Source organism: Enterococcus sp. AZ079 (assembly GCF_050547255.1).
GTDB classification, from domain to species: Bacteria; Bacillota; Bacilli; order Lactobacillales; family Enterococcaceae; genus Enterococcus_D; species Enterococcus_D casseliflavus.
The window spans coordinates 1,492,501-1,550,171 of sequence record NZ_CP172955.1; the positions used below are offsets into that span (position 1 = coordinate 1,492,501).

53 protein-coding genes, 1 rRNA gene and 1 riboswitch (1 of these 55 running past the window's edge) are annotated in these 57,671 nt (G+C 41.8%); of the genes, 41 read left to right on the forward strand and 13 right to left on the reverse strand.

Annotated elements, in window-relative coordinates; all coding sequences use genetic code 11:
• The 5 genes from rrf to IGJ15_RS07205 all read left to right on the forward strand — a co-directional run.
• A 5S ribosomal RNA gene (gene rrf / locus IGJ15_RS07185) occupies positions 1-11 on the forward strand; it begins 105 nt to the left of the window's first position.
• Between the two features lie 139 nt (positions 12-150).
• On the forward strand, positions 151-1,062 hold the full coding sequence (locus IGJ15_RS07190; protein WP_005226241.1) for a hypothetical protein: 912 nt from the start codon (positions 151-153) through the stop codon (positions 1,060-1,062).
• Entirely contained in the window at positions 1,034-2,095 is a 1,062-nt protein-coding gene (locus IGJ15_RS07195) for a hypothetical protein (RefSeq protein ID WP_221693121.1), read from the forward strand. Before IGJ15_RS07190 ends, IGJ15_RS07195 begins: the two co-directional genes overlap by 29 nt.
• Before the next feature lie 73 nt (positions 2,096-2,168).
• Positions 2,169-3,176, forward strand: a complete 1,008-nt coding sequence (locus tag IGJ15_RS07200; protein ID WP_375354311.1) for a zinc-binding alcohol dehydrogenase family protein — start codon at positions 2,169-2,171, stop codon at positions 3,174-3,176.
• Positions 3,177-3,890: a class I SAM-dependent methyltransferase gene (locus IGJ15_RS07205; protein WP_333719202.1), complete on the forward strand. Its 714-nt coding sequence runs from the start codon at positions 3,177-3,179 to the stop codon at positions 3,888-3,890.
• Between the two features lie 132 nt (positions 3,891-4,022).
• On the opposite strand, the gene IGJ15_RS07210 is transcribed toward IGJ15_RS07205, so the two are convergent.
• Complete coding sequence (locus IGJ15_RS07210) at positions 4,023-5,126, reverse strand: SLC13 family permease (RefSeq protein WP_430599410.1); 1,104 nt, start codon at positions 5,124-5,126, stop codon at positions 4,023-4,025.
• A 162-nt stretch (positions 5,127-5,288) separates the two neighbouring features.
• Between IGJ15_RS07210 and IGJ15_RS07215 the strand changes: the two genes are divergently transcribed.
• From IGJ15_RS07215 to dat, 20 genes are all read left to right on the forward strand, one after another.
• A complete protein-coding gene (locus tag IGJ15_RS07215) occupies positions 5,289-6,758 on the forward strand; it encodes a helix-turn-helix domain-containing protein (RefSeq protein WP_430599412.1) in 1,470 nt (489 codons plus the stop codon).
• Positions 6,755-8,119, forward strand: a complete 1,365-nt coding sequence (locus tag IGJ15_RS07220; RefSeq protein WP_005226235.1) for an FAD-dependent oxidoreductase — start codon at positions 6,755-6,757, stop codon at positions 8,117-8,119. The genes IGJ15_RS07215 and IGJ15_RS07220 overlap by 4 nt, the downstream gene beginning before the upstream one ends.
• Positions 8,120-8,759: 640 nt before the next feature.
• Entirely contained in the window at positions 8,760-9,710 is a 951-nt protein-coding gene (locus tag IGJ15_RS07225; protein WP_333719200.1) for an ABC transporter permease, read from the forward strand.
• On the forward strand, positions 9,707-10,651 hold the full coding sequence (locus IGJ15_RS07230) for an iron chelate uptake ABC transporter family permease subunit (RefSeq protein WP_005236195.1): 945 nt from the start codon (positions 9,707-9,709) through the stop codon (positions 10,649-10,651). Before IGJ15_RS07225 ends, IGJ15_RS07230 begins: the two co-directional genes overlap by 4 nt.
• Positions 10,648-11,406: an ABC transporter ATP-binding protein gene (locus IGJ15_RS07235; protein WP_060793102.1), complete on the forward strand. Its 759-nt coding sequence runs from the start codon at positions 10,648-10,650 to the stop codon at positions 11,404-11,406. The genes IGJ15_RS07230 and IGJ15_RS07235 overlap by 4 nt, the downstream gene beginning before the upstream one ends.
• Positions 11,407-11,430: 24 nt before the next feature.
• Complete coding sequence (locus tag IGJ15_RS07240; protein ID WP_430599414.1) at positions 11,431-12,402, forward strand: siderophore ABC transporter substrate-binding protein; 972 nt, start codon at positions 11,431-11,433, stop codon at positions 12,400-12,402.
• 189 nt (positions 12,403-12,591) lie between these two features.
• The gene (locus IGJ15_RS07245) at positions 12,592-12,924 is read left to right on the forward strand and encodes a PadR family transcriptional regulator (RefSeq protein WP_005226229.1); all 333 of its coding nucleotides are present in this window, start codon (positions 12,592-12,594) and stop codon (positions 12,922-12,924) included.
• Positions 12,921-13,880, forward strand: coding sequence for a permease prefix domain 1-containing protein (locus IGJ15_RS07250; protein WP_333719198.1), 960 nt, complete (start codon positions 12,921-12,923; stop codon positions 13,878-13,880). Before IGJ15_RS07245 ends, IGJ15_RS07250 begins: the two co-directional genes overlap by 4 nt.
• A 152-nt stretch (positions 13,881-14,032) precedes the next feature.
• On the forward strand, positions 14,033-14,236 hold the full coding sequence (locus IGJ15_RS07255; RefSeq protein ID WP_430599415.1) for a hypothetical protein: 204 nt from the start codon (positions 14,033-14,035) through the stop codon (positions 14,234-14,236).
• Between the two features lie 306 nt (positions 14,237-14,542).
• On the forward strand, positions 14,543-15,106 hold the full coding sequence (ahpC, locus tag IGJ15_RS07260) for an alkyl hydroperoxide reductase subunit C (protein ID WP_005226227.1): 564 nt from the start codon (positions 14,543-14,545) through the stop codon (positions 15,104-15,106).
• A gap of 9 nt (positions 15,107-15,115) precedes the next feature.
• Positions 15,116-16,645, forward strand: a complete 1,530-nt coding sequence (gene ahpF / locus IGJ15_RS07265; RefSeq protein WP_015509798.1) for an alkyl hydroperoxide reductase subunit F — start codon at positions 15,116-15,118, stop codon at positions 16,643-16,645.
• Positions 16,646-16,993: 348 nt separating this feature from the next.
• Positions 16,994-18,889: an endonuclease MutS2 gene (locus IGJ15_RS07270; protein ID WP_333719197.1), complete on the forward strand. Its 1,896-nt coding sequence runs from the start codon at positions 16,994-16,996 to the stop codon at positions 18,887-18,889.
• A gap of 285 nt (positions 18,890-19,174) precedes the next feature.
• Positions 19,175-19,350, forward strand: a riboswitch (M-box (ykoK) riboswitch).
• Between the two features lie 126 nt (positions 19,351-19,476).
• Entirely contained in the window at positions 19,477-20,631 is a 1,155-nt protein-coding gene (locus IGJ15_RS07275; protein WP_074933644.1) for an FtsW/RodA/SpoVE family cell cycle protein, read from the forward strand.
• Positions 20,609-21,802, forward strand: a complete 1,194-nt coding sequence (locus tag IGJ15_RS07280; protein ID WP_333719196.1) for an FtsW/RodA/SpoVE family cell cycle protein — start codon at positions 20,609-20,611, stop codon at positions 21,800-21,802. The genes IGJ15_RS07275 and IGJ15_RS07280 overlap by 23 nt, the downstream gene beginning before the upstream one ends.
• Positions 21,799-22,452: a phosphatase PAP2 family protein gene (locus IGJ15_RS07285; RefSeq protein ID WP_333719195.1), complete on the forward strand. Its 654-nt coding sequence runs from the start codon at positions 21,799-21,801 to the stop codon at positions 22,450-22,452. The genes IGJ15_RS07280 and IGJ15_RS07285 overlap by 4 nt, the downstream gene beginning before the upstream one ends.
• Before the next feature lies 1 nt (position 22,453).
• Complete coding sequence (locus tag IGJ15_RS07290; RefSeq protein WP_142968482.1) at positions 22,454-23,377, forward strand: LCP family protein; 924 nt, start codon at positions 22,454-22,456, stop codon at positions 23,375-23,377.
• A 212-nt stretch (positions 23,378-23,589) separates the two neighbouring features.
• Positions 23,590-24,006 carry a GNAT family N-acetyltransferase gene (locus tag IGJ15_RS07295; protein WP_015509792.1) on the forward strand — a complete coding sequence of 139 codons (417 nt, stop codon included), beginning with the start codon at positions 23,590-23,592 and terminating at the stop codon, positions 24,004-24,006.
• 76 nt (positions 24,007-24,082) lie between these two features.
• Positions 24,083-24,511, forward strand: a complete 429-nt coding sequence (locus IGJ15_RS07300) for a hypothetical protein (protein WP_231588509.1) — start codon at positions 24,083-24,085, stop codon at positions 24,509-24,511.
• 162 nt (positions 24,512-24,673) lie between these two features.
• Positions 24,674-25,774: an AI-2E family transporter gene (locus tag IGJ15_RS07305; protein WP_010748435.1), complete on the forward strand. Its 1,101-nt coding sequence runs from the start codon at positions 24,674-24,676 to the stop codon at positions 25,772-25,774.
• Positions 25,775-25,895: 121 nt separating this feature from the next.
• A complete protein-coding gene (dat, locus tag IGJ15_RS07310; RefSeq protein ID WP_121261226.1) occupies positions 25,896-26,753 on the forward strand; it encodes a D-amino-acid transaminase in 858 nt (285 codons plus the stop codon).
• A gap of 96 nt (positions 26,754-26,849) precedes the next feature.
• On the opposite strand, the gene IGJ15_RS07315 is transcribed toward dat, so the two are convergent.
• Complete coding sequence (locus IGJ15_RS07315; protein WP_005226215.1) at positions 26,850-27,023, reverse strand: hypothetical protein; 174 nt, start codon at positions 27,021-27,023, stop codon at positions 26,850-26,852.
• Complete coding sequence (locus IGJ15_RS07320) at positions 27,023-27,688, reverse strand: NAD(P)H-dependent oxidoreductase (protein WP_016609240.1); 666 nt, start codon at positions 27,686-27,688, stop codon at positions 27,023-27,025. Before IGJ15_RS07320 ends, IGJ15_RS07315 begins: the two co-directional genes overlap by 1 nt.
• Positions 27,689-27,853: 165 nt before the next feature.
• Between IGJ15_RS07320 and IGJ15_RS07325 the strand changes: the two genes are divergently transcribed.
• The 4 genes from IGJ15_RS07325 to IGJ15_RS07340 all read left to right on the forward strand — a co-directional run bounded on the left by IGJ15_RS07325 (position 27,854) and on the right by IGJ15_RS07340 (position 31,850).
• Entirely contained in the window at positions 27,854-28,036 is a 183-nt protein-coding gene (locus IGJ15_RS07325) for a hypothetical protein (RefSeq protein ID WP_194192736.1), read from the forward strand.
• Positions 28,037-28,207: 171 nt separating this feature from the next.
• Positions 28,208-28,993 (forward strand): MurR/RpiR family transcriptional regulator, encoded by a 786-nt coding sequence (locus IGJ15_RS07330; RefSeq protein WP_087627553.1) that lies wholly within the window; start codon positions 28,208-28,210, stop codon positions 28,991-28,993.
• Positions 28,994-29,096: 103 nt separating this feature from the next.
• Entirely contained in the window at positions 29,097-30,659 is a 1,563-nt protein-coding gene (gene malX, locus IGJ15_RS07335; protein ID WP_060791978.1) for a maltose/glucose-specific PTS transporter subunit IIBC, read from the forward strand.
• Positions 30,660-30,689: 30 nt separating this feature from the next.
• Entirely contained in the window at positions 30,690-31,850 is a 1,161-nt protein-coding gene (locus IGJ15_RS07340) for a MalY/PatB family protein (RefSeq protein WP_430599417.1), read from the forward strand.
• Between the two features lie 59 nt (positions 31,851-31,909).
• Here the strand turns inward: IGJ15_RS07340 and IGJ15_RS07345 are convergent, their stop codons facing one another.
• Both IGJ15_RS07345 and IGJ15_RS07350 read right to left on the reverse strand, forming a co-directional pair.
• Positions 31,910-32,080 (reverse strand): aldo/keto reductase, encoded by a 171-nt coding sequence (locus IGJ15_RS07345; RefSeq protein ID WP_074536738.1) that lies wholly within the window; start codon positions 32,078-32,080, stop codon positions 31,910-31,912.
• Between the two features lie 185 nt (positions 32,081-32,265).
• Complete coding sequence (locus tag IGJ15_RS07350) at positions 32,266-33,666, reverse strand: C69 family dipeptidase (protein WP_430599419.1); 1,401 nt, start codon at positions 33,664-33,666, stop codon at positions 32,266-32,268.
• A gap of 165 nt (positions 33,667-33,831) precedes the next feature.
• Here IGJ15_RS07350 and IGJ15_RS07355 point away from each other — a divergent pair, with 165 nt between their 5' ends.
• From IGJ15_RS07355 to IGJ15_RS07365, 3 genes are all read left to right on the forward strand, one after another.
• On the forward strand, positions 33,832-34,251 hold the full coding sequence (locus IGJ15_RS07355) for a DUF4430 domain-containing protein (RefSeq protein WP_333719191.1): 420 nt from the start codon (positions 33,832-33,834) through the stop codon (positions 34,249-34,251).
• Positions 34,235-34,780, forward strand: coding sequence for an ECF transporter S component (locus IGJ15_RS07360; protein WP_333719190.1), 546 nt, complete (start codon positions 34,235-34,237; stop codon positions 34,778-34,780). Before IGJ15_RS07355 ends, IGJ15_RS07360 begins: the two co-directional genes overlap by 17 nt.
• 167 nt (positions 34,781-34,947) lie before the next feature.
• Positions 34,948-35,319 (forward strand): hypothetical protein, encoded by a 372-nt coding sequence (locus IGJ15_RS07365; protein ID WP_005226207.1) that lies wholly within the window; start codon positions 34,948-34,950, stop codon positions 35,317-35,319.
• Between the two features lie 89 nt (positions 35,320-35,408).
• Here IGJ15_RS07365 and IGJ15_RS07370 read toward each other — a convergent pair whose 3' ends face one another.
• The gene (locus IGJ15_RS07370; RefSeq protein WP_005226206.1) at positions 35,409-35,681 is read right to left on the reverse strand and encodes a hypothetical protein; all 273 of its coding nucleotides are present in this window, start codon (positions 35,679-35,681) and stop codon (positions 35,409-35,411) included.
• A gap of 135 nt (positions 35,682-35,816) precedes the next feature.
• Between IGJ15_RS07370 and IGJ15_RS07375 the strand changes: the two genes are divergently transcribed.
• Positions 35,817-36,014, forward strand: a complete 198-nt coding sequence (locus tag IGJ15_RS07375; protein ID WP_015509783.1) for a hypothetical protein — start codon at positions 35,817-35,819, stop codon at positions 36,012-36,014.
• 36 nt (positions 36,015-36,050) lie between these two features.
• On the opposite strand, the gene IGJ15_RS07380 is transcribed toward IGJ15_RS07375, so the two are convergent.
• The 3 genes from IGJ15_RS07380 to rsxC are packed head-to-tail and all read right to left on the reverse strand — an operon-like array spanning position 36,051 to position 39,048.
• Positions 36,051-36,623: a hypothetical protein gene (locus IGJ15_RS07380; RefSeq protein ID WP_015509782.1), complete on the reverse strand. Its 573-nt coding sequence runs from the start codon at positions 36,621-36,623 to the stop codon at positions 36,051-36,053.
• Positions 36,624-36,647: 24 nt separating this feature from the next.
• Positions 36,648-37,718 carry an RnfABCDGE type electron transport complex subunit D gene (locus IGJ15_RS07385; protein WP_015509781.1) on the reverse strand — a complete coding sequence of 357 codons (1,071 nt, stop codon included), beginning with the start codon at positions 37,716-37,718 and terminating at the stop codon, positions 36,648-36,650.
• Positions 37,711-39,048: an electron transport complex subunit RsxC gene (gene rsxC / locus IGJ15_RS07390; RefSeq protein ID WP_430599420.1), complete on the reverse strand. Its 1,338-nt coding sequence runs from the start codon at positions 39,046-39,048 to the stop codon at positions 37,711-37,713. Before rsxC ends, IGJ15_RS07385 begins: the two co-directional genes overlap by 8 nt.
• A gap of 185 nt (positions 39,049-39,233) precedes the next feature.
• On the opposite strand from rsxC, the gene IGJ15_RS07395 reads away from it, so the two are divergent.
• Positions 39,234-41,168: a heavy metal translocating P-type ATPase gene (locus IGJ15_RS07395; RefSeq protein ID WP_081116319.1), complete on the forward strand. Its 1,935-nt coding sequence runs from the start codon at positions 39,234-39,236 to the stop codon at positions 41,166-41,168.
• A 32-nt stretch (positions 41,169-41,200) separates the two neighbouring features.
• Here the strand turns inward: IGJ15_RS07395 and IGJ15_RS07400 are convergent, their stop codons facing one another.
• Positions 41,201-41,644, reverse strand: a complete 444-nt coding sequence (locus IGJ15_RS07400) for a hypothetical protein (protein WP_005226200.1) — start codon at positions 41,642-41,644, stop codon at positions 41,201-41,203.
• Positions 41,645-41,764: 120 nt separating this feature from the next.
• Positions 41,765-42,292, reverse strand: coding sequence for an HdeD family acid-resistance protein (locus tag IGJ15_RS07405; protein WP_005226199.1), 528 nt, complete (start codon positions 42,290-42,292; stop codon positions 41,765-41,767).
• 137 nt (positions 42,293-42,429) lie between these two features.
• Here IGJ15_RS07405 and IGJ15_RS07410 point away from each other — a divergent pair, with 137 nt between their 5' ends.
• Positions 42,430-42,924 (forward strand): hypothetical protein, encoded by a 495-nt coding sequence (locus IGJ15_RS07410; RefSeq protein ID WP_005226198.1) that lies wholly within the window; start codon positions 42,430-42,432, stop codon positions 42,922-42,924.
• Between the two features lie 63 nt (positions 42,925-42,987).
• Here the strand turns inward: IGJ15_RS07410 and IGJ15_RS07415 are convergent, their stop codons facing one another.
• On the reverse strand, positions 42,988-43,584 hold the full coding sequence (locus IGJ15_RS07415; protein ID WP_074536743.1) for a nitroreductase family protein: 597 nt from the start codon (positions 43,582-43,584) through the stop codon (positions 42,988-42,990).
• A 112-nt stretch (positions 43,585-43,696) separates the two neighbouring features.
• Positions 43,697-45,148 carry an NAD-dependent succinate-semialdehyde dehydrogenase gene (locus tag IGJ15_RS07420; RefSeq protein ID WP_413135745.1) on the reverse strand — a complete coding sequence of 484 codons (1,452 nt, stop codon included), beginning with the start codon at positions 45,146-45,148 and terminating at the stop codon, positions 43,697-43,699.
• 214 nt (positions 45,149-45,362) lie between these two features.
• Between IGJ15_RS07420 and lepB the strand changes: the two genes are divergently transcribed.
• From lepB to pheT, 6 genes are all read left to right on the forward strand, one after another.
• Positions 45,363-45,911, forward strand: coding sequence for a signal peptidase I (lepB, locus tag IGJ15_RS07425; RefSeq protein ID WP_005226195.1), 549 nt, complete (start codon positions 45,363-45,365; stop codon positions 45,909-45,911).
• A 122-nt stretch (positions 45,912-46,033) separates the two neighbouring features.
• On the forward strand, positions 46,034-49,651 hold the full coding sequence (locus IGJ15_RS07430; RefSeq protein WP_115232360.1) for a PD-(D/E)XK nuclease family protein: 3,618 nt from the start codon (positions 46,034-46,036) through the stop codon (positions 49,649-49,651).
• Positions 49,644-53,321 carry a helicase-exonuclease AddAB subunit AddA gene (gene addA, locus IGJ15_RS07435; RefSeq protein WP_430599422.1) on the forward strand — a complete coding sequence of 1,226 codons (3,678 nt, stop codon included), beginning with the start codon at positions 49,644-49,646 and terminating at the stop codon, positions 53,319-53,321. Before IGJ15_RS07430 ends, addA begins: the two co-directional genes overlap by 8 nt.
• A gap of 67 nt (positions 53,322-53,388) precedes the next feature.
• On the forward strand, positions 53,389-53,709 hold the full coding sequence (locus tag IGJ15_RS07440; RefSeq protein ID WP_005226192.1) for a winged helix-turn-helix transcriptional regulator: 321 nt from the start codon (positions 53,389-53,391) through the stop codon (positions 53,707-53,709).
• 352 nt (positions 53,710-54,061) lie between these two features.
• Positions 54,062-55,108, forward strand: coding sequence for a phenylalanine--tRNA ligase subunit alpha (gene pheS / locus IGJ15_RS07445; RefSeq protein ID WP_005226191.1), 1,047 nt, complete (start codon positions 54,062-54,064; stop codon positions 55,106-55,108).
• Positions 55,109-57,529, forward strand: a complete 2,421-nt coding sequence (pheT, locus tag IGJ15_RS07450) for a phenylalanine--tRNA ligase subunit beta (RefSeq protein ID WP_333719186.1) — start codon at positions 55,109-55,111, stop codon at positions 57,527-57,529. It abuts the gene before it with no gap.
• Positions 57,530-57,671: the final 142 nt, after the last annotated feature.

Sequence of the window (57,671 nt, forward strand, 5' to 3'; positions counted from 1 at the left end):
CGTCGCCACGCAGTCAAACACATGTCTTCACTGACATGTGTTTTTTTGTTATTACAACGATGTATCATTTTTCTAAAAACAATCACTTAAAATAACTTTTTATGGAAAAAAATGATACACTAGTAGTGAAGTATTTTTAGGAGGGATCATATGACTGACGATGCCAAAAAAGAACAAAAATTTGTTCAAGATCAAGACGTTGTTTCAGTTTCAACGAATGAAGAAGTATCCTTTGGCGATATCAAACAAGTAGCCTCAAAAAATATCGGTCAGATGCTGCAAGACCTGCAAGATTTTGAAGTAGCGATCGAAAAAGAGGATATTCCTGAAATTTATCGTATATATAATGGTCGATTGCATAAACAGCTAAAAGAAACATCAAATCAAAATCATGAGATTGACGAATTACTATCAAGAAAGTTCCATGATAACTTCACCCAAACATTTCCTTTCATGATGCATTGTGCCAAAATATCTCCTACCGTGCATTACTATAAGTTAGGGACCTATTATCATGAGCGAGCGACGATTGGTATCGATGCGAGCATTCCAGAAATTTTTGTTATCCCTGAGATAGACGAAGAATGGGAGAAGTTTCAACGAGGCGATCGTGAGATGCTGACAGCCATCGAACAACAAATGGATAAGCTGGAAGCCAAACGGATCACTGCCCTATCAGAAGTAAAGGAAATCCAAAATCAGATCGATAAGCTTACGGCATCTGTAAATGAATTGAGTGAGTCAAAGGGCTTTTTCAATCGGACAAAAATCGATGAAGAACTAGAGCAGTTGACTTCTGAGCGAAAAGCATTAGAAGCCAAACGTCGGGAATGGGAAAGATATTCAAATAATGACGAAGAGGTTTTTGCTGAAAAAGAGCGTCTGCAACAGCAATACCAAACATTGCGCTTAAAGAAAGCAATCGTGGAAAAAGAATTCCGTCAAATTGATACCTTTTTTGGATCATTTGATGAATTTACGGCAAAAATAATGGCTTTCTTAGCTCACTATACTGGAAAGGAGCTGACTGAAGTTGACGAAAGAAACGCAGACGAATCCTGAGGAATCACAGCTGCTGGAGCAGGAACCGACTCTAGAGGTCCAAACAGAAGGAGCTAATGAAGTCGAGGAAAACGTATCAACAAATGCGACGGACTTAGTGAATGACGGTCCTTTAGTAGAAGATAGTGGAAATGTAGGGGATGATTCTTTTGATTCAGCAAAAGAAGAAACTGACTACGAAGATGATTATTATGCTGTAAAAGCGCAAGATCACCAACGAATCGAATCGCTTATTGAGCAAGCCGAAAACGAACTAGCTGATTTAAAATTGAGAAAATCAATTATGGAAGCTGATTTTTCTGGATTGCTTGCTCATTACCGCCAGTTGATTTTAACAGATCAAGATATTTCGGTGATCGCCAAAAAGACATTGCTTGAATACTATGCCTATGAATTCTTGAAACCATTAAAAACGATTCATTTAACTGCTACTGATAACTATGACACATGGAAGACAAAGCATTTCAATGTCCGTTTTCGTTTAACAGAAACAAAGGAGCTCGAGTTTAGTTTCAAACTTAATCCAGTCAATTCTACGTATCAATCTAATTATTTGACATTGTTGACTATCAATTCAAACTCCCAGTCGGTGGTTGTCAATGATGAACAGATTTTGCATTTAATCAGTCAATGGCATGCGGAGAATATTTTCTCGGTCAATCAGCTTTCGCTCTTTAATTATGATGTCAACTTGGTATTGGCGCATTTAAAAGAATTAGGCTTTACGGTTTCACCAAGCTTGATCGACAATACCCAAACATTGGCTGTCGATATGGAGACGGACTTTGCTGTTGCAGCAGAAGTTCTCGATCAAATTTTCATTATTACAATGGAGAATCAGCAATATGATTTTATCACAGAAAACAAAGGTGAAATTCTTGTTTTACTTGATAAAAATCAACGATTGACGATTCATTTGTATACAGAGTCCACTTTACTAACGATTGATTCAGATCAATGGAAGCGATCCTTATTAGATTTCTTCACAAGCTATCCATTTTTGGTTCCGCTTGTCGTGGAAGGTGAAGAATAAATGTTCTAAATTCATTAAAAGTGCTAGAATGGTTTTTATAACTATTCAGCACTTTTTTTTTGGAAGGAGCAGTATGATGAAAAACAAAGCACTAGGTTTTTATGAAGGACGATCTTTAGATGAGTCAAATGTATTTATTGAAAAGGAAATTCCGATACCCAATTGCCAAGCAAATGATTTATTGGTGGAAGTACAGGCAGTTTCGGTCAATCCAATCGATACAAAAAGACGGCAAATGACTGCTTTAAGTGAAGCGTTCCAGATCCAAGGGTATGACGCCGTTGGGATCGTTAAAGAAATCGGCTCAGCAGTTAATGGCTTTGCCGTTGGTGATCGGGTGTTTTATGCTGGAACCACACAACGACCTGGTGCGAATCAAAGGTTCCAAACAGTTGATTCTCGGATCACAGCAAAGGCACCAGCCGGCTTTTCTGATGGCGATCTTGCAGCTATGCCATTAACGAGTATTACAGCGTGGGAATTGCTTTTTGAAAAATTTGGGTACGTGCCTGAAGAAAACGCGAATGATGGATCGATTTTATTGGTCAATGCCAGCGGTGGTGTTGGCTCAATTGCGGCGCAACTAGCAAAATGGGCAGGATTGACAGTCTATGGCACTGCGAGTCCTAAGAACGATCAGTGGCTTAAAAACAATCAAGTGGATCAAGTACTTAATCATCGCTTGCCGTTGGCTGAACAAATCACTGAGCCTTTTTCAGCCGTTGCAATTTTTTATGACGCCTCGGCCTATTTGCCACAATTAACGAAAGCAATCTTGCCGTTTGGCAAAGTCGGAATGATCGTGAATACGAAAGAAGCGCTAGATTTAAATCCATTTAAAAACCTCGGCATCGATTTTTATTGGGAGTATATGTTTGCAAAAACAGATGCTCAGTTGATGATTGAAACACAAGGGAGCATTTTGCAACGGATCGCCTCGTTGCTTGCTGACAAAAAGATTCATACGACTGCGGTCCAAACGTTTGATGGAGGAATTACCATCGAGACCTTAAAGCTCGCTACAAAAGCGGTTGAGCAAGGAACGAAAGGAAAGACAGTGATCACTGGAGGCGTCCGCTAGATGGAAGAAGAGGAAGCGATGCTGTTTTGGGATGAATTTGCCCAAGAATATGCACAGATTCAAAGAGAATCCCAATTGAAAATTGCTGAAGAGGTAGCAGCTTTTTTGGTGGAGCAGAAAGTGTTCCCGATATCGGCCTTCGTTGACTTTGCTGCGGGGACTGGCCGCTACATTTCAGCATTTTATCCTTATGTAGATGAGTATTACGCAATTGATTTTTCAAAAGAAATGTTAAAAATCATTGAAGAAACGACGGAAGATCCGATGAACAAGCTCCATCTGGTTCAGCAGAGCCAAAAAGACTTTTTATCTGCAGACCAGCACTGGCCCTGTATTTTTATGGCAATGAATCCCGCAGTCAGAGACAAGGAAACATTGCTTCAGTTTCAAAAAAAGGCCCATCAATTGATTATTCTAAGAATGATCACAGAAGAAGAAAACGTGTTTCAGCCATATGAAAAAAATCTTTCAGCGAAGAATGACCTGAACCTAAACACTTGGTACAAGAAGTGGTTTTCAGAAGAAGCGATCGATTGGCAGCGTCGGCAATTCGAGTATATTTTGAAGGAAGAGATCGATCAAGAAATATTTCATCTTTATTTTGAGGAGGAGTACTCATTGGAACAACGGCAACAAATGGTTCAACATGTCTTTGGTGAGGCATTGACTGTCGAAAGCCAAACGAAAATCACTTTTGAGCTTCTTTTAGCTTAAGTAAAATCACACAATGGGTATCAAAAAAACGAGATTCTGACATAAGATCAAGAAACAGGTACAGGAGCTAGGCTTCTTTTGGCTGCTGACTGGAAACATCTTATGCTGGAATCTCGTTTTACAGTGAATTTGCTACAATAGAAGGTATACGATGCTGCCTAATAACAGTAAAAAAATGATGTTGACGATAAAAAACAGCTTTTGAAACGTTCTCGCTTCTTTTGGTCTGGCTTGTTTCAATAATTTGTACCCAATCAAATTCGCCAAAGAAGCAATCAATGTACCCAAACCACCAACATTGACGCCCAAAAGAACGGCTTTTTCTAAATCGGTAAAAGGAGCAATCAAAATTGCTGCTGGAACGTTAGATATTCCTTGGGAGAGTAAAATACTACCTAAAAAAGCGCGATGCGTTTCTTGAAAATACGGTCGAATGTGATCGGTGACCAGAGATAGGTCTTGAATATTCCCGACGATCAAGAAGAAGCAGAGAAAGGTAAGTAGTAATCGATAATCAACTTTTGCAAATAATCGTTTATTACTAAACCAAACCACGGCTGCGACGACAAGCACGGCGATTGAAATAGGGAGAACACTAAAAATACCAAGAATCATAAGAACAAATAATCCTGAATTAAGCAGCGCTGGCTTTTTTTCAAAGGGTTCTTCTTGCAGGGCGATTTCCAATGGAGTCTTTGGGATGAGCTGGATCGAAACAAGGAGTAATAGTAATGAAAGTCCCACAAAGGTGCCAGTAGTCCACATGAATTGTGGCAGCGAAATCTGATAGTAAGAAAATAAAAATAGATTTTGCGGATTTCCAAATGGAAACAGGCTGCTTCCTAAATTGGCTGCTACGATCAAATAGACAGCGCCTAATAAGACACTGGTGTGCTGTTGTTCTTTCCTCGTTAAGAGTAAATAGATGGGCAATAAAGTTAAGATAGCCACGTCATTTGTTAAAAACATCGAACTGAAGAAGCTTAGCAAAACGATTGCGCGGATCAAGTCACGCAGATTGCGACTTTTTTCCACTAATTTTTGTCCAAATGCTCGTAAAAGACCAGCTTCTTCTAACCCATTGATTACTAACATTAATCCAAACAGTGATAAAATCACTTTAAAGTCAATAAACGACCAACGGAAGGTGCCGAAAAAACACGTAATAAGTGCTAGTAGCAGGGAAATCGAAAATAATCGATCCGTTCGAAAAAATGCTAACATTCGTTTTCCCATAGTTCACCACCTTTCTTCTCAAGAATTTTACCATTCCCGCGCTTTAGGAACAATAAATAACGCTTTTTCCATCGAACTCAAAGTCATTCAGGCAATTTTTATAGTTGACAAACGACTCATTAATTGGGAAATTAGTATGTGAAAGGTGAAGGAGGTTCAAGAATGAATGTGATGCAGCTGCTTGAAAAAAATCAGCAGGTACATTTTCAAATTTTGGCTGTTTTTTTTCAGAATGGCTCAGAAGTCTCGTATAAAAAACTTGCAAAAACGTTATCCATTTCCGCGCCCACTTTGCAAAAAGAACTTCAAAATCTTCATCAAAATTTAGCTGCTTTCCATGAAGACGCAGCTTTGATCTATTCAGAAAATGATCAAGTGCAATTGGTATTGCCCCTTGATTTTTCCCTGAAGCAATTTTTTTATGCGTATCTTTCAGAAGCAATCGATTTTCAAATATTGTCGTATTTGTTTTTTCATCGAGATGAGTCAACGACGAAAATGATGTTAGAACTGATGTTGAGTGAAGCTTCATTGTTTCGTCGTTTCAAAGCGATCAATCAGTTATTGAAAGAATTCGACATCCAATTAAAAAATAAAAAATTGATTGGGGATGAAAAACAGATTCGCTTTTTCTATTATCAGTTTTTTTCACAAAGTTATCCCAATGAAGAATTGATCGCTCGCTTGAATGCACCAGTCATCAACAATTTGATTCGAGTCATTGAAAAACAGTTGCAGACAACGTTTAGTCAAGCAGAGCGTTGGAAAGTCGGGCTTTGGTTAGGCATTATGGAAGCCCGTTTTGATTATCGCGGCTCGCAACAGCATGAAGCCTCGTATCCATTGTTGAAGTCATTGGAAAATGAAGCGATGTTCCAGCTTTTGCGGAATATATTAGGGCGCTATCTCAGTCGTTTTGCCGTATCCTGGAGCGATTATGAAACGGTATATTTCTATTTATTTTTATTAGCTGAAGGCTTGATTCGCCCTTCACTGGATGACTCCTTGCAAAAATCACTTTTCTTCCAAGAGATCGATGCGTTAAATGGGGAGCTGCTGCAGGCCATTGGTGATAGTGAAAGAAAGACTACGGAAACTTCTACGGAATTACGCGTCTTCTTGACGAGTGTGACGATCCAAGCGTTGTATATTCATGGCGGCATTATTGCCTTTGCTGAATTTCAGCCCCAAAGTGTTGCGAATGAGAGCTTGATCGAAGTGGCACAGCAAGCAATCGAACAGTTGGAGAAAAACGTAAACCAGTCTTTTTCTCTTGAGAAAAAGCAGCATTTGACCAATGAATTGCTTTTGATCCGTCAATGGATTCAAGTAAAACAGGAAAAAGCATTTACGGTAGGCATTTTGCTGACTCAATCACGATTACGCAGTGGCTTTTTGCGGCGCTTTTTGATCAAAGAATTGGCTGGCTATCCGAATATTCACTTCGATGAGACGAAGGAGAGGGACTATGATTTATTGATCGTTGATCATTCTGAGATCTCGGAAGGCTATCGTTATAAAAAACGATTGATTTTAACAGGTGGTGCAACCCCATTTGAAGAAGAGCGGCTTCATCAAATCGTGGATGAAATACGAAATGAGAACCTTGAAAGCGAGTTGGAAAAGATATGAGAATAGTGATTATTGGAGGCTCTCATGCAGGAATTGCTGCTGCCCGTCATTTAAAAAAAGTTGACCCAAAAGTCGATGTGATAATTATAGAAAAATCAAGCGTTCTTGGTTATGTTGCCAGCAGTTTGAATTTAGTACTGGAAGGTTACATTCAGCGTTTGGAAGATTCCAAAACGGCAACTGCCAGTGAACTTCTTTCAGAAGGAATCAATGTGATGTTAAACAGTGAAGTCACAAAAATCTTTCCGCAAGAACAAACGGTTCATTTTGTCACATCAACGGAATCTTATCAGCAAGAAGATGAAGTGAGTTATGATGGCTTGATTTTGGCGATGGGATCGAGTACTTTCCGTTCGGAGTTTGCCTCAGATGTCGAAGCACATATAACGACCTACAAAACCATTGGTCAATCAAAGCAAGCATTAGAAAAAATCGAGAATGCCCAAACCGTTGCGATCGTCGGTGCTGGTCTGATCGGGTTTGAATTAGCGGAATCTTTAAGCGGACAACAAAAAGCCGTTCATTTGATCGATCGCATGGATACGCTGTTGTTCCGTTATTTTGATCATGAAATTGCCAAAATTTTGATGGAACGCTTTCCTAAAAATTTGCAGATCTATCTTAACAGCAATGTCGCTCATACGATCAAAAATGAGAAAGGCGATTATCAAGGTATTGAGCTGTCAAATGGAACGAAGATTCAAGCTGACGTGGTCGTTTATGCTGTCAATCCACGTCCAAATGTCGCGTTAGTAGAAGATTTTCTAAAACTAAATCTGGATGGCACGGTATCGACAAATGAGTATTTGCAAACGTCTGACCCAGCGATTTATGCAATTGGGGATCTTGTTTCGATCCCATTTAATCATTCGGATAGCTCCTTGTATATTCCTTTAGTAACAAATGCTTACCGCACCGGGATCGTTGCTGCCACCAATTTATTGGCAAATGAACGGGGAACAACGAAAATTCCTTTTCCAAAAATGCAACGGACCGTCGTCAGTAAATTGTTTGGCTATTTCGTCAGCAGTTCAGGTATTAATGAGACCGAGGCACCGTATTACGGCTTTGAAGTAGATTCAGTGACGCAAACATTTCATTCTCGGACATTTTTCGCGACAGATGAGGATTTTGAAGTAACGTTAAAACTGATTTTTGATCAGCAAACGAAAGTGATCATGGGGGGACAAATCATTACGAGTGATCGTGGAAGTTTGGAGATCATCAATACGATCTCAACCTTGATCAATAGCAAGACGACCTTGCACCAATTAGCAACAATGGATTACTTTTTCAATCCAACCATCTCATTTCCACTGCACTTTTTGAATCAATTGGCCCTTGATGGCTTGTTAAAGTAAAATAGTAAGTCTTGATAAACCTGCGATGATCGCAGGTTTATTTTTGTGAATTGACGTTAATCGGGAGAAAATAGCGATTGCGCCCATGAAAGGTATCGCGTATTAAAACCAGGTGGGGTTGTGCTGAACTTTGATGCCAACTGGTATTGCTATCTTTTTGATGAAGAAACTCGTAAAAAATATGACGACGCTCGTTTTATGACTGAACGATTTTTGGTAAATGATTGTTATCGGCAGACGAATGTTCCTTGTATGGACACGTTAGCTCATCAGTACTCTTTATCTGAAAAGCTACGCCTAGCATGGGATGAGCATGTGTGAACTACACAGGGGGTTCAACAAATTGAAACGAATGAACGTGTGAATGATTTGTTATTGAATGAAACTCAGAAGTTGAATCTAGCCTTCTCAAGTATTTATTTGATTAAAGCGATTAAATAGACTTCATTGATAAAAAAAGACGTGCTTGCAGTCTTTTATAAGAGAAAAATATCACATAATCCCATGCCTTGGCAGATTCGTTTTCACTGAAATTGCGTTAGTAAAGGGATTTTTTTTAAAAACTTCTTGTGATTTTAAGTGAAATACGTTACCCTATTAAAGAGAGTGAGAATCATTCTCAATAAGGAAGGGGCGGGGCATGTTGAAAAAAATCGGATTACTGCTGATCTTGATTCTTCTTGTGGGCTGTTCTTTACTGGTAGGTACCCATGAATTATCATTAAGTGGTTTACAGCAGGGTGATCCGAATCATTGGCTTGTTTTGGTAAAAGTTAGGCTCCCACGGACGATCAGTTTGATCATTGCAGGTGGAATCATTAGTTTATGTGGGAAAATCATGCAGCATATGATGCAAAATAAATTTGTGGCATCAGAGTCGATCGGGTTATCTGATAGTGCTCGTTTAGGAATTTTGCTAGTCATGCTTTTTCTGCCAAATGCTTCAAACTTGATTCGGACAACCGCAGCATTTGTGTTTGCTTATGCAGGTGTTTTGTTCTTTTTATTTTTAAGCCAATTTCTACCAAAGAAAGATCCAATGATGCTCCCTTTGACCGGGGTGATGTTCGGTAATATCATCGGTGCCATTAGCAGCTTCTTGGCCTATCGCTTCCAATTGGTTCAAAATGTCTCTTCTTGGCTACAAGGAAATTTCGCTACTATTATGGCTGGCCAGTATGAACTTTTGTATTTGACGATTCCAGTATTCGGTCTGTTGTATTTCCTAGCTTATGAGATCACGATTGCTGGTTTAGGAGAAAGTGCCGCCAAGAGTCTGGGGATCAATTATCTGTATTTACGCTTTGCTGTGTTCGCTCTGGTGACGTTTGCCAGTAGTGTCGTTTTATTGACCGTTGGACAAATCCCTTTTCTAGGGATCGTTATCCCAAATATGATCGGCATGGTGTTTGGGGATCATTTGAAGAATAATCTACTGCTGATCAGCTTTGCTGGAAGTGCATTTTTACTTTTATGTGATGTATTGGCACGCATCGTGATTGCTCCGTATGAGATGCCCGTAAGTGTGGTTGCCGGTGTACTAGGTGGTTGCTGCTTCTTGATTTTGCTGCTGGGGAGGAAGTTTCAATGAAGAAAAAACTCTTTCTTTTGTTCTTTCTGATCCTTTGTGCCGCTACTGCCTATCTGACCTATAACACCTATGGTAATTGGTCATTTGCTTTTGCATTGCGGGGCCGTCGGATCTTCGCCTTTGCTCTGGTGGCGATCGCAATTTCCTTTAGTACGATCACCTTACAGACTGTTACGAGCAATCGCTATTTAACACCAGGAATCTTAGGCTTGGATCAACTATATGTCCTGGTTCAGACCCTATGTTTCTTTTTTATCGGCGGGATCCAGATGCTAAGCCAAGAAACAGCAGCGATGTTTTTATTCTCTGTCAGTCTGACTGCCATTCTAGGAAGTTTATTGATCGGTTTTTTCTATCAAAAAGCCGTCAACGGATTGTTTTTGTTGTTGATGGCTGGAATGGTATGCGGCACGATGTTCAGTAGTCTGAGCACGTTTTTGCAAGTCTTGATGGACCCGAATGAATATGATTTACTGCAAGGTCGCTTATTCGCTAGCTTTGGCAATATCAATACGCAACATCTCTTAATTGCTGCTGTGATCATTTTGATCGGTAGTAGCTGCCTGATTCTGTTGATTCCAGAATTGAATCTATTACATTTAGGAAGCGGGCAAGCCAAAAGTCTAGGCGTTCCTGTTCAATGGCTTCATAGAGGTATTTTATTTTTGATTGCGCTTCTGACAGGTACCGCTACGGCACTCGTAGGTCCAGCTGTTTTTCTCGGCTTTGTAGTGGCAACGATCACCTATCAGCTTTTTCCCACCTATCGCCATGGGTGGTTGTTTGCTGGTGGCAGCCTGATTGGTTTTCTCCTGTTAGTAGGAGGGCAGTTCTTAGTGGAACAAGTGTTTCAATGGCAAACGACCATTGGTACGGTGATTCAATTATTAGGTGGCGTCTTCTTTATAAGCAAATTGCTGCTGGAAAGGAAAAAATCATGATCGAAACAAAAAACGTATCTAAAAATTATGCGAAAACACAGGTGTTGACCGAGTGTTCTTTAGCATTACCTGAGCAGAAAATGATTGCCTTTATCGGGCCTAATGGTGCGGGAAAAAGCACCTTACTCTCCTTGGTCAGTCGAATGCTGGACCAGAGAACTGGTGATATTTATTTAGATGGAACTGAGATTCGCCAATGGAAATCCAAAGAGCTAGCCAAAAAAATGGCTTTTTTGCAACAAAGCAATCGCTATGCAGTCAATCTGACTGTAAGAGAACTGGTGGCATTTGGTCGCTATCCGTATAACCGCGGGCGACAATCGGCAGCGGATGATAGGATCATTGATGATTCTTTGGCTAAGCTATCCCTTACCGAATACGCCAATCAATCGATTCATGAGCTTTCTGGTGGTCAGCTACAACGAGTTTACTTGGCGATGATCTTGGCTCAAGATACAGATTATCTGCTGTTGGACGAACCGTTAAACAATCTAGATTTGAAGCACGCCAACCAGCTGATGAAGTTATTGACCACCTTGGTGGAAGACTATCAGAAAACCGTTGTGATCGTCTTGCACGACATTAATTTTGCCGCTCGCTACGCCGATCACATCGTTGCCATGAAAGACGGTCAGATTTTTAAAGCGGCCGACACTGAGGCTGTGATCCAGGAGCAAGTGTTGGCATCGTTATATGAGATTCCAATCAAACTGGTACAAGTGGATGGTCGGCAATTTTGCTATACCTTCCAATAAAATGTATTTCTAAGGAGGAAAAAAATGAAAAAAATTGTAGTAAGCTTTATGAGTATTTTCGTATTAGCGGGGTTGACCGCATGCGGCTCGAATAATACAGGGACAACAGATTCAACGGGTACAGCTCAAACCCAAGTAGAAGAAAGTACACAAGCACCGACAGAAATCGAGATTACGGACAGCAATAGGACTGTTACTGTTCCTTATGCACCAGAAAAAGTGGTGGTTTTTGACAATAGTGCCTTAGACACGATGGATGCGCTTGGCCTTGGGGATCGAATCGTTGCTGCTGCGACCAGCAATTTACCAGATTATTTATCAGCGTATGCAGATGTTGAATCAGCAGGGGGAATCAAAGAGCCTGATTTAGAAAAAATCAATCAACTGCAGCCAGACCTAATCATTATTTCTGGGCGACAACGTGATTTCCAAGAGGAATTGTCTGCAATCGCGCCAACCGTTTTCTTAAGCGTTGACAATAGTGATACTTGGGCATCGATCGAAGCCAACATTACGACCATTGGTCAAATTTTTGGTAAGGAAGAGGAAGCGCAAGAACAACTAGCATCGTTACAAGGTCAGATCGATACCTTGAAGGAGCAAGCGCAAAATGCTGACGAGAAAGCCTTGGTTGTTATGGTAAATGAAGGCAATCTTTCTGCTTTTGGGCCAGGTTCTCGTCACAGTATCTTGTATGATACGTTTGGTTTCCCTGCAGTAGATGAGGAATTAGAGGCGTCGACACATGGACAAAGTATTTCTTATGAGTACTTGCTAGAGAAAAATCCTGATATCATTTTCGTGATCGACCGGACAAAAGCGATCGGCGGCAATGAAAGTGAAAGTGAATTTGTTGCAAATGAAATCGTCCAAGAAACAAATGCTGGGCAAAACGATCAAGTCATTGAATTGGATGCCGCGGTTTGGTATTTAGCAGGTTCAGGCTTGGAGTCGATCCAACTAATGATGGACGATGTCAAACCAGCCGTTGAATAAATAGGTGAGAAAAGCAATCAAGTAATTAGGACACGCGTATCAGTTTACTGAGAATGCGTGTCCCTTTTTATTTTCCTATTTTCTAAGACCTACGACTGATTTTTGATAACTTTCCCTGCTTTACTTTACCTGTCGTAGTAATTGTTTTATAATTAGTACGACAGATGAAGTAATTTAGGAGGCGATTGCGTGATCTCGAGTGACGGAATTCGCGGCTATAACGACGCAATCATTTTATCCATTCTTTCCAATGAAGATTCTTATGGATATGAAATATCCAAGCGTATTCGCGAAGGAACAGATGCTTTATATGTGATCAAAGAAACGACGTTGTATTCCGCTTTTACTCGGTTAGAAAAACAAGGATTGATCCGCTCATATCCTGGAGAAGTGACGCATGGCAAAAAGCGGACGTATTACCAGATAACTGCAGACGGAAGAGCAAGCCTTACGGAGAAACTATTGGAGTGGCAGCAGACAAAGATCGTCGTTGACCAGTTCTTACAAGGAGGAGACAAATGAAAACCATTCATGACTATCTAGACAGCTTATTTTTATCAGTACCCATCACACCGGAAACCAAAAAGGCGAAAGAAGACCTCTTAGCGATTATGGAAGACCACTACTTAGAACTGATTCACCAAGGGAAAAGCGAGCATGAAGCCATCGGTGCAGTAATCAGTGAGTTTGGTTCCATAGATGAGCTGTTGCAAGAGTTAAATGTTTCAAAAGAAGAAGCGCCGATTGATGATTGGTCCGATGCCATCACAGAAGACGATGCGTTTGATTATTGGGGAACTGTGCGACACTTTGCTTTCTCGTTATCTATAGGAATCGGTTTTTGTATCGCATCCCTAGCAGCCTTGATGCTCTTTGTTAGTATATATGCTGAGACCTTTGGAATAATGGTGATGTTTCTTTTTATCGCCATCGGGGTCGGTTTTATTATCTCTAGCAGTTTGCACTTTTCCGGTGCGCGTAAACAGTTGGATGATCGTCCAATAAAAAGGGATGCCAAACGAGAAGCCGCTCAGCAACTCGCAAATTATGAAAAAAGTTTTCGGATTGGTCTTGTTTTAGGAATTGGTGCCTGTATTTTATCAATTGCGCCTGTACTTTTAAGTGAATTGTTTTATTATTCTGTTGAATTTGGGATTTCCTTGTTTTTCTTGACGGTTGCAGCAGGTGTGTTCTTTATTATTTATGTAAGTATTATCCGTACAGGCTTTGCGAAGCTGGCAACTGAGACGTATTTTATTCGCGACGAAGACCATCCGGGGGATCGAGCAACACGTCATAAATATGGCGAATCCGCTGGTAGAGTTACCTTTTTTCGAACAGTCTACTGGCCAGTGATTTTGGTCGTTTACATGCTTTGGTCCTTCATGTTTCATGCATGGGCTTACTCTTGGGTCATTTTTGTTGTTGGTGGTGTCTTAGAGGACTACTTTATCGGACATACGAAAGCAAAAAAATAAGAGACACTTCAATCGAGAGTGCTTTCTTTACTTTTAAAAAAAGGAAGATTATAATACGCCTTGTAACTGAACCAATCAAAATAGAACTTCGAGAAATATGGTTCTCTCAATGCTTTTTTAAAGTTCAGAATACAAGAAAAGAGGCAATGAATATGTTAGAAATTCATTATCTGAAAAATGGCAGCAAAGAAATAGCAACAGTCGAATCTCCGGAGCGCTTTCTCGCAAGTCAATACTTGGAAGTTCCACCTTTTCAAGACCATTACCCAGTCGAAGAAGTTTTTTTAGACGGTAATCGGATTACATTGAGGGATCGAACGATCAGTGGATTGTTCAACTATTTAAATACTAAATAAAAAATTGCCTTTTTCTATGGCTCACTTTACTTGGTGAGGAATCATAGGAAGAGGCAATCTTTTTTATTTAATTGAGAATGAGAGGTGTAATTGAGAATCTAACAAGTAGGGAATTGAAATGGAAACGATTAGTCAAACTTACAACTATACTCTATTTGTATTGGATAGGAAATAAATATGCTCATTTCTGAGGAGGATAACATTTTTTTTGACTATTTCTGAATAAACTATTGCTTTTTATAGTTAGATATACTAATAATTAATAGAGATTATTCTCAAATAATTATTCTAATTGGAGGAAATGATATGTCATTAATTGGAAAAGAGATTGGTTCATTCGAAGCGAAAGCTTACCACAATGGAAAATTTATCGATGTTTCATCAGAAGATTTTAAAGGAAAATGGAACGTTGTTTGTTTTTACCCTGCAGATTTCTCATTTGTTTGTCCGACAGAGCTTGAAGATTTGCAAGATCAATATGCATCATTAAAAGAATTAGGCGCAGAAGTTTATTCTGTATCAACAGATACTCATTACACTCATAAAGCATGGCATGATCATTCTGATGCCATCAATAAAATCGAATATATCATGATTGCAGATCCTTCTCATGTGATCTCAGAGATCTTTGATGTACTAGATGAAGCTTCTGGGTTGTCTCAACGTGGAACATTCATCATCGATCCAGATGGCGTAGTCCAAACAGTTGAGATCAATGCGGACGGTATCGGTCGTGATGCTAGTGGCTTGATCGATAAAATCCGTGCTGCACAATATGTCCGTACTCATCCAGGTGAAGTATGTCCTGCAAAATGGAAAGAAGGCGAAGAAACTTTAACGCCAAGCTTAGACCTTGTAGGCAAGATTTAGGAGGCTCTCATGGCATTAGATAAGGCAATCAAAGACCAACTGACGCAGTATCTCGCGATGCTAGAATCAGAGGTTGTTTTTGCGGCAACTTTAGGTGAGGATGATTCTTCCACGAAAGTACGTGAATTCTTAGAAGAAATCGCAGAAATGTCGCCAAAAATCACTATCCAAGCTGTAGCAAGTGAACGGACACCAAGCTTTTCGATCAATCGTCCCGGTGAAGAAAGCGGCATCGCTTTTGCTGGTTTACCGTTAGGACATGAGTTCACTTCGTTTATTTTAGCGTTGCTTCAAGTAAGCGGTCGTCCGCCGAAAATTGACGAAGCACTTCAAAAGCGCATCAAAGCGATCGATAAGCCATTACATTTTGAAACCTATGTCAGTTTGACCTGCCATAACTGTCCTGATGTTGTTCAAGCGTTAAATATCATGGCAGTGCTAAATCCTTCCATCAGTCACACCATGATCGAAGGTGGGATGTTCAAAGAAGAAATTGACAAGAAAAAAATTATGGCTGTGCCAACCGTCTTTTTAGACGGTGAAGAATTTGCAAGCGGCCGTCAAACGATCGAACAGTTGTTGGAAAAAGCAGCTGGTCCGACGAGTAAAGATGACTTTGCTGAAAAAGAGCTTTTCGATGTGTTAGTTGTCGGTGGCGGACCTGCAGGCGGAAGCGCAGCGATTTATGCAGCGCGTAAAGGCATCAATACTGGGATGGTCGTCGAAACAATGGGTGGACAAGTAATGGAAACCCTGGGGATCGAAAACATGATCGGTACTCCTTATACCGAAGGACCAAAATTAATGCGTCAGGTAGAAGAGCACATCAACGAATACAATGTAGACGTGATGAAAGGGCAGCGTGCGAAAGATATTCGTCGCAATGATGTCATCGAAGTTGAATTAGAAAATGGTGCAGTATTAAAAACCAAAACGGCCATTTTAGCAACTGGCGCTCGCTGGCGTAACATCAATGTTCCAGGAGAAAAAGAATTCAAAAATAAAGGTGTTGCCTATTGCCCACATTGTGACGGTCCGTTATTTGCTGGGAAAGAGGTTGCTGTCATTGGCGGCGGAAACTCTGGGATCGAAGCAGCGATCGATTTAGCTGGCATGGCAAAACACGTCTATGTTCTTGAATTTTTACCGGAACTAAAAGCGGACCTTGTGCTACAAAACCGTTTGAACACGTTAGAAAATGTGACTGTTATTACGAATGCGGCAACGAAGGAAATTGCTGGATCCGATCATGTCGAACAATTGACCTACGTTGATCGTGAAACGAATGGCGAATTCACATTAGCTGTTGAGGGTGTCTTCATCCTGATTGGCTTGATGCCGAATACCGAATGGTTAAAAGATCGCATCGTTTTAAACGAACGCAATGAGATCGTCGTAGACAAACACGGCGCAACCAATATTGAAGGGGTCTTTGCAGCAGGGGATTGTACCGATAGTGTATACAAGCAGATCATCACTTCAATGGGTTCAGGTGCCACTGCGGCATTAGGTGCCTTTGATCACCTGATTCGCTCGTAAGCGCCTTGCATCATTTAAAATCAAAAAACGTCTCAGGGGCTTTTAGGAGCTACTGAGCGTTTTTTCTTTTTGTAAGGGCAGTTTGGGTGCAGTTGACAGAAGGACAGCTTCTATATTACAATGAAAAAAACTCGTTCAAAAAAGAAAGAGGTATATTGATGAGTGTCGTAGGTATCTAATCAGCCAATTAAAACAAATAAGCAAAAACAGACTGTTTATTTGTTGTGCCTGTAGATACCGATAAAAATCGTTATTGATGAATCAGGTGATGGGAGACTATCGCTTTTTTTGTACACTTTTTTGGACGGGGATCTGATCGGAATCCTCAGGCACAAGAAAGGATAACTCATGAAGATACCTCAAGCAACTGAATTTGAACAAATTAAAGAACAAGTAAGTAAAAAAATAATCAGCGATTACGGCAAAGCGCGCTTTGCGAATGAAAAACCAGCAGCGACGATCCACTCTGCCCAAAAACGAGTGACAGAGACCACTGAAGCGATGGCACTATTAGCTGCTGGTCGTCAAGTGCCTTTTATGGGGCTGCAGCATGTCTTACACCATACGGAGAAAATTGAAAAAGGGTTTGTTTTAGAACCACAGGAGCTTATCGAATATGGAGACTTTTTACGGTCTTTTCGAATCATCCGTCAATTGTTCGAAAAGAATCAATCGATTGCCCCAAGATTACATCAATATGCACAAGGGTTAGAAGACTTTTCTGAAATCGCCGAAATGATTTTCCAAAAGATTCGCAATGGTCAGGTTGATAGTAATGCCAGCCGAGAATTGCGGAAAATTCGCGGTACGATCGAAAAATATGAAGCTGATCTGAAAAAAGTTTTTGCAAAGTTTTTTAAGGAAAGTCGCTATTTACAAGAAAATCGTGTCATCAAAAAGAACGACCGATATACGTTACCTGTGCGTGCTGAATTTCAACAGCAATTTAACGGAACGATCATCGAACGTTCCAATAAACGAGCGACTGTCTTTATTGAACCGGAGGCAGCTGCCCGTTTAAATGATCGATTGATCTTGGCACAAGCAGAAGAAACAGCCGCTCAATACCAAGTGTTGTCAGAGTTGACAGGGGCGATCGCCGAACAAATGAACGCCGTGTTTGCCTGTCTTGACATTTTAGTTGTGCTGGATATTATTTTTGCTCGGGGAAAATATTGTCGAGAAATCAATGGGCAGCCGATAACTATGACTGAGAAAGAAGTTTTGCTTCTTGATCAAGTCCGCCATCCTTTGCTGGGGCGTGATGCGGTTCCTCTTTCTTTAAAACTTGGCGAAGAAAACCGCTGCATGGTCATCACTGGACCCAATGCTGGAGGCAAGACCGTCGTCTTAAAAACCGTTGGACTTGTTTGCGCCATGGCTCATTATGGCTTATTTCCAGCGCACAATGGCAAAAGCATTGTTCCGTTTTTAAAAAGTCTTTGGATGGATATTGGCGATCAACAAAGTCTAGAAAATTCTTTAAGTACCTTCTCTGGGCACATGTCGAACATTGCTCAGATTATGAAGAATGCTACCCGACACAGTATTGTTTTATTGGATGAAATCGGCAGCGGCACTGAGCCTAATGAAGGGGCTGCTTTGGCGATCGCCATCATGGAATCCATCTATCGCTCAGGAGCTTTAATGATCGCAACAACGCATTATGGTGAAATCAAGCAGTTTGCCGTCGATCATCAAGATTTCGAAACAGCGGCAATGGCTTTTGATGCCAAAACCTTGACACCAAAATATCGTTTGCTGACGAATGCAGTCGGTGATAGTAATGCGTTTTGGATTGCCGAAAAGATGGCGATCCCCGCTGACGTAGTCCAAACAGCAAAGGAATATTTAAAGCATAAAACCTATTCTTTTGAGAAGGAACCTTTTGAAAAGGGGAAGAAACAACCCCCTCAACAAGAAGCCAAGATAGATCTTATTTTTCAAAAAGGAGACTTGGTCTTTTCAACAGAACATAACCAGCGCGGGATTTTTTATGAGTATTTGGAACAAGGACAAGCGAAAATTTCAATTGAGAAACAATTTTTTGTTGTTGCCGCACGTCGCTTGCAACTCCTCACAAAGCGAGAGGTGCTCTATCCCGCAGGTTATGATCTTGATCAGCTATTCGTTGAGTTTGCGCAGCGCAAGTTTACTCGAGATATTGAACGGGGATCAAAAAAAGCGCAGAAGCAGTTACGAAAAGCAGCGCAAGAACGGCAAACCAATCGACCCGTGGATTGATAGATTAAGAAAACTTTCAATCGATAGACCAAAATCAAGCAAGCAGTCCTTTTTCAGCACCTAGAAAAAGGACTGCTTTTTTTAAATGTTCATTTTTAATAACGTCCTTTATCGATGCCGTTCCTTTGTTTGGATGATTATTTTGGTTGTTTTTTCTTTATAGAGCAGAAAATATTCGAAATATCTAAATTCTTTAAGAAAAGTTAAAGAAAAATAAAAATAACAGAGAATTGGTTGTATCTTTATTCGAGGAAGGGTACCATTCATATTGGATTGAAAAATAACATATAACCTTGTTAGGTGAGGCTCCTATACAAACACAAGCTATTGCGCAGAAACGTCGAAAGACGCCAATGTGTAAAACAGGAATTGTCGGATTAAGGCTTTTCATAAAATAGCTAAGAGAGCAAATGACTTTCTTTACGTTGTATAGTGCTAAAACTCGGACGATGAGATTGCTGCTAAAGTCTGACGTCCTAAGAGAAGTGAGACTTTTTTGCTTTTCTTTCTGATGGATGACGAAGCTCATAGAGCAAAATAACTGGTACCGTCTGAACACCTACTCCAAGGCAAGAGGAGTGGAAGCAATGATAGAAAAAAAGAAGATCGATTGGCTGCTGATCATAGCTTATTTGCTATTGAGCCTTATCGGTCTTTTAATGATTTATAGTGCAAGTTCATACCGTTTATTAACGAGAGATCAACCACCAGCGTCGCTATTTATCCGTCAATTGGTCTTTTTGTTACTTAGCTGGGTTCTTTTATTCATTATTCAGCGGACGCGAAGAGAGATTTTGCTTAGCAAATACTTAGCGATCGGTCTGCTAGCATTTGGGATCTTTACCTTGCTCTTAGCTCGTTTGCCCTTTTTCGGTGTCTCTGTTAATGGGGCACAACGCTGGGTCTCGATCGCAGGGATTCAATTTCAACCATCAGAGATTGTGAATGTAGGGATGGTCTTGTACCTCGCTCATTACTTTCAAACAGCAAAAACCACCTTGCAGGAAATGAAACGTCCGCTTTTCGTTTTGTTTTTGTGCTGTGTGTTGATCCTGATTCAACCGAAAGTAGCCGGTGTGATGATTTTACTCTTTCTAGCATTTGTCATGATAACTACGGTACAAGTCCCCGTGAAGCTGACGGCTCTTTTATTTGGTGGCTTAGTGATCAGTCTATTCCTGGTTGCACTGTTGATCATGTTTTTAGGTGACAATGATTTATTGCCCCACATGTTTATGCACGTATATAACCGAATTCGCTTAGTAGGCGATCCATTCTCCGACCCTTACAATCAGGGGTTCCAAATGATCCATTCTTACTATGCTTTATTTAATGGAGGGCTTACTGGTCTCGGTTTAGGAAACAGTATTACGAAAAAAGGCTTTTTACCAGTTGCGGAAACCGATTTTATTTTTTCCGTTTTAGTAGAAGAGCTTGGCTTGCTTTTCGGGATTTTTGTTATTGGCTTATTATTCGTAATCATCTTACGTTTATTTATTCGTTCCGCAGCTATTGAAAACCCTCAGATTGGATTGATATTGCTAGGAACAAGTACATTACTTTTGTTGCAAACAAGTATCAATATAGCCAGTATTTTAGGGTTGATGCCGATGACGGGGGTACCGTTACCATTTATCAGCTATGGTGGCTCCAGTTACTTTATTCTTTCATTTGCCTTTAGTATGTGCCTGAAATTAGAGCGAGAGGAGGGCAAACGAAATGAAGTTCCTCAAACGACATGATGCAAACTATGCCTTGCTGCTACCCGTTTTTCTACTTTTTTTGCTAAGCATTTGGGTACAACATCAAGCTTCTGTAATGGATGGCAATGATCCTTCTGGAATCGTTTTTCGACAGCTCGTTTTTTGTGTTCTATCCGCCATCGCGCTCTTCGTTACGAGTTTGATCCCAACCAATTTGCTCTTACGCTTTTCGGGTCTTTTGTATGTATTGGCACTAGGTCTGATGGCTTCTCTTCATTGGTTCTACGATCAAACGATGTTTGAACAGACGCATACCAAACGCTGGATCAGAATCGGCGACTTTACCATTCAGCCCTCAGAGTTTATGAAAGTGGCCTTTATGCTTTTTATGGTCTATCTCACCTTAGTGTATGAAAAACGAAAAGCCGAACGGACCATTAAATCTGATTTGATCTACGTCACTAAGATCTTGCTTTATAGTATACCGACATTTCTATTGATGTTTATGCAACGGGACTTTGGTACAAGTTTAGTGTTTATTGTGATGTTAGGGGCTTTATTTATTATCTCGGGTGTTCATTGGAAAATTTTGACCGTAGTGATCGGTTTGATCGCAGCCCTCGGCGCTATTTTATTGCTGCTCGTGTTTACGGAATGGGGCAATCGTGTCTTGTTTCGACTTCATTTCTCGCAGTATCAATTAGACCGAGTGCGAGCTTGGGCAGATCCCCTAGCGTACCAAGACTCTATCGCGTTCCAACAAGTTCGCAGTATGTGGGCGATTGGCTCAGGAGGCTTATTGGGAGCGCCTGACACCCATACGACAGTGTACGTGCCGGTTCGTGAATCAGATATGATTTTTACAGTTATTGGTGAAACCTATGGCTTTTTAGGAAGTACCTTAGTGATCTTCTTGTATTTTTATCTCATCTATCAAATCATCTTCGCCGCATTAAAAACGAATAACAAGGCGTCGGTCTATATCGCCATCACGTACGTTTTTGGCTTAGTCTTTCAGATCTTTGAAAATATCGGAGCGGCGATTGGGTTGCTGCCATTAACGGGAATTCCTCTGCCATTCTTAAGCCAAGGAGGAACCTCGTTGATTGCGATCAGTATTGCGATGGGAATTATTTTTGGGTTAGAAAAATTTCCGACTAAAGCGAAGAAACGATCGTACGCATTAAAAGAAAGTAGGGGATTAACATGAGCAAGACAGCAAAACAAGGGGTGATAGGTGGACTGCTTTGTAGCTGTTTCGCATGGTTGTTTTTCCTTGTAGCATTAGAGCCGCAGTGGTTCCAAACGCTTGATACCCTGTTTTCCCACGTGCCTCAATGGCGGACGGCTACAGTAGAAGCGATTTTTGTTCCGCTTGCTAGCACGGCAACGATCGTCCCGATAGCGGCTATTCATTTTCTATTGGCAGCAATTTTGTTTCTTCGGAAGAAACGGATCGAGAGTTTTTGGTTGATGGGAAATATGATCATAATCAGTGGTGTTGGCCAAGTGATCAAGAAATTCGTTGATCGCCCAAGACCGGAGTTTGCTGACAGTATGGAACGGGCGTCCGCCAGTTTTCCAAGTGGGCATACGCTATTAGCGACCACGCTAATTATTTCTCTCCTCTTTTTCTTCGCACAAACAGCTTCTGGCAAAAGAGGCAAACGTCCTATTAGCCAAAAACTAGCTATGTTTTTGGGATTGGTTTATTTACTGCTTATTATGATGAGCCGCTTGCTATTTGGGGTTCACTATCCTAGTGACTTGTTAGCGAGTATCTTATTGGCAAGTGGAATCAGCTCGATTACGTGTTCAATAGTTTTTTCAATAAAAAAAAGGGTGCTTAGGGGGGAATAAATTGAGTTTGGTAAAAAAAATAATTATTGTATTTTTGGCTTTGCTTACAGTGGTTGTGGCATCGGGGACTGCGTACGGAATCAAAGTATATTTTCAAGTTGAAAATGTTGCGCACTCGATTCATCGGCCGATAGAAGGAAGACAAGAAGCAGAGGTGATAGAAAACACAGAGCCTTTAAGTCTGCTTTTGCTAGGAATTGCCAATGATGCTCGCCGGCAAACAGATTATCGTGCCAATACGATCATGATTGCAACGTTGAATCCAGTTACGAAAAAAACGACACTTACGAGTATTCCCAGGGATGCGTATGTTGAAATTGTTGGTCAAGGATATGAAGATAAAATCAACCACGCACATTCCTTTGGCGGAGCAAAGATGATGATTGAAACAGTGGAACAATACCTTAATGTTCCGATTCATCATTATTTTTCTTTAAATATGGATGGTATGGCAGATCTAGTTGATGCGATTGGCGGTATTACCGTTGAAAACGATTTTGCATTTACTGCTGAGGATATCTATTTTGAAGAAGGTATCCTTGATTTGGATGGCTGGGAAGCACTTCAATATACTCGTATGCGCAAAGATGACCCCGAAGGTGACTATGGACGCCAACGTCGTCAGCGAGAAGTGACAGAGATTTTGGCGAATGAATTAGTTTCTCTATCAAGCGTGATGCGGATTCAGGATCTGTTAACGATTATTGGGGAAAATGGTGAAACAGATTTAACGTTTTCTCAGATGAGTCAACTATTCACCCAATATCAATCGGCACTCGTTACTGTCGAATCTTACCAAATGGCGGGTACTGGGTTCACTGGCGATGGCTTTAGAGGTGAATACGGTATCTCTTATCAAGAAGTGTCGCCTGAAGAACAACAAGCGACGAGTCAGCGTTTAAAAAGCGAATTAATGCTTGATTAAGTAAGCCTTGGGTTTAATTAGTAATAACACCACTTCCTCTTTGTTCCTCTAGTAAATCGTGATTAGAGTTGACAGCTGCTTTTCCTCAGGATACTCTTTAGTCAAGCAAAGCAATTCGGCTTGAAGGGTAGCAAGATCCTGTTCGGAGAAGGACTGTTAACTCTTTATTTGTTGCTATATCGTTTGGTTAAAAGTTACAAGGGGGGAAAAGAATGACTATCATCTTTAAAGATCAATTACCAGCGGATTCAAATCAGATACTCGCTTTATATAAATGTGTTGGCTGGGTCGCCTATACGAAAGAGCCAGAGCGACTATTAAACGGCCTAGCTCAGTCGCAGGTGATCACTGCCTATGTTGAAGAGCAGCTAGTCGGACTTATTCGATGTATAACCGATGGACAAACTATTCTTTATATTCAGGATCTGTTAGTAGCGCCAGCGTTCCAACGTCAAAAAATTGGCCAGCGATTGCTCAAAAAAATGCTGGCGAGATATCCATCGATTCGACAAAAGGTTTTGATCACGGACAACACAGAGAAAACGCGCCGATTTTATGAGTCTTGCGGCTTTTCCTCTGTAGAAACGCAGCAAATTGCAGCATTTATTTATTTACCTAAAAACGAGTAAATAGCCAGAGACCCGATCGCTAGTTGAAAATGGTCAATTTATTAACGGTTTTATGTTTGATGAAGGAGTGGGAGAAATGAAGCTGCGATTTGCGTTATTTGTGTTAAGTTTAGTGATTGGTGTTGGCGCATGTGGAGGAAGCATGCTGGCGTTTATGAGTATTGAGCCATTAAGGAAAGGACAGTCATTTGCTGGGTTGGAATCGTCCATGCTCCAAGGAACGCCATTTACAACATTTTTGATTCCCGGGGTGTTTTTGCTAATTGTGTTAGGACTGGGCAATTTATTGTCAGCTATCCGATTGTGGCGCAACCAAGGGTATCATGGCGAATTGCTTTTAGGCATCTGTTTAGTTATCTGGATCATTGTTCAAGTGATTTTATTAAGGGGCGGGAATGTTTTGCATCTGATTTTCTTAGTGTTAGGTTTACTCCAGCTCGGTGTGGCAGCTTACTGTATCAAACACTTGCAACTCTCGGTTCCTTTTTCTGCTCATCAAAATTGATTTTGCAGAAGGGTTTTATGGGGGAAATAATTAAATTACTCAAAAGTTTCCTATGTAAAACGTGGATTTTTGAAAAAATATTCGCAAAAGGATCATTCGCTTAAAAAATTATGATAAACTGAAAGAAGTGAACGTATTTTCTAGAATCAGGAGGATCAATTATTGGAGTTTCTTAAAAAATCAAAAATTTTTGCAGGTCTGGTGATCGTCTGCCTTTTAGGGATCGCCGTCTGGATCTATTCAAATATACTGTTTGTTTTTCGACCATTAGAAGCAATCTTTTCTAGTGTCTTTTTACCTGTACTGATATCAATTTTTATTTTTTATATCTTTTTGCCTTTCTTTAATTGGGTAAAAAGAAGGACGAAAAAGAAAAGCATCGCGCTGTATGCGACACTGTTGTTGATCGTTTTTGCAGCTTATTTGATCATTCAGGTGATTGGACCCGCATTAGCCTATGAGATGGGACGCTTTATCAATCAAATACCCGTTATCATCAATTTAGTGATCGATAACATCGATCATTCCTATTTGGAGGAACTTTTCGGTCCTTTCATTGATTCGATCGATATTTCGCAAGCGAGTAATTTCGCTTTGCAGTTTATTACAGGGGCAACGAATAGTCTGACGAGTTTGATCTCCATCGTTTCTCACTCAGCGATCGTTTTGTTTACGATCCCACTGCTCTTAGTCTATATGTTTAAAGACGGTGAGAAAGTGCCAGACTTTTTAGCAAACAAAACACCGAAAAAGTACCAAGGTTTGATGCGTCAATTATGCAGTGATTTCCACCAAGCAGCATCTGCTTATATTGGCGGGAAATTGCTTGTATGTTCGTACGTTGCCGTTTCCAGTTATTTGATTTTTTCTTTGCTAGGTTTGCAGAATGCGTTGCTTTTAGGCCTGATTTGCGGTGTCTTGGATATCATCCCATACTTCGGACCATTTATCGGAGCGGCACCCGCATTTCTATTTGCTTTAAGTTTAGATATCCGTACCGCCATTTTATTGGTAGTGGGCATCACGATCATTCAATTGGGTGAATCGTATCTAGTTTCACCTCTAGTAATGAATAAAGTGTTGCATATCCATCCGATTATTGCGGTGTTCTTATTATTGATCGCCGGCAACTTGCTGGGATTTGTTGGTATGATCGTTGCACTTCCAGTGTATTCGATCATTATGGCGATGTCTGGCACGCTACTCCGTTTTTTCCAGGAACGCAAACTAGAACGTTCTGTGATCGACAAGGAGTCATTGTAACAATAAAACTTGCTGTTGAAGAAATCTTCATCAGCAAGTTTTTTGTTTTAGATGACACATAGCACGGTACAAAGACTCATGCTATACTGATTGAAACGAAAACGACGATAGGAGTGAGGAAATGAAGGTTTTGTGGAATGATCAGATCATTGATCGAGAGGCAGTGAGAATTGATATCGAAGACCGTGGCTATCAGTATGGTGATGGGATCTATGAAGTTATCCGAATATATAATGGCCACTGTTTTATGTTAGCGGAGCATATGGCTCGATTGGAAAGCAGTGCACAAAAAATTAAGCTAACGTTACCCTATTCGATTCCCCAATTGACTGAAAACCTAAAGTTACTCATTAAGACTGAAGGAATCACAGAAGGAGAAATCTATCTTCAGATCACCCGAGGAATCGCTTCTCCGAGAAATCACGAGTTTCCACCAGCTGGATCGGTCAAAGGGGTGGTGACGGCAAATGTGATCCCCTTTGAACGACCAGATGAAATGCAGCAAGCAGGGCTTTCGGCAACCGTCCTTCCTGATGAACGCTGGTTGCATTGTGATATCAAATCATTGAGTTTGTTAGGGAATCTTTTGGCGCTGGATCAAGCGATCGAAGCTGGCTTCGATGATGCGATACTGCAACGAGATGGCTTTTTTACAGAAGCATCTGCATCCAATCTCTGGTTTGTCATTGATGGGATCGTCTATACTCATCCGGATGGGCGTTTGGTTTTACCGGGAATCACGAAATTGAAGGTCCTTCAGTTGTGTCGCCAATTAGAAATTCCCTATCGAGAAGAACCCGTCCCGATTGAGGCACTACGCAACACGCAAGAGTGTTTCTTGACCAACTCAGTTTGGGAAATCGTTCCGATCGTTGCCATTGATGGGAAACCCGTTGGCACTGGCGTATTGGGTTCAATCACGAAACAATTGCAAGCAGCGTATATCGCTGCCACAAAGAATAAAAGCGATTCATTGTGATTATGCAATAGAAACCACCTAAAAAAGCTTTGGCAACACCCAGTATTTTTAAGGCTGGGTGGGACCAAAGCTTTTTCTTGCGTTGAAAATTATTTCTTACCATTCACTAGGGTTCCACAACTTCCCGTCAAGTTCTCCTTGTTTCAATTCGATGCGGGTTTCTTGCTGCTGCAACAACTGTCCCAGCTCTTGCAAAAATGCTTTTTCATGGTAATCAGTGGTTTCTTGAATGGATTGTTCTATCAGCGGTGTTAGCCAATCATGCCCCATCAAAGCACCTCCAATTCAGCTAAAGCATCTTCTAATTCGTTCAATGTTTCATGGTTTTCCTGCAACAGGGATAGCAAAGGAGCAAGCTGCGGTTTTTTAGAAACCAAATGTGCCAGTTTCTCAGCAAACCATTGTTGCTTTTGGTCAAACGTAAAGGGAGCGGGCATCGATAATAATTGCTGATAGGCAATGACAAAGGCACGCTTTTCTTTTTCCGTTTTATACATCAGTTGGTCAAGGACAACGATGGGTAACACGGTCATTTGGTGTTTTTTTGCCATCAGTACGAGTGGATGCAAAATTTCGTTAAAGGTCGTATTTTCTCGACCGCCTAACTGAAATTCTTTGGCAGCAACACCAGTAGAAACGGCGAAACTGATTTCTTTTCCCACCAAAGCAGGCGCGCAATTTTCCCAAACCGTATCGATCCAAGCTTTCATTTTTGCTGGAACACTGTACCAATATAAGGGGAATTGTAAAACCAAACGGTCACAGTTTTGCAGCAGCGCCTGTTCATCGGCAAGAGAAAAGTCAGAAAAATCATCAAGAAAGTGTATGGTGACATTAGGAAGTTTGGCACTTTCACTGAAAAAACGTTGGGAAAGAGAGTTGTGGAAATCTGGGTGGCTAGCCACCACTAAGGTTTTTATCATGAGATTGATCATCCTTTCCTACTACATGTACCATATTTTACCAGAAAGGGAAACTAGTCTGCTTTGCTTTTCGTAGTGTTGGTCCTCTTTTAGTTTGATTTAAGGTACCTCGTCTATATTCATTGATAAGGAAGTGTCAGTAACGACTTACACGTGAAGGAAATGGGGGAATAGAGGATGGAACCAAACGATCCCTTGATCAAAGGTCTAGCAAATGTAGTAATGTTCGCCGCCAATACAGTGGAATATGTCGAAAATAAACTTGCCAGTTGCCGACAACGAATATCTGGAAAGCAACCCTCAAAAGAAAGTGACTATGGCAATGGGCAAGAGTTTACAGAATTGACTGCGCAAAAATGATAGATAGAGAGAAAATAGAAGAAGTGGCTCACCTTTTACCTGGTGAGTCACTTTTTTACTGTCAAGTTCTTCATCATCAGTTGGTACTTTTCTTGAGGGAAGGTATAATGAGTAAATGAAGCATAGTGGAGAGGAGAAGAATGAAGAAACAGTAGAGAGGAGAAGCAGGTGATGAACCATTTATACAAACGAATCCAATACAAAATCCCTGAGCTAAACCGAGTAGAACGAACCGTCCTTAACTATTGTTTGAGGGCGCCTGAGAAAGTTTCGGAAATGACGGCCGATGAGTTAGCTTCTCAAACCTATACTAGTCAAGCAACGATCAGTCGAATGGCGAAAAAGCTTGGCTTTACGGGTTTTCAAGAATTCAAATTTTCATTGAAAAGTTATCAAAGCCTTGAAAGAAACGAGTCTGCTACCCAAGCCTCTCTTGGCTTATCCCCACTGATCAAGCAAATGATTGACCAGCTGACGACATCCTTATCAATGATTGAAGAAGCTGACTTTCAGCGTGCCGTGGAAATGCTGCAGCAAGCACAACGAATCGAATTTTTCGCTTTAGGGCAAAGTGCGCCGGTCGCATTATCTGCAAGTCGAAAATTGCGCTTTTTAGGTAAAACAGTGGGTGCATCAACGGATTGGGATGAATTGACAACCATCGCGAACCAACTATCAAAAAATGATTTAGCTCTTTTTATTAGTCATAGTGGAGAAACGATCGGGATGCTAAATTATGCTACTCGTTTGAAACAAAGAGGCGTGCCGATTTTAGCCTGTATTGGTCAACCAAAAAGCACGTTAGAAAAGCTTGCCACCTTCTCTTTTCCTGTTGAAATGACAGCGATTTATCATCATGAAGTCGATTTGAGCCCGCGGATCTCCTTAGCGGCGTTACTGGATATTTTAATTATTCAATACGCCAATCAAATCGAAGCAGGACTTGATCCTGAATGACCATTCCATTTTGTGAATGGTCATTCTTCTTTGGGGAACTGTATTGTAAGCCTTCTTGATATCGTTTACATTTTAAGAGATAAAAGTGTTAGGAGGAAATGATATGCAAAAAGGAAAGAAAGCAAGCTGGATGGAAATTTTTCAAGGACTTGGGAAAACATTTATGTTGCCAGTCGCTTTACTCGCATTCATGGGTTTATTTTTAGGGATTGGTAGTTCATTTTCATCGTCTTCAACGATCGACGTTTTCCCATTTTTAGGTGCCCCTTGGCTCCAAGTGGTTTTTCGTTTCATGTCAACGATCGGTGGGTTTGCCTTTAGTTACTTACCCGTCATGTTTGCGATGGCGATTCCTTTAGGTCTAGCAAGAAAAGAGAAGGGAGTTGCGGCATTCTCAGGCTTTGTGGGCTATGTCGTGATGCATTTATCCATCAATTTTTATTTGCAAGAAACGAATCAATTAGCTGCTGCAGATCAACTACGAGAAGCAGGGCAAGAGATCGTTTTTGGCATTCAAACATTATCAATGGGTGTTCTAGGAGGTATTATCGCAGGATTGATCGTTTATAAATTGCATATGCGCTTCTACCATTTTCAATTGCCAGATAGTTTTGCATTCTTTTCAGGAGCACGTTTTGTTCCAATCATCACCTCGCTTACTTTAGCTATGGTCGGGGTGATCATTCCGATGATTTGGCCGTTGTTTGCTATGATCATCACAGGAATCGGACATTTGATCCAACAAGCTGGTCCTTTCGGTCCGTTCTTATTTGGTTCAGGTGAGCGCTTGTTACTGCCATTTGGATTACACCATATTTTGGTTTCCATGATTCGCTTTACCGAAGCCGGGGGAAGTCAGCTGATCGATGGTCAGCAAGTCTTTGGGGCGTTGAATATTTTTTATGCGGAATTACAAAACGGCTTGAGCATTTCACCAAGTGCAACTGCGTTCTTGTCTCAAGGGAAGATGCCAACCTTCATGTTTGGCTTACCGGCAGCAGCATTAGCTATGTACCACACGGCAAAACCTGAGAATCGTTCAAAAATAAAAGGTTTATTGATTTCAGGCGTCATTGCAACTTTTGTGACAGGAATTACTGAACCAATCGAATTTTTATTCTTATTCATCAGCCCTTTATTATGGATTTTTCATGTCATCATGACAGGTGCTGGATTTATGGTAATGAGTCTATTAGGTGTCACGATTGGAAATACCGATGGGGGCGTGCTTGATTTTCTTATCTTTGGCGTGATGCAAGGCGCATATACAAAATGGTGGCTCGTTCTGATTGTAGGAGCTTGCTGGTTTGCCCTTTATTACTTTGTTTTTAAAACAGTAATCCTTCGCAAGAACTTGAAGACACCTGGTAGAGAAGAGAACAGTGATCAAACGAATGAGTTGGAAGAGGAAATGACCTATTCTGGAAAGAGTGGCTATGATGCCCATGGTATTTTGGCAGCATTAGGGGGAGCAAGCAATATTGATTCTTTAGACAATTGCATTACACGGCTACGCCTCGTTCTAAACGATGGTACATTGGTTGATGATGAACGGCTGAAAAAACTAGGTGCGCTTGGGGTCGTTCACTTAGATGATACTAACGTGCAAGTAATCATTGGAACGAAAGTAACAACAGTCAGAAATCAACTTGATGCGATTCTTTAGCAAAATTGTCAAGTAGTAGGAGTGAAGAAAATGTTTTTTGATGAACCAATCAATCGTAAAGGAACCCAGTGTACTCAATGGGATTATGTTGAAGACCGTTTTGGTGAAAAAAACTTGTTGCCATTTACGATTTCCGATACGGATTTCAAGGTGCCAGCTGCAGTTGAAGCGGCACTTATCAAGCGGATGCAGCACCCGGTTTTTGGGTATACACGTTGGAATCATAATGAATTCAAGCAAGCGGTCTGCAAATGGTATTCTGAACGTTTTAACAGCATGATCAAAAGCGATTGGCTGGTCTACAGTCCTTCCGTTATGTATAGCGTTAAACAGCTCGTCACCCTACTCAGTGAACCAGGAGATGGGATCATTATTCAGACGCCAGCATATGATGCGTTTTATAAAATGATCAAAGAGAACAAAAGAAAAATCGTACCTAATGCACTCATCTATGATGCTAAGTCGTATCGCATTGATTTCGAAGAGCTAACAAGATTGATGGCACAGCCTGAAAATAAAGTTCTTCTCCTCTGTAGTCCTCATAACCCAACTGGGAGAGTCTGGCAAAAGGATGAGTTGCAACGAATCATCGAATTGGCGAAAACCCATGATGTATTTATCATCTCTGATGAGATCCATATGGACATTGTAAGAAAAGGACAAAGGCATCAACCGATCATTGATTTGTTGCAAGAAAATGTAGCCCTTGTTACTTCGGGAAGTAAAACATTTAATTTCCCAGGGTTGATTTATTCTTATGGAATCATTCCTGATCCCAAGTTGCGTGAGCGCTTCTTAACTCAGTTAAAAGAAGCCGATGGGTTGAGCTCCACCAGTATTTTTGGCATGACCGCAACGATTGCTGCCTACGATAATGAAAGTAAGTGGGTGGATCAGCTCAATGACTATCTTGATGGTAACATTGCTTATGTGATCGCTTATTTACAGGAACATCACCCAGAACTCATGGTCACGAAAAGCGAAGCCACGTATCTTATGTGGATTGATTGTACAGCACTGGGTTTAACGATGGCGGAATTGCAGCAACGAATGATTCGAAAGGGGAAAGTCGCGATTATGTCAGGGGAGATCTATGGGAAAGAGGGGAGAAATTTTTTGCGCCTAAACATTGGCTGTTCGCGAAAAAAACTCATTGATGGCTTGAAGCGATTCACATTGAGTTTGACATAAAAAAAAAACCACTGAGCGATCAGAAAGATCCTGTATTCTTTCTGATCGCCAGTGGTTTTTTAGTCTTTCGTCGTGCGGGGAGCCATTGCAGTAGTAACGGGGATTGGTTCAACGACATGGAAATAACCTTCTTTGTCTTGAATGATCAGCATATCTTGCTGACTCTTGCTCTTGATGATCTCACCTTTAACAATTTCGTTGGTGACAGTCCGATAAATGCTTGTAGTCATGTTCATTCCTCCCAACGGTTTTTACCAATTGATCTTCAATAGGGGGACTAGTACAAATCAATTGCTTGATTTGTACCAGCAAGGAAAAAGAAAACGAATTGGTATCTTTAGTATAGGAGAGCAATGTTTAGATTGCTGCAATTCCATGTAAAGTTTTTGTTAATCCTTTTATTTTCAGCGATTGACTAATCGGCTAAAGAAAAACGCAAGGCCATTTTATTACTGCCAGAATCCACCATTTTTCCTAGTAACGTTGTTGCATTTTTTAAATACAGTTCGGCCATCTCAGCGTTGGCTTCTTCAAGCAGACGAGTAGGCTGCTTGTCAACGGAAGCTTTACGATCAGTTTCTTGTTGGATGCGGCGACAAGCCGCCATCGTTTCCATTTCAAAACGGTTGGCAAGATCACTATAGCGATCGTAGTCGCTGTCTCCAATCAACGCCAAGGTGCGTCCTAACCAATAGCTATTTGATGGATCGTAGGTCTTTGTCGTATCACAATAGCCAAGTGGGGTCTTAGTGATAGCTGCATAAAAGGGCACAACGCCATTGAAGGTATTGGGGCCAAAGGCAAGCCAATGAATGCCAGCGATTGCTGCGGGCACGTGGTTGCGGATCTGTAAAATATGGACTTGCTGGTTGCGATTGAGAGCAATCGATCGGAATTGTGTTTTTTGTGTCTCGCTCCCTGTACCGTAAGGGTCAAATGGCGTATTTTGGAAGTGGGAGCTCAATGCCCATTTTACATCTTCCACGGATAGCTTTTGTTTTGGGTAGCATACAAACGGGAGCTCTTGATCGATCGGTTCAGCGGCTGTTCCGCTAAAGTGTTTTTGAATGTACCATGCCCGCGGGTTATTGTAACGGGTATCTTTTTCTGAGGAGCTGCCAAAAATATGGCGTAGATTAATGCCTTCAAAATCAGGATTTAATTGATAGTCTTCAATCAACTGTTCGAGATCCTGCGAACACAACGTCATTTCTGAGGCGAAGTCGAAGTGATCAATGTTTATTCGATTGGGTGCCACGACATAGGCATCATCTGGTATGCGAACAGCTGCCCAGTGATGTCCACCGATGGTTTCCATATACCAGATTTCCTCGGCATCAGAAAAAGTGATCCCGTTGGCTTCATAGGTCCCATAGGTTTCTAAGAGTTCCCCTAAGCGCAAAACACCTTCTTTAGCGGAATGGATATAAGGCAGTACGATGCTGACGAAATCAGCTTCCCCGATACCATCTTCCACATATGGATCAATAGCCAAAACGCGTGAATTGGTTGTGATCGTTTCTGTCGCAGTCATGGCGATATTTTCTTCATTGATTCCTGAAGCTGCCCAGACTCCTTGCGATTCATCTGCTTCAGGGGTTGAAGTATAGCGTAATGATTTTGCTGGTAAACTGATTCGACAGTCGCTTAAAACGGCGTAAAATTCATTTCCTTGCTGTTCTGGAGTGATGACGACGAATTTTTGCGGTTCCGAACCGCTTCCAGAATCTTCATTGCGGGCAATCATGGTCGAGCCGTCGATCGATGCTTTTTTTCCTACTAGTAAAGTGGTACAGGACGCTTTTTTTCTATCCATCTTTCCAACACTCCTTCATTTCTTCTTACGAATGATTGAAGCTAGTATACCCATAGTCTCATGGTTTTACAATGCTTTCTATAGAGAGGAGCAAAAAAATTTCGCCTTTTTTATTTATTTTTAGTACAATAAGGTGTTGTAAAAAAAATCAAAGGAGCCATTATTATGAAGAAAACAGTTATTTTTAGTTATATTTTTTTACTAAGTCTGGTTTTTGCCGGCTGTGCCAAACCGTCGATGGATGCGGGAAACTCCTCCAGTGAATCTTCGTCAGTCCAACAAAACGCCGAAGAGCGCACTGCCCAAATCAGCTTCAATAATAAAAGTGAAGAGCAAGACCAGGAAATCGAAAACAAAACGGTCAATTTTAAAGAAGGGGTTTCTTTGATGACTATCATGAAAGAGAACTTTGACTTGGAAGAAAATCAAGGGATGATCACCAGCATCGACGGTTTAGCGCAAGATGAAAAAGCTGGCTATTATTGGATATATACGATCAATGATGAAATGATTACAACTGGGGCAGGTGATACCTTTTTAGGAAACAACGATAAAGTGGTTTTCACCTATGAAAAATTCGAATAAACCACTTGCATTTGCTGGAAAAGAAATTGCTTATTTAGGGCTGCTTGTAGCAGCGGCCGTCGTCGGCAGGTCACTTTTTCAACCCTTACCCAATGTTCAACCAATGACGGTGATCTTTTTATTAGTAACCATCCATTTAGGTCTTAGTCGTGGATTGATCGTTTGTCTGCTCTCGATGCTGATTACCAGTTTTTACATGGGAATGGGAATATGGACGATTGCTCAATTAGTTAGCTATGCAATCATTATTTTGGGGATGTATCTGTTGTCCAAAAGCAAGCTGTTTATGAAACGGTTGCTTTTACAAGTCAGCTACAGTGTATTTGCAGGGTTTGCTTATGGCTTTGTGATATCTTGGATCAGTGTCAAACTTTATGGGTTTCCTAGCTTTTGGGCTTATTATTTTCAAGGATTGAGCTTTGATGCCCTCCACGCAATAGGCAATGGCATTTTTTATCTGTTACTAGCACCGATCTTTCTGCGGCTTTTCCAACACTACTATCCAAAGAACAACAGCGAAGGGCACTAAGCGCTTCGCTTTTTTGTTGAGTTAGCTAGTGTCGGGCAAAACGTCCATGACTAGAGGAAAAGTCTTTGACGATCAAGCGAGGTGAAAGGGGCTATGTGAGGAAACAAGCAGGCATATTGTTGTGCAAAAGCGGTTTCTGCAGGTATCCTTAAGGTATCTAAGGAAGGATGTGGCTTTTGATGAAATGGATCGTGAAAAAAGATGATTTAGAAAGCTACCGTGCGAAGTTCCATGGAAAACTGGCTGGTTATGCCGAGGAAGCCAAAATGATTGCCCTGCCAACACCAAAGTATTTTATCGTGGTGGTTGACGAAGAAAAAATCCACTTGATTCAGTTAGATCTGCAATTTCATGAAAAAGGGATGCAGACAATTATGATCCACGAGATCACAAAATTACAACTAGGCGGTGTGGTAAATAAAAAAGTCCAGATTCAGACACCTTCGACCACTGTCAAACTAATGATCAAACCGTTGGCGATCGGTATCAAAGAGGAGCAAAAAGCCTTGATCGATCGGTTTACCAGAATGTCGCGATAAACATCGGAGGAACACGCGGGAAAAATCAGCTGGATTTTTTCAAAAAAAAAGCAAGGGCAGTTGCCTGCACTTGCTTTTCGTGAGTCCTGTTATTCTGGTGTACCGACGATTTTAATAAACTCATCGATATTCTTGATTTTCATATGCTTGATCACTAACTGTTCCCGCTTGTTCCATTTTCCTTCGACTTCTAATTGGTATTTATTTAAAGGAAGGCGTAAGACATAACTGGCTAAGTAGCGATCCTTAATAATGCAATTCACGATTTTGTGGTCTTCTAAAAGTTGGATACCTGTTAGCATCATTGGCGTTTCTTGAAAAACACGGCTATTGACTAACAATCCAGTGTGGGTTTCGTTCATGGGATCTTCCTTTCTGATAAACCTGGGATAAATCATCTTTCTGTCTGTTATGTTACCTGATTTGCATCAGAAAGGCAATTCCTATAAAAAATCCTCGTTATTATGTGTCACGCAAAAAGAAAGGAGGCAAAAGGAGTGGTTGGGTATAACCGTTTCTCAAAAGAGTTTCAAAAGGCTTCGAAAGAACTCCGTGAAGGGAAGAAGTCCAAAAATGCCAATAAAGGGCTGCGAACACGACAAAAAATCGCTGCTGAAAAAGAACAAAAAGCACAAAATGCTTTTTCGACTGGTTTTTTGATCGGTTCCTTCAGAGAAATATTCCGCAAGAAATAAGCAAGTTCCGCTGCCAAAGCGGGACTTGCTTTTTGTTTAGAATAAATAATTGAAGAAGACACCGTTGAGAAAGGAAAAGCTCAGATAAAATAGAAAAAGTGTCACGATGTCCAGAGGTAAGCCTTTCAGAATTGGCGGAATTGCGGCAATTTGATTTCGTGTATGAACCCCTGACAAAGCACAGGAAAAGAGAAAATACATGCCTACAGCAACAAATAAATTGGTTAAATAATCGGTATAGGGAAATTGGGTCACAGTGGCGATCGTCAGCAAGATGACACTGACTAGGGTCGTCTTTTTTAGATCATTCGTCAAGAAACGTTTTTTTGCTGGAACGATCAGTAAGCATAAACTGGCAGTAATCAAGGCGATGATGGCAGCACTTACCAAATTGGTGACCACTTGATTGCCATAGACAAAGCGATTTTGAAGCAAAAGATAAAAACTTAAACCGCTCAACAAGTATGCGACTGCAATGATCCCTGACAGGAAAACCACCCGTGTCGTCACGTTCGGTTTTTTTTCTTTGACGGTCGGCGCCAAATTTTGACAGGCGTAATTTGTGAGTAGAATGACTAGGAAGACCACTAGTCGATTGGCGATCATCATATGAGAACGCTCCTTTCTTGCGTTTTAGCTCATGATTTTAAGGTTGAACGGGGTCTTTTTTCCTTCCCCTAAAATGCGAAGGCGTAAGAAGCGATCGATGAGTGGAGTAAAACAATTCATGATCAAGATGGCATAGCTCATGCCTTCGTTTGTGAAACCAAAGAAACGGAAGAGGACAACGAGAAGCCCCACGCCTAAGGCAAAAAGATTTTCTCCTGCTTTTGTTCCTGGAGTCGAAGAATAATCAGTCGCCATATAGATCGCACCCAACATGGCACCACCGCTGATGATATGCCCAATCACCGTTTGCCAACTGCCAGTAAAAAGTCCTTCTGGACCAAGGATAAAAGCAAAGAGCCCGATCGTTGCAAAAATAATCAGTGGGATACGAGGGGAGATGATTTTCTTGTAAACGAGAAAAATTCCACCCAGAAGTAAAAGCAAGGCACTGGTTTCACCGATTCGTCCCCCAGTAAATCCTAAAAAAGCATCCAACAGATCAGAACCGCTTAAGGTGTCCCCGGCCTTCATGACAGCTAATGGCGTAGCACCGGAAACGACATCGTTCGCCGTAGCTTGCGAAACCACATCAGGAGCGATGCTGCCAAAAGGTGGATCTGGCCAACTGATCAAAAACATCTGGTTATAAAACAAGCCAATCAACAAGGCGCGACCGCCAAGGGCTGGATTTAAAAAGTTATAGCCGATACCGCCAAAAAATTCTTTGACGATGATCACGGCAAACGCCACCCCGATCACTGGGAAATACCAAGGTGCGGTCGGTGGAAGATTCATCGTTAAAAGCAATGCCGTCACAACGATGCTTAGATCGAAACGAAATGGCCGTTTGATGAGGTAGGACCAAATTCCGTCGGCGGCAAACGCCGTGGCTAGCGCAATGAAAAACAACCCATATACCTTGAGCCCGAAAAGGTAGCCCGAGAATAAAACTGCTGGTAGTAAGGCTAGTACTACACAGCCCATGATTTTGACTGTTTCGTCATTGCTGCGAATATGGGGGCTTGGTGGTGTTTCTTGGTTTTTTCGTTGCTGAAAGAGGCGCTCGCTATCGGAATCCTTGTAGTAATCAGGCACTTTCCTTCGCCTCCTTCTGCAGCTGTGCAACCTTGCCTTTTGCGGCAGTGATGTTGGCAGCTAAGGAACGTTTGGCTGGACAGACAAAGGTGCAAGCACCACAATTGATACACGCTTCTGCCAGCAATTCTTCACATTTTTGATAATCGCCTGCTCGATAGAATTGATCAATCTCCATCGGCATCAGGCGCATCGGACAAGCTTCGACACATTTATTGCAGCGAATGCAGGGGTTTTCGGCATATAGCCAATCGGTTTCTTCATTAAAAACAACGATCCCGTTGCTGCCTTTGGTGACCGGAACCTTTAATGTTTTGACGGATTTCCCCATCATGGGGCCGCCAAGAATCAGCTTGCTGGGCGCACCTTGAAAGCCGCCAGCAAAATCGATCAACTCTCCTGCGAGTGTTCCTAAAGGATTTTTGACGATGCGTGGATGTTGAACATCACCAGTCACGGTTGTATAGCGTTCAATCAGCGGTTTGTCATAACAGACCGCTTCAGCGATGGCAAAGCTGGTGGCAACATTGATCAATACGATCCCAATATCGGCAGTCAAGCCGCCTAAAGGTACCTCCTGATCGGTCAATAACTCTACTAACTGCTTTTCACCACCGGTTGGATAAACAGTTGGGACAGTAACGACTTCTATCGTGTCATCCTCTGCACTTGCGGCTTGCATCGCTGAAATGGCTAGCGGTTTATCATCCTCGATGCCAATGATGATTTTTGGATCAGCTAACAATTTTTGGGCAATTTTTGCCCCTTGGATGATTTTTTGGGCTTCTTTTTGCATTAAGAAGGCATCACTGCGCAAAAAGGGCTCACATTCAGATCCGTTTAAGATCAAGGTATGGATTTTTTTATTTTCATCAATACTGAATTTGACATGGGTGGGAAACGTTGCACCGCCTTTGCCGGCGATACCGCCTTGACGGATTTTTTTGAGGATCGTTTCGTTAGCAGCAGATTGCCAGTTGAATGGGGTAGACAAAAAATCATTATCGAAGGCATAATCGTTTTCAATGATGATGGTTTTTCCTTCTTCATTGTTTTGATTTGGCCAATCGACAATATCGACGATTTTGCCTGAAACAGATGCATGGACTTTCGCAGACACAAAGGCATCTGCTTCAGCGATCACTTGCCCTTGCTTGACGTACTCACCAACGGAAACCGTCGGTTCGACAGGGGCACCAATATGTTGTGCCAAAGGGATAAAGATCATCGTGGGTGAAAAGGTAAGGATTTCATCTTGTTCGATCATTAATTTTTCTTTTAACATTTGTAACGGGGGACTTAGTGAAATTCCACCAGTAAATGTTCTCATAGCCAACACTCCTTTTTTCTCCTAACTTTATTCTAGCATGCCATCCGCATTCTCAAAACCATAAACGCTTACATTTCACAAGAAAAACTTCTTTCGGTTGACATATGATTGTTTGTTCATATATAATCAGGGTATAAACATGATTGATCGTTCATATGTTCGATGGAATAGAGGAGGTTTTGATGATGGCTGAACATACTTGTCAACACGAGCACACAAAAACGAAGGGACATACGCATACCCATGATCATGGGACGTTTCCTCGTAAAGTTTACTTCGCGGGGGTAATCTTCTTTATAGTGGCGCTGTTTATTTCGAATCAATGGGTTAAAGACGGGGTTTATTTTGCTGCAGTTTTATTAGCGGGCTACCACATTTCGTGGGAAGGGATCGAGGATACCGTAAAAAGCACAAGAATCAATCGGCGCTTTACGCCAAATGTACATCTATTGATGTTATTAGCAGCGATAGGGTCAATGATCATAGGCAATTTTAATGAGGCAGCCTTACTGATTTTGATTTTTGCTGGTGCTCACTTTTTAGAAGAATACGCGGAAGGGCAAAGTCGACGTGAAATTACCAATCTTCTCAAATTGAATCCAACGGAAGCACGTTTGATGGGCCCAGATGGGAAAGCCAAAAAAATTGCTGCTTCAGAGATAAAAAAAGGGGATATTTTACAAGTTTTGCCTGGTGATCAGTTAGCAACAGATGGGGTGATTCTTTCTGGCACGAGTGCCATCAACGAAGCTTCCATCAATGGCGAGAGTATACCGCGAGAAAAAACAGCGGGAGACGAAGTTTATGGCAGTACCATCAATGGCAATGGAACATTTTTGATGGAAGTCACAAAAGACAGCTCGGAAACGGTCTTTGCCAAAATTCTTTCAGTCGTTGAAGCGGCACAGTCGAATCAGTCACCAACAGAAACACGAATCAAAAAAATCGAACCAATCTATGTAACCATTGTTTTCATTGCAGTCCCTTTGTTCATCTTAACAGCACCGTTTCTACTTGGTTGGGATTGGTATACCAGTTTTTATCGCGGGATCGTGATGATGATTGCAGCGTCTCCTTGTGCGTTAGCGGCAAGTGCGGTACCTGCTAGTTTATCTGCGATTTCAAATCTAGCGAAAAAAGGGATTCTTTTTAAAGGCAGCAACTACTTAACGAATTTTGCTCAGATCAAAGCGGTGGCATTTGACAAAACGGGCACGTTGACCGTCGGAAAACCAACGGTCACGGATGTCATTTTCGCTGAAGCCATCGATCAAGCAGAGGCCGCTTCCATCATCGTTTCGCTGGAAAAACAAGCCAATCATCCATTGGCAGATGCGATCGTTACTTATTTTGAGAAGAACAATAAAGAGCAGCAAAACGAACAGCTGACGGTTACGAATGAGATTGGTTCCGGTTTAGTAGCCGTCTCAGGAACAAAAACCTATCGATTAGGAAAAAGAACCGAAAACTCCCAGTTAACAGGTTCGTTGGAGCAACAGTACCGTCACCTGGAAGCGCAAGGAAAAACGATGGTCATTTTTTCCATCAATGAAGAGGTTGTCGCAATCATCGCTTTGATGGATGAGCCGAACGAACAGGCAGCTTCTGTGATTCGTTATTTAAAAAATGAAGGGATCCATACCGTTATGATCACTGGAGATAGTGCGTCTGCTGGGGAAGCCATCGGAAAGCGTCTAAACGTTGATCAAGTGGCGGCTAATGTGTTACCTGAGAACAAAGCGGAAGCGGTTCGAGCACTCCAAGAAGCCTACGGACAAACCGCCATGGTGGGGGATGGCATCAATGATGCGCCCGCACTTGTTCAGGCAGACATCGGTTTTGCGATGGGGGAAGGGTCAGATGTTGCTATCGAAGTGGGGGACGCCGTGATCATGAAAAATGATCTTTCACGCTTCGCGTATGCCTATCGCTTAGCGAAGAAAATGGATCGAATCATTTGGCAAAATATTTTCTTCTCCATGTTTATCGTCGCATTATTAGTCGGGTTGAATCTATTTGGAAAAATGAATATTGGACTGGGGGTATTTGCCCATGAAGGAAGTACGTTGATTGTATTGTTTAACGGGTTGCGCCTTTTGCGCAAACTGCCAGATGCATAAAAAAAAGCGGCTATCGAAGGATAGCTGCTTTTTTAATGACTGAATTGTGTCGAAGTTGGAAAATCAAAGGCATCGATTTTTTGCAATCGATTTTCGATCCTTCTTAAAATCCCTTCAGAGGAATCCAACGGTTTGATTGCATGATAAGCAGTCAGTAACAGGTCTTTTTCTTTAGCGGGACGGTTTTCGATGCGGTAGATATTTGCTAGTCGTTCCACGTATTCATAATGACTATAGTCTGTTTTGTTGATCAAGAAATGCAAGAGATCTTTTGCTTTTGCGTAGTCTTCTTGAAGATAGAAACTGATTGCTTCACGATACAATTTGATATCAAGTTCTTCGATCTGGTCAGGGGTTGCTTTAAGCGCACGCCACTCATTGATCGAGATTTTTCGTACGACTTTGCCAGTTGCATCGGTCAAAAAAATTACCGGTACATCGTTTGGATGTTTTGCTTCTTGCTTGATTTTCTTCATGTCGCACCTCCCGCGTGTCAATGGACTGACTGTTTGATATCTCCTATTTTAAAAGGAATAGCGGGAAAAGTCTACATGTAGATGTTAGATTCGTAGGAAATTTTAAAACATTCTCATTTATTAGGCTCTTTTTCGTTGAAAATGGTTGACCGCATCGGAGGCACCCATGAAAATCAAGATCCCGCCAAAAATTTGGAAGAATAACAACCAAGTGGCGAAGGGATTCAATACTAGGATGATCCCTGCAGCAATGATCAATAGACTGATGATCAAGCTAGTGATATAAGGTAAACCAATGCGTTTTTGGTTAAAGCTTGCCATCAATCGGGTGCAACCGCTGATGGTGATCATGATTCCTAAGAAAAATGGCACGATGGCAAGTAACCCTTTGGCAAAAACTAAAATCGCAGCTGCCGCAATCAACAGTAAGATACCAGAGACGGATTGCACATTGCGATAGCCCTTTTGTTTTTCTTTGTAGCTCGTATACAAGCTAATGATCCCTAAACATGCAATATACCCGGCAACAAGATAAACGATCGTGTTGAAGACAGATCGTGGTGCAATCAAGATGATGAAGCCAAAGACGATATATACGACGGCACGAAGTAAATCATAGCGTTGTAATTTATCAAAAAATGCATTCATGATAATTCCTCCTTTTTTTCCTATTGTACCGAATTCTTGTTAAAATAGATATCAAAAAACCTACGAAATAGGCTAAGCCTTTTGTATCAGAGGGTTTTTTGGTAAAATAAGGAAAAGAAAACAGAACGGAGAGTATTATGAGTGGGTTAACGCTAGTGATGTGTGCCTTTACGATCGTTTTATACCTTTATTTATTCGTGGTAAGGAAAGACATTCAATTTCTTGCTGTGGAGCGCAAACTAAGCAAGGTCGCCATTACGATTTTTTCAGTAATGATTATCCTATCTATGGTGATGATGGAAGAGGCACTTGATAATCGGGTGCGGGGGATCGTTTCGGGTTTGGTCTTTTTGAGCTTTGTTTTAGATAGCCGCGGCTTAGCACTTGATCGAATCATTGTCCATCCAATGAGTATCAAAGGGGTACTCTACCAAGAGATCGATCGAGTCGTTTTATTTCAAGAAAAGGAAGGGCAGCCCATCAAGATGAACTATTTTCGAAGAGGGATGAGAGGCCCATTGATGAAATTCAAGCAGCCATTAGCAGAATTGGTTGTTTTCTTGTCAGAACACTTGAATGAAGGGACACCGATCGATATTTTAGTCGATCATGATCAAGGAACAAAGGACTAAAAGACCCTCGATTACTGCCAGTTTAAGGCGTAATCAAGGGTCTTTTTTTAGGTCGAAAATTGATTAATGGAACACGCGGAAGCGCTCATCGTCACTTAGAAATTCTTTTTCGTTCGGTTCGCTTTCTTTTGAACCAAAGACTAGTTGCGCCCGCAGTTGCCAATTTTCAGGAATTGACCATTCAGCTGCAACAGCGTCATCGATGACAGGGTTGTAATGCTGTAAGTTGGCACCTAATCCAGCTTCTTCTAAAGCGGTCCAAGCGTTCGCTTGAGCGATCCCATTCGATTGTTCTGCCCAAACGGGAAAGTTCTCTGCATATAGAGCAAATTGCTCTTGCAAATTTTTCACGGTATCCGTGTGAATAAAGAATAGAACGGTTCCGTAACCCGCTTTAAAACCAGCAAGCTTTTGTTTTGTCGCTTCAAACGCTTCGGGTGGTGTCAATGGTTCTAACGCAGCCTCTGTTAATGTCCACAATTTTTCGTGGGCTTCGCCAAATAAAATCACGGCTCTTGGTGATTGTGCGTTAAACGCAGTTGGACTATTTTTCACTGCTTCTTTCACAATGTCTTCGATTTCAGTGTCGGAAAGAGCCACATTTTTACCTAGCCCATAGATTGAGCGGCGCTGTTTGATCGTATCAAGAAATTTTGTCATCGTATTCCCACCTTTTCTATTGTCATAGAGTGAAGTATACATTCTTACTTAATGTTAGTAAAAGAAAATGCTTGGGACGTCAAAAAGTCAGGCAAACGCACCTGACTTTTTCTTATTGGGCATCGATAGCAATGAATTTAACGGTCACGTATTCTTCAGGACCATATTTGCCGTTTTCACGACCAAAACCGGAATGCTTGACGCCACCGAAGGGAGCCGCCGGATTTGAGATCGCAATGTCATTGACCCCAACCATCCCATATTGGAGGTTTTGGGCTACATCCGAGATCGTTTGCAAATTCGTTGAAAAGAAGTAGGAAGCTAGTCCAAATTCCGTATCATTTGCCGCAGCGATGACTGCTTGTCGATCCGTAAATGAGATCAATGGGATCACGGGTCCAAAGGTTTCTTCATAGTAGATAGCCATCTCAGAAGTAATCCCATCGATGACCGTTGGTGCGAAGAAGTTGCCTTTTTCGTATTCACCTTCAGTAAGCTTCTTACCACCGAGTAAAACTTTAGCTCCTTTATTTACTGCATCTTCCAACTGCTCGATGACTTTTTCAACGCCTGCTTGGTTGATCAAAGGACCAACAGTAGGGTTTTCCAGACCATTGCCGACCGTTACGGATTCCATTTTCGCTAGTAATGTTTTGGTAAAGGCGTCTTTGACGGACTCTTCGACAAAAATTCGATTGGGGGATGTACAGACCTGACCGTTGTTACGGAATTTTGCTGCAATTAATTTTTCAGCAGCTAAATCTAAATCAGCATCAGCAAAAACTAGAAACGGGGCATGACCACCTAACTCCAATGAAACTTTTTTCAGAGTTGGTGCAGCTTGTTCGTATAATTTCATCCCAACTTTCGTGGAGCCAGTAAAGGTGATTTTTTTGACTTGTTCATTTTCGGTCAATTCTTTCCCAATTTCAGAAGAATCTCCTAAGACGATATTGACGACCCCGTCAGGAAGGCCCGCTTGTTGAAAAAGTTCACCTAAAGCCAATGCTGATAGGGGTGTTTCTTTAGATGGTTTCATAACAAGGGTACAGCCAACGGCCATAGCAGGCGCAATTTTTCTTGCAATCATGTTAGAAGGAAAGTTCCAAGGCGTGATCGCGCCAACAACCCCGATCGCTTCTTTGCGTACCAGCCAATGATTGTGTTCAGGGGCTGGAATCACTTCGCCATAGACCCGTTGCGCTTCAGCTGCATTCCAACGGAAATTGTCAACGTTGGATTGGATTTCTGCCTCCGCTTCTTTTAATGGTTTTCCTTGTTCCATACTCATGATTTTTGCTAAACGATCGCTTTCTTCTTCCATCAAATCAGCAATGACGTTCATCAAATCGGCACGTTCTCGAGGGGAGCGTTTTGACCATTCGGGAAAAGCAATCGCTGCGGCATCGATTGCTTGCTTGGTTTCCTCGATCCCTCCTTGACTGACTTTTACGAGTTCTTCATTAGTGGCAGGATTGGTAACCGAAACCGACTCTTTTGTTCCTTCAAGCCATTTTCCGTTAATCAATAACTTTGTTGGTACTTGTGGTAACTGTTGGTTCATCTTGGCACTTCCTTTCAATAATGGGTTCTTATTAAACCCTAGCACGGATCAGAAAGGATGACAATTCATATGCAAGTCTCTTGATTCTCCAAATTTTTGTAAAGAACCAAAGGGGAAATGTCCTGCTCCTATCATTTTATGGTAGAATAGAAAAATAAGAATGTTTGTTCGATTCTTGGGAAATATAGTAAAATATTCAAGGAGTGAGGGACGCGTGCAACAAGTAAAAGAGCTTTTAAAAACAGTAGGATTTGTCGTGATCTTCACTTTATTCCTCTTGTTATTAAGACAGTATGTCTTTACTCCTGTGATCGTAAAAGGAGATTCGATGGACCCCACATTACATGATGGTGAGCGGGTAATTGCTTTGAAAAATACCGAGATCGAACGTTTCGATATCATAACGTTTGAAGCACCGGATGAAGCAGGCAAAAACTATATCAAACGCGTGATCGGTTTGCCTGGCGACCAGGTTTCCTATCAAAACGATACCCTTTATATCAATGGACAAGCATATGATGAACCCTACTTGGATGAATTCAAAGCAGCTGTCACAGATGGCTTTCCATTGACCAGTGATTTTGATATGGGGTTATTTGGTGTTGAAGTCATTCCTGAAGGTCAAATTTTAGTGTTAGGGGATAACCGCCGAATTTCCAAAGATAGTCGTCAATTAGGTCTGATCGATGAAGCAACGATTTTGGGTGATGTAAAATTTGTATTCTGGCCAATTGCCGATTTTGGTATGCTAGGCAAAGAGTGAAATTCTGCGACCGTTTTTTTGTTTTTAAGGAGATTCTTTTAAAAACAAAGACGCATTTGAAAAAACGTGCCGCTGATTTTTAGTGTTTTTTTTAAAAGACGATGGAGAGAAGGAGTCCTTTCATGAGTTTACGATTTATCCTTGGCGATGGCCGTTGTCGTCATGATCAAGCAGTGATAGAAAATGCAAAAAGCTGGTTAGAAAAAGACCATCAAGAAGTATTTTTTTTGGTGCCTAACTACAACAAATTTGAACGAGAACGCGAGATCCTTCAATTACTGAGAGAGGATCGCGTAGAAGATTTTGCTTCTATTCGCGCGCAAGTGTACAGTTTTCACCGTTTGGCTTGGTTTTATCTGCAACAAACCGGCTTGCTTTCTCAAAATGCCATCACTGAAAATGGTGCCTCCATGATCATGCGTAAGCTGCTTTTGGAACTAGAAGAAGAACTCGTCTTATACCGTGGTGAGATCAATAAAGCGGGTTTTATCCAACAATTGTTGGCGTTCTATCAAGAAATGCATACAAGTCGATTGGGGATCGAAGATTTATTGGCAGGTGGTGCTGCACCAAGCGCAACCCAAGACGAGGAGAAAAAATACAGTGAATTAGCGAAAATATTTCAACGATTTGAACAAGAACTTCTGGAGCGTGCATTACAAGTCGAACAACCGATCACCTTGTTGACACGCTTTCTTGAAGGTTCCTTGCTGGATGATTCTCCAGTGGAGCAAGCAATGCCTAACGCAGTGTCAATGAACAAAGCGCCAGATCTTTCCCATGCCTTATTTATTATCAGTGGGTTTTCCGCTTTTTCAACACAGGAACAGCAGCTGATTCAAGTGTTGATGAAAAAAAGTCATGTCATTATTGATCTTTTTCTGGATCGTGGGTATCCACAAGAGCTGCCTTCACCGTTGAATTTGTTTTATGAAGCAGGGCGAACCTATTATCAATTGATTAGTTTTGCCCGAGAAAATCAAGTGCCGATTTATTTGGATCAGAAACTTTCGGTCAACCAAGAGGTGGACGAGGAAGCCAAGGGATCGATGCAACAGGCGTATAATGAAATTGAAACATTTTGGCGGCATACCCAGTCACAAGTCAGCTATCAGCAACAGTCCTCTGTGAAGGACTTTCTGGCAGTTTGGAAAGTTGGGAATCCAGAAGAAGAGATCCGTCAGATTGCAGCGTCGATCCGTGGGATGATGAGCGATAACAAACGGTATCCAGCATTACGTTACCGGGAGATCCAATTATTGATCGCCGAACCAGAAATCTATCATCAATATATCCCTAAAATTTTTACTGAGTTTGAGATTCCTTTTTATATCGATGAAGAGCAGATGATGGCGCAACACCCATTGGTTGAGTTTTTGAATGCTTTTTTTGCTTGTCAATCCTATGGCTTTCGCTTAAATGATATTTTGCGGCTGCTTAGAACGGAACTTTACTTACCGGCAGCCTATCGCTCCGAAGCAGATTGGCTCGTCGGCCGTGACCAGTTTCGTAAGTTGGTGGATATTACCGAGAACAAAGCGTTGGCTCATGATTTCCAAGGAGCGAGTTGGACGAGAAACGAAGATTGGGAACTGATCGAGTATTTACAATCGGAAGAAGAGCAGACGGATAAAGTGGATTTGACAGCGTATACCAACCAGTTGCGCAGGGCCTTTAAGCAAGATGTTGCTGATACTCTTGACTGGCTGACGGCCGCTAGAACGAACCGCGATGCGGTCGAACTGCTGTATCGCTTTTTACTGAATGCCGGCGTTGAAGAACAACTGCGGCATTGGCGAGATCAAGCGATCCAGCAAGGGAAGTTGGATCAAGCCCGTAATCATGAACAAGCATGGCAAGCCTTGATGGATTTGCTGGATGAATATGCTGCGATCTATGGGGAAGAGTCCTTTGATTTTGTACTCTTTGAGGATGTCTTATTGACTGGCTTAGAAAATGTCACATTCGGGAAGATCCCAACAGCGATCGACCAAGTCAACATCAATCGCCTTGATCTGGCACGTCCAAAGCAAGCAAAGATCACATTTGCACCGGGATTGAATGAAACGGCGTTGCCAAGAAAAATAGAGAACAAAACGTTGTTGACGAATGAAGAACGTCAGCATTTCAATCAGTTGTTCAATGGTGAAAAATACCTTAGAGATACAGTGGTGGAAGGCAGTGTCAAAGAGCCATTTGCTTTTTACTCTGTCTTGCTTTCAGCAACGGAACACTTATCACTGTCCTATGCCGTTAATTTTGATACCCAGCAAAACATCAAAATGTCGCCTTATTTAGATCGCGTGGTCAAACGTTTGGATGTCCCACTGCAAGAGCGAGGGATATTGACGCTAGTCAGCGATCCAAGAAACTATGTCGGCAGTTACCGTGGCCTGATCTATCAAATCAATAACCTCAGTCAGCAAGCGCAAAAAAACAAAGCGAATTTGCCTAGGGTTTGGGAGCAGCTGAAACAAGCACTGCTGCGTTCGGAATGGACAGATTTAGCTGCCCAAGTATTTGAAAGCCAAACTCATCAAAATATTCCGATTCCTTTGTCTCAAGCACAAGCTGCGGCGCTATATGGCCCGTCGATCTACAGCTCCATTTCTCAGATGGAGACGTTCTATCAGTGTGAATACAAGTATTTCGTCAGCTACGGATTACGGTTAAAAGAACGGGAAGTTTATGGCTTAAATCCAGCAATGACCGGTGAGTTTTTCCATGATGCGTTGGACCGCTTTGTCAAAGTCCTGATTGCTGAAAATATTTCCTTGACCCAGTTAACTACTGACCAACGCGTGCAATTTGTGGAAGTCGTTTTGCAGGAAATTTTTGGCGAAAGCCGTTATCGCTTACTGACGAGCTCTGCTCGGATGAATTTTATTCGATATCAATTAGGCAAGACGATTCAGCGAGTAGCGTGGGCATTAGCGAAACAAGGACAAAAAATGCATTTTAGTCCTGAAAAGACGGAGGTGCTATTCGGACAGATCGCTGGCTCAAATGGGATCAATGGGATCGAATTACCATTAAGTTCTGGCGGGAAACTGCATGTGCGGGGGAAGATCGATCGTGTCGATACGGCAAAAACGGAAGAAGAACAATGGCTTTCTGTTGTTGACTATAAATCTAGCAGCCGAGATTTTGACCTTTCTGAAGCATACTACGGACTTGCGATGCAGTTGATCACCTATCTCGATGTCGCATTGACGGATGCTGTCCAACTGGTTGGTTCGCCAAATGTGCGACCAGCGGGGGCATATTATCTGCATGTGCATAATCCGCTTTTGGACGGACAAGAAGCCAGTGAAGAAGAACGTTTAAAACGTTTCAAGTATGACGGGTTGTTTATTGACGAACCGGCTGTTTTCCCATTGCTAGATGAGGATGTTGAAGCCAGCAAAAATTCACCGATATTTCCTGTTCGAAAAGACAAAAACGGCAATTATCAAAAAACAACGCAGGCGAAAAACAAGTTTTATAAAGAAGAAGAGCTTGAACTGTTAAGAAAACACAATCGTAAAAACATGCAGCAAAGCGGTGAGAAGCTGTTGAGCGGTGAAATCGCCTTAAACCCGTCTTATAAAATAAAAGACAAAAAACGGGCGTGTGAATTTTGTCCGTTTCGCAGCATCTGTGACTTTGATGTATTGTTGAAAGAAAATGAGTACCACCGTTTAGAAAACTTATCTAAAGATGAGATTATCCATCGCTTAAGGGAGGAAGAAGATGAGTAAGATCCCTTTAAAACCGCAAAATGAAACCTTTACGGATACCCAATGGCAAGCCATTTTTGATAAAGGGGATAATATCCTCGTTTCCGCTTCAGCGGGTTCAGGCAAAACCACCGTTTTGGTTCGGCGAGTGATCGAAAAGCTAAAAGCAGGAACGACGATCGATTCTTTACTGATCGTAACCTTTACCGAAGCAGCTGCTCGAGAAATGAAAGAACGGATTCAAGTGGCATTGCAACAGGCCATCAATCAAGAAAGTGACGAGCAAAAGCGCCAGCACTTCGTTCGTCAGCTGCAGCTGTTGCCGACAGCTAACATTTCTACCTTGCATGCGTTTTGTTTAACTGTGATTCGGCGTTTTTATTATTTGATCGATTTAGATCCCAATTTCCGCATGATGACCGATGAAACCGAAATTTTATTGATGAAAGAAGAAATATGGACACAGCTGAGAGATCAACAATATGAAGCCAATGATGAAGCCTTCTTTCGTTTGACGGAAAATTTTTCAAGTGATCGTTCTGATGAAGGCGTCGGGGATCTGATCCTGTCTCTCTATGACTTTGCCCGAGCCAATCCAGATCCAGTCAACTGGCTAGCTCATCTAAGTGATCACTATATCGGCAAAGAAACCTTTGCTGAAAATATCCTGTATCAATCGCAAATAAAACCGACTTTGCAAGAAAATTTGAAGACAGCGGCGCATTTGCTGCAGGCGGCGCAAGACTATGCCCGTTCTGATGAAGCGATGGAAAAAGCGGCACAGTTGATCGATACCGAATTGGGCATGGTGGAAACCTTAAAGGCTCTGCTGGATGCAGACGATGTCGATGGCTTCTATGAGCAGATCCAAACATTGCGTTTTGGTCGTTACCCAGCTTTTCGCAAACCAGAACAAAAGGAATTGTCCCAAGAAATCAAGCCCTTACGCGATGATGCGAAAAAATTGGTCGAGCAATTGAAAGCCACCTTCCCGTATCCACCAGCTGAAATGATGGAGTTGCTTCATCGATCAGCACCTGTCGTTGAAAAAATGGCAGCGATGACCGAAGCATTTATGAAAGCATTTCAAGAAAGAAAGCTTTCAAAAGGCCGTTTAGACTTTAATGATTTGGAACATTTCACCTTGCAGATTTTACAAGGAGATGGCAGTGGAAGTGAGGCGTCGACCTATTATCGTGATCGCTTTGAAGAAGTTTTAGTCGATGAATACCAAGACGTCAATCGGCTGCAAGAGGCAATTTTATATTGGGTGAGACAAGTCGAGCATAATCCTGGCAACATGTTTATGGTGGGGGATGTGAAGCAGTCGATCTATTCGTTTCGACTAGCAGATCCGACGCTATTTATCGAAAAATACTTGGCATTTGAAACAGAGAATGGTGGGCGGAGAATCGTCTTAGCAGAAAATTTCCGTTCTCGTTCCGATGTATTGGATTTTACGAATCTAGTTTTTCAACAACTGATGGATGAAAGGGTTGGACAAATCCCTTACGATGAGGCGGCAGCCTTGATTACCGGTTTTCCTGATTTTCCAGAAAGCGAGGCCTTCGCCACAGAGCTCTTGTTATATGAAAAAGAGCATGAATCCGAAGAACAATTGATTGATGACAAAACAGAAGGTGAAATGCAGATCACTGCCTTGAAGATTCAGGAGCTGATTGAATCAAATTTCATGATCTATGACAAAAAAGCCAAAACAAATCGACCAATCACTTACAACGATATCGTCTTGTTGACCCCCACACGTAAAAACAATCTTGTCATTTTGGATGTCTTTAAGCAGTTTGGGATTCCGATGGCGGTCAATGATGCTCAAAACTATTTTCAGGCAACGGAGATCCAAACCGTCGTTTCTTTGCTGCAGATCATTGATAACCCGTACCAAGATATCCCACTTGTAGCCGTTTTGCGTTCGCCAATCGTCGGCCTAACAGAAGATCAATTGGCTGAGATCCGTTTGGCGAATCGTTCCAGCGACTACTACGATGCAGTATTGGATTACCATGGGCAACAAGAAGCGTCACCCTTGTGGCAAACGGTGGATGGGTTTTTAACAAAACTGGAACAATGGCGAGAGGAGGCACGACGATTACCAATCCCGACCTTACTTTGGCAAATCTATGAAGATACTGCCTATTTGGATTATGTCGTGGGACTGCCTGCAGGTCAGCAGCGTTATGCCAATTTAGCGGCATTGGTCCACAGAGCGGAGAAATACGAAAAGAGCAGTTTCCGTGGGTTGTACCAATTCATTCGCTTCATCGAAAAGATGCAAGAAAAAAACAAGGACTTGGCAGAGCCATTAGCTACACCAGTAGAAGATGCGGTTCGTGTGATGACCGTCCATGCAAGTAAAGGTTTGGAATTTCCTGTAGTCTTCTTATTGGATACAACAAAATTCTTTAATTACCAAGATTTTCAAAAACGCTATATCTTTGAAGAACAGCTGGGGGCTGGGATCCAATATGTGGAACCCGCAGAAAACCTTAAATTTGAAACACTGCCGTTTCAAGCCATCAAGCAAGTTCGTTTGAAAAAAGCCTTGTCAGAAGAGATGCGAAAATTATATGTAGCATTGACACGAGCAGAGCAGAAGCTTTTCTTAGTAGGCTCCTATAAAAATCAAGCGGATGCCTTCAAGACATGGCAATCTGGCTTGACACAATCCGAGATGGTTCTTGATCCAGCGTTGCGCTTAGTGGCACGGGGGAGCTTGATGGATTGGGTCGGACGGACCCTGATGCGCCATCCAGATATGGAAGCAGTATTCTCCGAAGCGTCAGAGCGCAAGCGGACGATCGATCATCCGGCTCATTTTCGTCTGTCATGGTGGAATCAAGAAACGATCACGCAAGAAGTCCAAGAGATCCTTGCGCCAGTCGAGGAGCCTAAACGATTGATTGAGCCAGATAGCAATATCGATGATCTTTTGAAACGCCTAGCCTATCGCTATCCTTATCAAAAAGCGACCCAAACGACTAGTTATCAATCTGTTTCAGAATTGAAAAGACTCTATAACGATCCTGATGATCAACAGACCACTTTGTTGGAATGGCGGTCGGTTTCCGAGAAGACGAATCCTCAGCAATATCGCTACGTACAAGATGAATTGGCGAAACCCAAATTTCTGCAAGAAACGAAGCCTCTCGCCAGCAGTATCGGAACCGCAACACATACGGTTTTGCAAATGATCCCCTTAGGAATGAAGCCAACACAAGATACTTTGGCGCTCCTGATTGCTGAACTCGTGAAAAAGCAATTTTTTTCTGAAGAAATCGCCAAAAAAATTGACCGATCGAGTATTTTATGGTTTTATCAAACTGAACTAGGTGAACTGCTGAACCAACCCTCTGATGTGGTGAAGCGGGAGCAGCCGTTTTCGATGCTAAAAGAGGCCGATACGATCTTTGAAGGGTTTGACGAACCAGATGCGCCGCTTTTGATCCATGGTATTATTGACGGCTATATTGAATTGGCGGATGAAATCATTTTGTATGACTTTAAAACAGATGATGTGTTCGGCAGTCAGGCTAAGATTGAACAGAAAATGCGCGAACGATATTATGGTCAATTAAAACTCTATTGCCAAGCATTGGAGAAAGCATTGAACAAACCAGTGAAACAGACCTATTTAGTGCTGTTAAAACCTAAGATGATCGTGGCATTCTAGCTGATCGATCCTAGTTTCTTACATTTCGTAAGTCATATGCTATAATAGGTAAAAGAGGTGATGGAGAATGATAAAAGTAGAATCGGATTATGCCCTTTGTCCTAAATTTGAAAAAGCTTTTTCTATTTTAGGCAAAAAGTGGAACGGCTTGATCATTGATGTCCTTCTTGAAGACGGCAAACAAAGATTTGTTGAGTTAGCAAACAAGATTCCTCAAGTGAGTGATCGGGTGTTAGTCGAACGCTTGAAAGAATTAGAGCGGGAAGAAATTGTCTGCAAAGAAAACAATCTTTACTGCTTGACGCCAAGAGGTATTGCTCTTGAAAAGAGTATGATGAGTGTGAAGCGTTGGGCAGAAACCTGGGTACGTGAGGAAGAATGCAGTTGATTTCTCAACGGAAATTAGGTAAACTAAGCTTAAATGAATAGTAAAAAAAGCGTTGATAGAAACTAGTAATTTGGCTGGATCAGAAAAAGGGAGACTTGTCACAGACTGAAAGCAAGTCCTGTATTCGAAAAATGAATTTCACTTCTGGAGCTTGCTGAGAACAATCAGTCGGCAGTGTTGCTGTCGTTAGCCGAAGTGAGTGCGCGGAACTTTTCGCGAATGAGGATGGTAACACGAGACGTCGTTCCTTTTTTTAGGGATGACGTCTTTTTTTGTCTTTTTATCAAAAGATCGTCACTTTTTCCAGTCAAATCGTTTTTTACGCTATTCACAGTATAGAAGGAGGAAACACATGTCTTTACAAGAAAAATTAGAAGCATTGAAGGAAACGACATTGCTTAAAATCAAAGAAAGTCCAACCATGAATGACTTAAATCAGATTCGAGTGGAAGTGCTTGGAAAAAAAGGTCCCATTACTGAAGTTCTACGAGGGATGAAAGATCTTTCTGCGGAAGAACGGCCGAAGGTGGGGAGCTATGCCAACGAGATTCGTGATATCTTGACAGAAGCGATTGAAGAAGCAAAATCGTCTATCGAAGCAGCAAACTTGGAAAAAGCCCTCGCTGAAGAATCCATCGACGTGACTTTGCCTGGTAAAAAGATGGACCGAGGAACACGCCATGTGCTAACGCAAATCATGGAAGAAATCGAAGATATCTTTGTTGGTATGGGCTACCAAGTAGTTGAAGGCTACGAAGTGGAAAAAGATCATTACAACTTCGAACGGATGAATCTGCCAAAAGATCATCCAGCCAGAGACATGCAGGATACTTTTTATATTTCAGAGGAAGTGCTGATTCGGACCCATACGTCACCAGTGCAAGCGCGAACAATGGAGACTCATGATTTTTCTAAAGGGCCGCTGCGGATGATCTCACCAGGGAAAGTTTTCCGTCGTGACACAGATGATGCGACCCATAGCCACCAATTCCATCAAATTGAAGGATTGGTGATCGATAAAAATATTACGATGGGTGACTTAAAAGGAACCTTAGAAGTCATGATGCAAAAAATGTTTGGGGAAGATCGCCAAATTCGCTTGCGACCAAGCTATTTCCCTTTCACAGAACCATCGGTCGAAGTTGATGTCAGCTGCTTCAAGTGCGGTGGTGCGGGTTGTAACGTTTGTAAACAAACTGGCTGGATCGAGATCCTCGGTGCTGGAATGGTGCATCCTAACGTCTTAGAAATGTCAGGGATCGATCCAACCCAATATTCAGGATTTGCTTTTGGTTTAGGTCCTGATCGAGTGGCAATGCTGCGCTACGGCGTAAACGACATTCGCCAATTCTATCAAAATGATGTGCGTTTCATTCGCCAGTTCAAGGGGGAACAATAAATGTTAGTATCGTACAAATGGTTAAATGAATACCTTGATCTGTCTGAGATCACACCAAAAGAGCTGGCGGACAAAATGTCAGTGACGGGGATCGAAGTCGAAGGTATTGACGTGCCTGAAGAGGGTTTAAAAAAAATCGTTGTCGGAGAAGTGACCGACTGCCGACCACATCCAGATTCTGATCATCTATCGATTTGCCAAGTAAATATTGGTGAGGAAGAAGACACGCAAATCGTTTGTGGGGCACCAAATGTCAAAAGTGGCATCAAAGTCATCGTGGCATTACCAGGCTCTCGAATCGCGGGCAATGTAAAAATCAAAAAGGGCAAGATGCGGGGAGAAGTTTCGAACGGCATGATTTGTTCATTGCAAGAATTGGGATATGCGGATAGCGTGATTCCCAAAGAATACGCAGAAGGAATCTATTATTTACCGGCAGAAGCAGAAGTAGGAACACCGGTTTTTCCTTATCTCGATATGGATGATCATATTATCGAATTATCGATCACACCGAACCGTGCGGATGCGTTGAGCATGCGGGGGGTTGCTTATGAAGTCGGTGCCATCTATCGGCAAACACCGAAGTTTCCTGAAATTGCGCTTAATGAAAGTGAAGTAGCTGCTGCCGATAAAATTCAGGTGAAGGTCACGGAAGCAACCGATGCACCCGCTTACCAAATTCGAATCATTGATGGTGTAACGATCGTTCCAAGTCCACAATGGCTGCAAAATCGCTTGATGAATGAAGGCATTCGTCCAATCAACAATGTCGTGGACGTGACAAATTATATCTTGCTATTATTTGGCCAACCATTGCATGCTTTTGATTATCAAAAGCTAGACAGCAAGGAAATACTGGTACGTCGCGGCAAAGAAAATGAAAGCCTGGTAACCTTAGATGGAGAAACACGTCAGCTTTCATCAGAAGACATCGTTATCACCAACGGAACGACACCCGTTGCGCTCGCAGGCGTCATGGGAGGGCTTGATTCTGAAATCACGGAAACAACGACCACAGTCGCTTTAGAAGCGGCCTTGTTCGATCCATTAGCGATTCGTTTAACCTCAAAGAAATTCAATTTAAGAAGTGAGTCCTCTGCTCGTTTTGAAAAAGGGATCAACCAAGCAACGGTTGCAAAAGCTTGTGATGCAGCAGCAGCACTGATTGCAGAACTTGCTGGCGGAACGGTCTTAAAAGGAGCAGTAATAGGTTCCCAAGTAGCAGTAGAACCTGTGGAGGTTACAATCACTTTAGCTCGAATCAATAGCTATTTAGGCACAGAAATCACGGATGAAGAAGTGCAAGAAATCTTTGATGCATTAGGCTTTGGTCATCGTCAAGAAGCAGACAGCTATATTGTTTCTGTACCACCTCGTCGTTGGGATATTACGATCGAAGCAGATATCATTGAAGAAGTGGCGCGTATTTACGGTTATGATCGTTTGCCATCGACTTTACCGCAAGGAGAAACGGTTGCCGGTCATCTAACCAAAGCGCAACGTCTGACTAGAGAAGTTCGGACGCTATTAGAAGGCAACGGGGTCAGTGAAGCCATCAGCTATGCTTTGACCACTGAAGAGAAGGCACAACAATTTACGGATAAATCGAGCCAAGTGACTCGATTGGATTGGCCAATGACCGAAGAGCGTGCCGTCTTGCGCTTGAATCTGATTTCAGGTTTGTTAGACGACGTTGCGTACAATTTGGCACGTAAAAACAATCGTGTTGCTTTGTATGAAATTGGTCGCGTCTTCTATCAAACAGGCGACAGTAAGCACGAGCTGCCAACAGAAGTCAATCACTTAGGGCTAGCTTTGACAGGAAATATCCATGAGAAAGACTGGCAAACCCAAGCTCAAAAAGTTGATTTCTTCCATTTGAAAGGCATTTTAGAAAATCTATTTGATTCGTTGGCATTAACCGACCGTATACGTTATCAAAAAACGGCAGCTATCAAAGAGATGCATCCTGGCCGTACGGCAATGATCTTGCTAGATGACCAAGAAATCGGCTTCTTGGGACAAGTCCACCCGTCGATCGCCAAAGATTATGAAGTGAGTGAAACCTATGTTACTGAATTGAACTTAGATCAACTGTTAGCAGCGAAAACAGAACAATTGGTCTATCAGCCAGTTTCTAAGTTCCCATCAGTAACGCGGGATATGGCACTCTTGCTTGATGAAACGATCGATAACCAGTCCGTGATGGAGATCATTCGCGAAAGTGCAGGTCGCTTCTTAAGTGCGATTCGTTTATTCGATGTGTATCAAGGGAAAAACATCGAAGCAGGCAAAAAATCATTAGGGTACAGCCTGACCTTTAGCAATCCGGAAGCTACCCTGACGGATGAAGAGATCAATCAAGCAATAGCGAAAATTACTCGTAACTTAGAAGAAAAAGTTCAAGCAGAAATCCGCTAATCAAATAAGTAGAAAAACGTTCTCCACCATACAAAGAAGTTGGGTGGGGAACGTTTTCTACTATTATAATAGATGCTCAGATGACACAAGAATGTTAGGAGTTGAGTGAGAGCCGTAAAAGATTTCACTATAGAAGGCAATC

Coding starts and splice junctions, on each gene's coding strand:
- IGJ15_RS07190 (WP_005226241.1), top strand. CDS start 151: ATGACTGACGATGCCAAAAAAGAACAAAAATTTGTTCAAGATCAAGAC.
- IGJ15_RS07200 (WP_375354311.1), top strand. CDS start 2,169: ATGATGAAAAACAAAGCACTAGGTTTTTATGAAGGACGATCTTTAGAT.
- IGJ15_RS07205 (WP_333719202.1), top strand. CDS start 3,177: ATGGAAGAAGAGGAAGCGATGCTGTTTTGGGATGAATTTGCCCAAGAA.
- IGJ15_RS07210 (WP_430599410.1), bottom strand. CDS start 5,126: ATGGGAAAACGAATGTTAGCATTTTTTCGAACGGATCGATTATTTTCG.
- IGJ15_RS07215 (WP_430599412.1), top strand. CDS start 5,289: ATGAATGTGATGCAGCTGCTTGAAAAAAATCAGCAGGTACATTTTCAA.
- IGJ15_RS07220 (WP_005226235.1), top strand. CDS start 6,755: ATGAGAATAGTGATTATTGGAGGCTCTCATGCAGGAATTGCTGCTGCC.
- IGJ15_RS07225 (WP_333719200.1), top strand. CDS start 8,760: ATGTTGAAAAAAATCGGATTACTGCTGATCTTGATTCTTCTTGTGGGC.
- IGJ15_RS07230 (WP_005236195.1), top strand. CDS start 9,707: ATGAAGAAAAAACTCTTTCTTTTGTTCTTTCTGATCCTTTGTGCCGCT.
- IGJ15_RS07235 (WP_060793102.1), top strand. CDS start 10,648: ATGATCGAAACAAAAAACGTATCTAAAAATTATGCGAAAACACAGGTG.
- IGJ15_RS07240 (WP_430599414.1), top strand. CDS start 11,431: ATGAAAAAAATTGTAGTAAGCTTTATGAGTATTTTCGTATTAGCGGGG.
- IGJ15_RS07250 (WP_333719198.1), top strand. CDS start 12,921: ATGAAAACCATTCATGACTATCTAGACAGCTTATTTTTATCAGTACCC.
- IGJ15_RS07255 (WP_430599415.1), top strand. CDS start 14,033: ATGTTAGAAATTCATTATCTGAAAAATGGCAGCAAAGAAATAGCAACA.
- ahpC (WP_005226227.1), top strand. CDS start 14,543: ATGTCATTAATTGGAAAAGAGATTGGTTCATTCGAAGCGAAAGCTTAC.
- ahpF (WP_015509798.1), top strand. CDS start 15,116: ATGGCATTAGATAAGGCAATCAAAGACCAACTGACGCAGTATCTCGCG.
- IGJ15_RS07270 (WP_333719197.1), top strand. CDS start 16,994: ATGAAGATACCTCAAGCAACTGAATTTGAACAAATTAAAGAACAAGTA.
- IGJ15_RS07275 (WP_074933644.1), top strand. CDS start 19,477: ATGATAGAAAAAAAGAAGATCGATTGGCTGCTGATCATAGCTTATTTG.
- IGJ15_RS07280 (WP_333719196.1), top strand. CDS start 20,609: ATGAAGTTCCTCAAACGACATGATGCAAACTATGCCTTGCTGCTACCC.
- IGJ15_RS07285 (WP_333719195.1), top strand. CDS start 21,799: ATGAGCAAGACAGCAAAACAAGGGGTGATAGGTGGACTGCTTTGTAGC.
- IGJ15_RS07295 (WP_015509792.1), top strand. CDS start 23,590: ATGACTATCATCTTTAAAGATCAATTACCAGCGGATTCAAATCAGATA.
- IGJ15_RS07300 (WP_231588509.1), top strand. CDS start 24,083: ATGAAGCTGCGATTTGCGTTATTTGTGTTAAGTTTAGTGATTGGTGTT.
- dat (WP_121261226.1), top strand. CDS start 25,896: ATGAAGGTTTTGTGGAATGATCAGATCATTGATCGAGAGGCAGTGAGA.
- IGJ15_RS07315 (WP_005226215.1), bottom strand. CDS start 27,023: ATGGGGCATGATTGGCTAACACCGCTGATAGAACAATCCATTCAAGAA.
- IGJ15_RS07320 (WP_016609240.1), bottom strand. CDS start 27,688: ATGATCAATCTCATGATAAAAACCTTAGTGGTGGCTAGCCACCCAGAT.
- IGJ15_RS07325 (WP_194192736.1), top strand. CDS start 27,854: ATGGAACCAAACGATCCCTTGATCAAAGGTCTAGCAAATGTAGTAATG.
- IGJ15_RS07330 (WP_087627553.1), top strand. CDS start 28,208: ATGAACCATTTATACAAACGAATCCAATACAAAATCCCTGAGCTAAAC.
- malX (WP_060791978.1), top strand. CDS start 29,097: ATGCAAAAAGGAAAGAAAGCAAGCTGGATGGAAATTTTTCAAGGACTT.
- IGJ15_RS07340 (WP_430599417.1), top strand. CDS start 30,690: ATGTTTTTTGATGAACCAATCAATCGTAAAGGAACCCAGTGTACTCAA.
- IGJ15_RS07345 (WP_074536738.1), bottom strand. CDS start 32,080: ATGACTACAAGCATTTATCGGACTGTCACCAACGAAATTGTTAAAGGT.
- IGJ15_RS07350 (WP_430599419.1), bottom strand. CDS start 33,666: ATGGATAGAAAAAAAGCGTCCTGTACCACTTTACTAGTAGGAAAAAAA.
- IGJ15_RS07355 (WP_333719191.1), top strand. CDS start 33,832: ATGAAGAAAACAGTTATTTTTAGTTATATTTTTTTACTAAGTCTGGTT.
- IGJ15_RS07360 (WP_333719190.1), top strand. CDS start 34,235: ATGAAAAATTCGAATAAACCACTTGCATTTGCTGGAAAAGAAATTGCT.
- IGJ15_RS07365 (WP_005226207.1), top strand. CDS start 34,948: ATGTGGCTTTTGATGAAATGGATCGTGAAAAAAGATGATTTAGAAAGC.
- IGJ15_RS07370 (WP_005226206.1), bottom strand. CDS start 35,681: ATGAACGAAACCCACACTGGATTGTTAGTCAATAGCCGTGTTTTTCAA.
- IGJ15_RS07380 (WP_015509782.1), bottom strand. CDS start 36,623: ATGATGATCGCCAATCGACTAGTGGTCTTCCTAGTCATTCTACTCACA.
- rsxC (WP_430599420.1), bottom strand. CDS start 39,048: ATGAGAACATTTACTGGTGGAATTTCACTAAGTCCCCCGTTACAAATG.
- IGJ15_RS07395 (WP_081116319.1), top strand. CDS start 39,234: ATGGCTGAACATACTTGTCAACACGAGCACACAAAAACGAAGGGACAT.
- IGJ15_RS07400 (WP_005226200.1), bottom strand. CDS start 41,644: ATGAAGAAAATCAAGCAAGAAGCAAAACATCCAAACGATGTACCGGTA.
- IGJ15_RS07405 (WP_005226199.1), bottom strand. CDS start 42,292: ATGAATGCATTTTTTGATAAATTACAACGCTATGATTTACTTCGTGCC.
- IGJ15_RS07410 (WP_005226198.1), top strand. CDS start 42,430: ATGAGTGGGTTAACGCTAGTGATGTGTGCCTTTACGATCGTTTTATAC.
- IGJ15_RS07415 (WP_074536743.1), bottom strand. CDS start 43,584: ATGACAAAATTTCTTGATACGATCAAACAGCGCCGCTCAATCTATGGG.
- IGJ15_RS07420 (WP_413135745.1), bottom strand. CDS start 45,148: ATGAACCAACAGTTACCACAAGTACCAACAAAGTTATTGATTAACGGA.
- IGJ15_RS07430 (WP_115232360.1), top strand. CDS start 46,034: ATGAGTTTACGATTTATCCTTGGCGATGGCCGTTGTCGTCATGATCAA.
- addA (WP_430599422.1), top strand. CDS start 49,644: ATGAGTAAGATCCCTTTAAAACCGCAAAATGAAACCTTTACGGATACC.
- IGJ15_RS07440 (WP_005226192.1), top strand. CDS start 53,389: ATGATAAAAGTAGAATCGGATTATGCCCTTTGTCCTAAATTTGAAAAA.
- pheS (WP_005226191.1), top strand. CDS start 54,062: ATGTCTTTACAAGAAAAATTAGAAGCATTGAAGGAAACGACATTGCTT.
- pheT (WP_333719186.1), top strand. CDS start 55,109: ATGTTAGTATCGTACAAATGGTTAAATGAATACCTTGATCTGTCTGAG.